The organism is Hymenobacter cavernae (assembly GCF_014641455.1).
Classification (GTDB): domain Bacteria; phylum Bacteroidota; class Bacteroidia; order Cytophagales; family Hymenobacteraceae; genus Hymenobacter; species Hymenobacter cavernae.
The window spans coordinates 345,909-403,579 of sequence record NZ_BMHT01000006.1 but is presented as its reverse complement, the minus strand read 5'-3'; the positions used below and the strand labels follow the sequence as shown (position 1 = coordinate 403,579).

General features: G+C 52.0%; 53 protein-coding genes (2 of these 53 cut by a window edge). 44 read left to right on the top strand and 9 right to left on the bottom strand.

What is annotated here, in order from left to right:
• The 24 genes from IEX74_RS17765 to IEX74_RS17650 form a co-directional block, all read left to right on the top strand.
• Positions 1-151, top strand: partial view of a glycosyltransferase family 2 protein gene (locus IEX74_RS17765; RefSeq protein ID WP_188815351.1) — the 3' end only. The gene continues 818 nt to the left of window position 1, outside the view; the window shows 151 of its 969 coding nt (coding positions 819-969); the start codon falls outside the window, past its left edge; it ends in the stop codon at positions 149-151.
• A 229-nt stretch (positions 152-380) separates the two neighbouring features.
• Positions 381-1,277: an ABC transporter permease gene (locus IEX74_RS17760; protein ID WP_229755355.1), complete on the top strand. Its 897-nt coding sequence runs from the start codon at positions 381-383 to the stop codon at positions 1,275-1,277.
• Positions 1,278-1,343: 66 nt separating this feature from the next.
• Entirely contained in the window at positions 1,344-2,642 is a 1,299-nt protein-coding gene (locus IEX74_RS17755) for an ABC transporter ATP-binding protein (RefSeq protein ID WP_188815350.1), read from the top strand.
• Positions 2,643-2,645: 3 nt separating this feature from the next.
• On the top strand, positions 2,646-3,416 hold the full coding sequence (gene rfbF, locus IEX74_RS17750) for a glucose-1-phosphate cytidylyltransferase (RefSeq protein WP_188815349.1): 771 nt from the start codon (positions 2,646-2,648) through the stop codon (positions 3,414-3,416).
• 2 nt (positions 3,417-3,418) lie between these two features.
• Positions 3,419-4,501, top strand: a complete 1,083-nt coding sequence (rfbG, locus tag IEX74_RS17745; protein ID WP_188815348.1) for a CDP-glucose 4,6-dehydratase — start codon at positions 3,419-3,421, stop codon at positions 4,499-4,501.
• Positions 4,491-5,024 (top strand): dTDP-4-dehydrorhamnose 3,5-epimerase, encoded by a 534-nt coding sequence (rfbC, locus tag IEX74_RS17740; protein ID WP_188815347.1) that lies wholly within the window; start codon positions 4,491-4,493, stop codon positions 5,022-5,024. Before rfbG ends, rfbC begins: the two co-directional genes overlap by 11 nt.
• Positions 5,025-5,029: 5 nt before the next feature.
• Positions 5,030-5,908 carry an SDR family oxidoreductase gene (locus tag IEX74_RS17735; RefSeq protein WP_188815346.1) on the top strand — a complete coding sequence of 293 codons (879 nt, stop codon included), beginning with the start codon at positions 5,030-5,032 and terminating at the stop codon, positions 5,906-5,908.
• Positions 5,901-7,214 (top strand): lipopolysaccharide biosynthesis protein RfbH, encoded by a 1,314-nt coding sequence (gene rfbH, locus IEX74_RS17730; protein WP_188815345.1) that lies wholly within the window; start codon positions 5,901-5,903, stop codon positions 7,212-7,214. Before IEX74_RS17735 ends, rfbH begins: the two co-directional genes overlap by 8 nt.
• A 25-nt stretch (positions 7,215-7,239) precedes the next feature.
• On the top strand, positions 7,240-8,181 hold the full coding sequence (locus IEX74_RS17725) for a glycosyltransferase family 2 protein (protein WP_188815344.1): 942 nt from the start codon (positions 7,240-7,242) through the stop codon (positions 8,179-8,181).
• Between the two features lie 15 nt (positions 8,182-8,196).
• A complete protein-coding gene (locus IEX74_RS17720) occupies positions 8,197-9,198 on the top strand; it encodes a glycosyltransferase (protein ID WP_229755354.1) in 1,002 nt (333 codons plus the stop codon).
• Positions 9,191-9,997: a DUF5672 family protein gene (locus IEX74_RS17715; protein ID WP_188815342.1), complete on the top strand. Its 807-nt coding sequence runs from the start codon at positions 9,191-9,193 to the stop codon at positions 9,995-9,997. The genes IEX74_RS17720 and IEX74_RS17715 overlap by 8 nt, the downstream gene beginning before the upstream one ends.
• Positions 9,998-10,098: 101 nt before the next feature.
• Positions 10,099-10,983: a glycosyltransferase family 2 protein gene (locus tag IEX74_RS17710; RefSeq protein WP_188815341.1), complete on the top strand. Its 885-nt coding sequence runs from the start codon at positions 10,099-10,101 to the stop codon at positions 10,981-10,983.
• A 15-nt stretch (positions 10,984-10,998) separates the two neighbouring features.
• Positions 10,999-11,820, top strand: a complete 822-nt coding sequence (locus IEX74_RS17705; protein ID WP_188815340.1) for a glycosyltransferase family 2 protein — start codon at positions 10,999-11,001, stop codon at positions 11,818-11,820.
• Positions 11,821-11,973: 153 nt separating this feature from the next.
• Complete coding sequence (locus tag IEX74_RS17700) at positions 11,974-13,044, top strand: glycosyltransferase (protein WP_188815339.1); 1,071 nt, start codon at positions 11,974-11,976, stop codon at positions 13,042-13,044.
• 123 nt (positions 13,045-13,167) lie between these two features.
• Positions 13,168-14,271, top strand: coding sequence for a glycosyltransferase (locus tag IEX74_RS17695; RefSeq protein WP_188815338.1), 1,104 nt, complete (start codon positions 13,168-13,170; stop codon positions 14,269-14,271).
• Positions 14,272-14,283: 12 nt separating this feature from the next.
• Complete coding sequence (locus tag IEX74_RS17690) at positions 14,284-15,378, top strand: glycosyltransferase (protein ID WP_188815337.1); 1,095 nt, start codon at positions 14,284-14,286, stop codon at positions 15,376-15,378.
• Positions 15,379-15,397: 19 nt separating this feature from the next.
• The gene (locus tag IEX74_RS17685; RefSeq protein ID WP_188815336.1) at positions 15,398-16,450 is read left to right on the top strand and encodes a glycosyltransferase; all 1,053 of its coding nucleotides are present in this window, start codon (positions 15,398-15,400) and stop codon (positions 16,448-16,450) included.
• 60 nt (positions 16,451-16,510) lie between these two features.
• On the top strand, positions 16,511-17,485 hold the full coding sequence (locus IEX74_RS17680) for a glycosyltransferase family 47 protein (RefSeq protein WP_229755353.1): 975 nt from the start codon (positions 16,511-16,513) through the stop codon (positions 17,483-17,485).
• Between the two features lie 74 nt (positions 17,486-17,559).
• Positions 17,560-18,444 carry a glycosyltransferase family 2 protein gene (locus IEX74_RS17675; RefSeq protein WP_188815334.1) on the top strand — a complete coding sequence of 295 codons (885 nt, stop codon included), beginning with the start codon at positions 17,560-17,562 and terminating at the stop codon, positions 18,442-18,444.
• 8 nt (positions 18,445-18,452) lie between these two features.
• Positions 18,453-19,409, top strand: coding sequence for a DUF6625 family protein (locus IEX74_RS17670; RefSeq protein ID WP_229755352.1), 957 nt, complete (start codon positions 18,453-18,455; stop codon positions 19,407-19,409).
• 93 nt (positions 19,410-19,502) lie between these two features.
• Complete coding sequence (locus IEX74_RS17665) at positions 19,503-20,594, top strand: glycosyltransferase family 61 protein (protein ID WP_188815332.1); 1,092 nt, start codon at positions 19,503-19,505, stop codon at positions 20,592-20,594.
• 42 nt (positions 20,595-20,636) lie between these two features.
• Positions 20,637-21,875, top strand: coding sequence for a glycosyltransferase (locus IEX74_RS17660; protein WP_188815331.1), 1,239 nt, complete (start codon positions 20,637-20,639; stop codon positions 21,873-21,875).
• Complete coding sequence (locus IEX74_RS17655; RefSeq protein WP_188815330.1) at positions 21,872-23,029, top strand: glycosyltransferase family 4 protein; 1,158 nt, start codon at positions 21,872-21,874, stop codon at positions 23,027-23,029. The genes IEX74_RS17660 and IEX74_RS17655 overlap by 4 nt, the downstream gene beginning before the upstream one ends.
• An 80-nt stretch (positions 23,030-23,109) precedes the next feature.
• Positions 23,110-24,240, top strand: a complete 1,131-nt coding sequence (locus tag IEX74_RS17650; protein WP_188815329.1) for a glycosyltransferase family 61 protein — start codon at positions 23,110-23,112, stop codon at positions 24,238-24,240.
• A 17-nt stretch (positions 24,241-24,257) separates the two neighbouring features.
• Here IEX74_RS17650 and rffA read toward each other — a convergent pair whose 3' ends face one another.
• Positions 24,258-25,394, bottom strand: coding sequence for a dTDP-4-amino-4,6-dideoxygalactose transaminase (gene rffA / locus IEX74_RS17645; RefSeq protein WP_188815328.1), 1,137 nt, complete (start codon positions 25,392-25,394; stop codon positions 24,258-24,260).
• Between the two features lie 187 nt (positions 25,395-25,581).
• Here rffA and IEX74_RS17640 point away from each other — a divergent pair, with 187 nt between their 5' ends.
• Positions 25,582-26,649 (top strand): glycosyltransferase family 4 protein, encoded by a 1,068-nt coding sequence (locus tag IEX74_RS17640; RefSeq protein ID WP_188815327.1) that lies wholly within the window; start codon positions 25,582-25,584, stop codon positions 26,647-26,649.
• Here IEX74_RS17640 and IEX74_RS17635 read toward each other — a convergent pair.
• Positions 26,601-27,959: a hypothetical protein gene (locus IEX74_RS17635; RefSeq protein ID WP_188815326.1), complete on the bottom strand. Its 1,359-nt coding sequence runs from the start codon at positions 27,957-27,959 to the stop codon at positions 26,601-26,603. The genes IEX74_RS17640 and IEX74_RS17635 overlap by 49 nt on opposite strands.
• A 21-nt stretch (positions 27,960-27,980) precedes the next feature.
• Positions 27,981-29,225: a tol-pal system protein YbgF gene (locus tag IEX74_RS17630; RefSeq protein ID WP_188815325.1), complete on the bottom strand. Its 1,245-nt coding sequence runs from the start codon at positions 29,223-29,225 to the stop codon at positions 27,981-27,983.
• Positions 29,226-29,335: 110 nt separating this feature from the next.
• On the opposite strand from IEX74_RS17630, the gene IEX74_RS17625 reads away from it, so the two are divergent.
• The 5 genes from IEX74_RS17625 (at position 29,336) to obgE (ending at position 35,401) form a co-directional block, all read left to right on the top strand.
• Positions 29,336-30,250: a M20/M25/M40 family metallo-hydrolase gene (locus IEX74_RS17625; protein ID WP_188815324.1), complete on the top strand. Its 915-nt coding sequence runs from the start codon at positions 29,336-29,338 to the stop codon at positions 30,248-30,250.
• Between the two features lie 203 nt (positions 30,251-30,453).
• Positions 30,454-32,697, top strand: a complete 2,244-nt coding sequence (locus IEX74_RS17620) for a sodium-translocating pyrophosphatase (RefSeq protein WP_188815323.1) — start codon at positions 30,454-30,456, stop codon at positions 32,695-32,697.
• A gap of 134 nt (positions 32,698-32,831) precedes the next feature.
• The gene (gene hpt, locus IEX74_RS17615; RefSeq protein WP_229755351.1) at positions 32,832-33,371 is read left to right on the top strand and encodes a hypoxanthine phosphoribosyltransferase; all 540 of its coding nucleotides are present in this window, start codon (positions 32,832-32,834) and stop codon (positions 33,369-33,371) included.
• 106 nt (positions 33,372-33,477) lie between these two features.
• Positions 33,478-34,104, top strand: a complete 627-nt coding sequence (locus IEX74_RS17610; RefSeq protein ID WP_188815322.1) for an adenylate kinase — start codon at positions 33,478-33,480, stop codon at positions 34,102-34,104.
• Between the two features lie 304 nt (positions 34,105-34,408).
• Complete coding sequence (gene obgE, locus IEX74_RS17605; RefSeq protein WP_188815321.1) at positions 34,409-35,401, top strand: GTPase ObgE; 993 nt, start codon at positions 34,409-34,411, stop codon at positions 35,399-35,401.
• Positions 35,402-35,408: 7 nt separating this feature from the next.
• Here obgE and IEX74_RS17600 read toward each other — a convergent pair whose 3' ends face one another.
• Complete coding sequence (locus IEX74_RS17600) at positions 35,409-36,053, bottom strand: GIY-YIG nuclease family protein (RefSeq protein ID WP_188815320.1); 645 nt, start codon at positions 36,051-36,053, stop codon at positions 35,409-35,411.
• A gap of 152 nt (positions 36,054-36,205) precedes the next feature.
• Here IEX74_RS17600 and IEX74_RS17595 point away from each other — a divergent pair, with 152 nt between their 5' ends.
• The 9 genes from IEX74_RS17595 to IEX74_RS17555 all read left to right on the top strand — a co-directional run bounded on the left by IEX74_RS17595 (position 36,206) and on the right by IEX74_RS17555 (position 44,452).
• Positions 36,206-36,763 (top strand): nucleotide exchange factor GrpE, encoded by a 558-nt coding sequence (locus IEX74_RS17595; RefSeq protein ID WP_188815319.1) that lies wholly within the window; start codon positions 36,206-36,208, stop codon positions 36,761-36,763.
• Between the two features lie 54 nt (positions 36,764-36,817).
• Positions 36,818-37,960, top strand: coding sequence for a molecular chaperone DnaJ (gene dnaJ / locus IEX74_RS17590; RefSeq protein ID WP_188815318.1), 1,143 nt, complete (start codon positions 36,818-36,820; stop codon positions 37,958-37,960).
• A 282-nt stretch (positions 37,961-38,242) separates the two neighbouring features.
• The gene (locus IEX74_RS17585) at positions 38,243-38,740 is read left to right on the top strand and encodes an RNA polymerase sigma factor (RefSeq protein ID WP_188815317.1); all 498 of its coding nucleotides are present in this window, start codon (positions 38,243-38,245) and stop codon (positions 38,738-38,740) included.
• Between the two features lie 74 nt (positions 38,741-38,814).
• Complete coding sequence (locus tag IEX74_RS17580; RefSeq protein ID WP_188815316.1) at positions 38,815-39,366, top strand: hypothetical protein; 552 nt, start codon at positions 38,815-38,817, stop codon at positions 39,364-39,366.
• A gap of 139 nt (positions 39,367-39,505) precedes the next feature.
• On the top strand, positions 39,506-40,447 hold the full coding sequence (locus tag IEX74_RS17575; RefSeq protein WP_188815315.1) for an ABC transporter ATP-binding protein: 942 nt from the start codon (positions 39,506-39,508) through the stop codon (positions 40,445-40,447).
• Between the two features lie 138 nt (positions 40,448-40,585).
• Positions 40,586-41,962, top strand: a complete 1,377-nt coding sequence (locus tag IEX74_RS17570) for an ABC transporter permease (RefSeq protein WP_188815314.1) — start codon at positions 40,586-40,588, stop codon at positions 41,960-41,962.
• A gap of 186 nt (positions 41,963-42,148) precedes the next feature.
• A complete protein-coding gene (locus tag IEX74_RS17565; protein WP_188815313.1) occupies positions 42,149-43,024 on the top strand; it encodes a ChaN family lipoprotein in 876 nt (291 codons plus the stop codon).
• Positions 43,025-43,029: 5 nt separating this feature from the next.
• On the top strand, positions 43,030-43,668 hold the full coding sequence (locus IEX74_RS17560) for a hypothetical protein (protein WP_188815312.1): 639 nt from the start codon (positions 43,030-43,032) through the stop codon (positions 43,666-43,668).
• Positions 43,669-43,726: 58 nt separating this feature from the next.
• The gene (locus tag IEX74_RS17555) at positions 43,727-44,452 is read left to right on the top strand and encodes a YqjF family protein (RefSeq protein WP_188815311.1); all 726 of its coding nucleotides are present in this window, start codon (positions 43,727-43,729) and stop codon (positions 44,450-44,452) included.
• Between the two features lie 60 nt (positions 44,453-44,512).
• Here the strand turns inward: IEX74_RS17555 and IEX74_RS17550 are convergent, their stop codons facing one another.
• Positions 44,513-44,866 (bottom strand): HesB/IscA family protein, encoded by a 354-nt coding sequence (locus tag IEX74_RS17550; RefSeq protein WP_188815310.1) that lies wholly within the window; start codon positions 44,864-44,866, stop codon positions 44,513-44,515.
• A gap of 218 nt (positions 44,867-45,084) precedes the next feature.
• On the opposite strand from IEX74_RS17550, the gene IEX74_RS17545 reads away from it, so the two are divergent.
• Complete coding sequence (locus IEX74_RS17545; RefSeq protein WP_188815309.1) at positions 45,085-45,621, top strand: DUF7935 family protein; 537 nt, start codon at positions 45,085-45,087, stop codon at positions 45,619-45,621.
• Between the two features lie 144 nt (positions 45,622-45,765).
• Here IEX74_RS17545 and bshA read toward each other — a convergent pair whose 3' ends face one another.
• Positions 45,766-46,902, bottom strand: coding sequence for an N-acetyl-alpha-D-glucosaminyl L-malate synthase BshA (gene bshA, locus IEX74_RS17540; protein ID WP_188815435.1), 1,137 nt, complete (start codon positions 46,900-46,902; stop codon positions 45,766-45,768).
• A gap of 201 nt (positions 46,903-47,103) precedes the next feature.
• The gene (locus tag IEX74_RS17535) at positions 47,104-50,058 is read right to left on the bottom strand and encodes a serine hydrolase domain-containing protein (RefSeq protein WP_188815308.1); all 2,955 of its coding nucleotides are present in this window, start codon (positions 50,056-50,058) and stop codon (positions 47,104-47,106) included.
• 281 nt (positions 50,059-50,339) lie between these two features.
• Here IEX74_RS17535 and mutL point away from each other — a divergent pair, with 281 nt between their 5' ends.
• From mutL to IEX74_RS17520, 3 genes are all read left to right on the top strand, one after another.
• Positions 50,340-52,292 (top strand): DNA mismatch repair endonuclease MutL, encoded by a 1,953-nt coding sequence (mutL, locus tag IEX74_RS17530; protein WP_188815307.1) that lies wholly within the window; start codon positions 50,340-50,342, stop codon positions 52,290-52,292.
• 111 nt (positions 52,293-52,403) lie between these two features.
• The gene (locus IEX74_RS17525; protein ID WP_188815306.1) at positions 52,404-53,210 is read left to right on the top strand and encodes a rhomboid family intramembrane serine protease; all 807 of its coding nucleotides are present in this window, start codon (positions 52,404-52,406) and stop codon (positions 53,208-53,210) included.
• A gap of 12 nt (positions 53,211-53,222) precedes the next feature.
• Positions 53,223-54,116 (top strand): rhomboid family intramembrane serine protease, encoded by an 894-nt coding sequence (locus IEX74_RS17520; protein WP_188815305.1) that lies wholly within the window; start codon positions 53,223-53,225, stop codon positions 54,114-54,116.
• Between the two features lie 77 nt (positions 54,117-54,193).
• Here IEX74_RS17520 and mdh read toward each other — a convergent pair whose 3' ends face one another.
• Both mdh and tilS read right to left on the bottom strand, forming a co-directional pair.
• Positions 54,194-55,138, bottom strand: a complete 945-nt coding sequence (mdh, locus tag IEX74_RS17515) for a malate dehydrogenase (RefSeq protein WP_188815304.1) — start codon at positions 55,136-55,138, stop codon at positions 54,194-54,196.
• Positions 55,139-55,260: 122 nt separating this feature from the next.
• Positions 55,261-56,595 (bottom strand): tRNA lysidine(34) synthetase TilS, encoded by a 1,335-nt coding sequence (gene tilS, locus IEX74_RS17510; RefSeq protein WP_188815303.1) that lies wholly within the window; start codon positions 56,593-56,595, stop codon positions 55,261-55,263.
• Between the two features lie 132 nt (positions 56,596-56,727).
• Here tilS and IEX74_RS17505 point away from each other — a divergent pair, with 132 nt between their 5' ends.
• On the top strand, positions 56,728-57,671 hold the 5' portion of the coding sequence (locus tag IEX74_RS17505) for an OstA-like protein (protein ID WP_188815302.1). It continues 769 nt past the right edge of the window; the window shows 944 of its 1,713 coding nt (coding positions 1-944); it begins with the start codon at positions 56,728-56,730; its stop codon lies off the right edge, out of view.

Sequence of the window (57,671 nt, the reverse complement as noted above, 5' to 3'; positions counted from 1 at the left end):
CGTGGCGGCCTTCCAGATGATTGCCCTCGGCATCATTGGCGAATACGTGTGGCGGGGCCTCGATGCCGCCCGCAAACGCCCGCTGTACGTCGTGCAGCAGGTGTATGAGCAGAGTAACCTAGGTGCCGATAGACAACTGCCGCAGAGCTGAGCCTTACTACAGCTGTCGTACGCTTCTGTAATTTTAGGCCTGATTATCAGCTGTATAGCCTTAATATACAGCTTTTTGCATTTCTATCTGGCCTGCTTATTGGGGAAGCGGGCCCGAGCTTGTGAAGCAAGCTGCTTTTGCCAGCGCCGGGGTAGATCTGGATTCTATGACAGCGCTTGGTTTTGTTTTGATTAACTTTGTGCCCCAAAATATCCCCTTATAGCTCGCCGTGGATTCTACTGATGTTTTGACCAAACCTGGGCGCCCAGCTCCCGCAACCGCAGAGCCGGAGGAGTGGACCGAAGTAATCCAGCCGAAAACTAGTCTGCTGGACCTAGGTCTCAAAGACGTGTGGCGCTACCGCGATTTGGTGATGCTGTTCGTGCGGCGCGACTTCGTCTCGACCTATAAGCAGACGGTGCTTGGTCCCATCTGGTTCTTCATCCAGCCGCTCCTGACGACGATTATCTACGTCATTATCTTCGGCAATGTAGCGAAGCTTTCAACGGACGGCCTACCCACAACGGTATTCTACCTGTCAGGCATCACGATCTGGAACTACTTCTCGCTGACGCTGATGAACACTTCCACCGTTCTGCGCGACAACGCAGGAATGTTTGGCAAGGTGTACTTCCCGCGCCTCACCATGCCGCTTTCTATTGTTATTTCCAATCTGGCTCGTTTTGGGGTTCAGTTTGCGCTCTTTATCATGGTGTGGCTGTACTATATCGTAAAAGGCAGCTCCATCCACCCGAACGCACTGATTATTCTGACTCCTGTGCTGGTCATCATCATGGGGGTGTTGTCGCTGGGGCTAGGTATGATCTTCAGTGCCATGACTACCAAGTACCGTGACCTGGCTATGCTGCTGGCTTTCGGTATGCAGCTCCTGATGTACGCTACCCCGGTCATCTATCCGCTGTCGAGCATTCCGGCCAAGTACAAGTGGCTCATTATGGCTAACCCAATGAGCTGCATCGTGGAAGCTTTTCGCTATGCCTTCCTGGGTACGGGTAGTTTTAGCTGGGGGTATCTGAGTTATAGCCTGGCCGTGACGATAGTCGTTATGCTCGCCGGTACGATTATCTTCAATAAAGTACAAAAGAGCTTCACTGATACAGTGTAGAAAGGGTGAGGGCATCTGACTCCTTTAAGTGAGGTGAAATCTAGACACTGAGCAGACGATTTTTTGATGAGCGACATTGCTATAAAAGTTGAAAACCTAGGTAAGCTATATCGCCTGGGAGAGATAGGTACGGGCACTTTAGGGCAGGATCTCAGCCGCTGGTGGGCTAGAACTCGCGGCAAAGAAGATCCATTCGCTACAATCGGCGAAACAAACGACCGGACTAAAAAGGGCGGTAGCAACTATGTTTGGTCACTGAAGGACGTAAACTTTGAGGTAAAGCAGGGCGAGGTGCTCGGTATCATTGGTCGTAATGGCGCCGGTAAGTCTACGCTGCTCAAGATCCTTTCGAAGGTGACGGGCCCATCCAGGGGTAGCATCAAGATAAATGGTCGTATTGCCTCGCTGCTGGAAGTCGGCACCGGATTTCATCCGGAGCTGACAGGCCGGGAAAACGTTTTCCTGAATGGTGCCATCCTAGGCATGAACAAGGCTGAAATCCAGAGCAAATTCGATGAAATCGTCGACTTCTCCGGGGTGGAACGCTACATTGACACTCCGGTAAAGCGCTACAGTAGTGGCATGTATGTGCGCCTGGCCTTTGCCGTAGCCGCATTTCTGGAGCCGGAAATCCTGATTGTCGACGAAGTGCTGGCGGTCGGCGACGCCGAGTTTCAGAAGAAGTGCCTGGGTCGCATGAAAGATGTAAGCCGCAATGATGGGCGGACCATCCTGTTTGTGAGCCATAGCATGCCTGCGCTTAAGAATATCTGTACAACCGGCATTCTGATGGAAACCGGGAAAGTCTCCTTTTCCGGAAGCGCGGATGAAGTCATAGATTATTATATCACCAATTTTCTGAGCTTCAACACCGATACCAGAATTAAGATAACGGATAAAAATAGGGAGTATGATCTGCTGAGGCAGATAGAGTATGATTCTATCGAATTCGTAAATCCTGTTGAAAAGAACATGTATTCAACAGAAGACGATATTGCTATTCTGATAACGCTTAAGAGTAAAATTGATCGGGAGGATTTTCGGATAGCCTTTTCCATCTTTAAGATGGATGAGAGTGCAGTTGGTACCTTCTTCTCCCAGGAAACCTTGTCAATAAGAAAAGGAGAGACCAAGGACTTTGTTATCACACTAAAGGATCATCAGCTGGCAAAAGGCCAGTATTATCTTGATTTTTCTGTAGGAATCGGTAATGAGCTAATAGGGGCAACAGAATACGATGTTGTTACTAAAACCTTGTTCTTCGAAATAGCTTACAAAGACACTTCCAAGACGCAGATGATGGTTTTGTGGCATTCCGGATGGGGCGCTGTGAATTTTCATAACGTTGACATAAAAGCTATCTAACTGATGAAAGTAGTAATTCTGGCTGGCGGCTTAGGTACTCGCCTTTCTGAGGAAACCGTACTCAAGCCCAAGCCTATGGTGGAGATTGGTGATATGCCTATTCTGTGGCATATCATGAAGATTTATTCCTCTCATGGTTTCAATGATTTCGTTATCTGCCTGGGGTATAAAGGCTACGTCATCAAGGAGTATTTTGCCAACTACTTTCTGCACAAATCTGACGTCACAATTTCCTTGAAGGAAAATGCGGTGAAAGTGCATGACAGCTACGCCGAACCCTGGAATATCACGTTGGTTGACACTGGGTTCGAAACAATGACTGGTGGTCGCATTAAGCGCGTGAAACAACACATCGGCGACGAAACGTTCTTCCTGACCTATGGTGATGGTGTAGCCGATGTGAATATCCGGGAGTCGCTGGAATACCACCAGCAGAGCGGAAAGCTATGCACCGTAACGGCCGTGCAGCCCAGCGGCCGCTTCGGAGCGCTCAACTTTGGCGAGCAGAATGAAGTAGTATCGTTCACGGAGAAGCCAAAAGGCGACGGTGCCTGGATAAACGGCGGATTTTTCGTGTGTGAGCCCCAGGTAATTGATTACATCCAGGGCGACACGACAATCTGGGAGCGTGAACCCCTCGAGCAGATTGCTGAGGCCGGTCAGATGCAGGCGTACAAGCATCATGGCTTCTGGAAACCGATGGATACGCTGCGGGATAAAGTGGAGCTAGGTAATGACTGGCAGAGTGGCCTGGCTAAGTGGAAGACTTGGTAAGTATGCTAGAACTTACGTCTGTCTATAAAGGCAAAAAGGTTTTCCTGACCGGGCACACGGGCTTCAAAGGGTCATGGCTTTTGCAGTGGCTGCACCTGTTAGGCGCTGAAGTAAAGGGGTATGCCCTAGCTCCCGAAACCGGCGAAGACCTGTATCAGCTTATTAAAGGTGATTCGCTCTGCCATTCTGTTATTGCGGACTTGCGCGATAGCGCCGCCCTGGAAGCCGCCGTTCTAAGCTTTCAGCCCGACTTTATTTTTCATCTGGCGGCTCAGCCGCTGGTTCGGCTTTCCTACGACATCCCGGCCGAAACCTTCGCCGTGAATGCCATCGGCACTGCCTATGTGCTGGATGCGGTGCGTAAGCTGGAAAAGCCCTGCACGGTTGTTCTGATTACAACCGATAAGGTGTACGAGAACAAGGAATGGGTTTATCCTTACCGGGAAACTGACCGCCTCGGGGGCTACGATCCGTACAGTGCCAGCAAGGCATGCGCAGAAATTGTTATCAACTCTTATACCCAGTCTTTCTTCAACCCTGCTGCTTTCGAGCGCCATCAGAAAGGCATTGCCAGCGCCCGCGCCGGTAATGTTATTGGGGGCGGTGACTGGGCCAAGGATCGGATTGTTCCCGATATCGTGCGGGCGTTGCGTAGCAGCCAAACCGTGACGGTGCGCAATCCGCAGGCCGTGCGACCGTGGCAGCACGTGCTGGAGCCGCTGAGTGGCTATCTGTTGCTCGGGGCAAAGCTAGCCCTGGATCCACTGCGCTATGGCGGCAGTTGGAACTTTGGCCCTTATGCTGAGGACACGAAGGTGGTTGAAGAACTAGTGCAGACTGCTATTGAGTTGTGGGGAACCGGCACGTACGAAAAACCGGTGCTAGCAAATCAGCCGCACGAAGCAGGATTGTTAAAGCTAGATATCAGCAAGGCGACCAGCGTACTCGGATGGCAGCCGCGTTACAACGCTAAAGCAGCTATTGCGGCTACTCTGGCTTGGTATAAAGCGTATGCAGAGCAGCCCGCAACAGTTAAAGAGTTCACTATTCAGCAAATCACAGACTACGCTTCTCATGAAAGTTAAGCCGACTGCATTGGAGGGCGTGATGGTGCTTGACAATTTTGTTAGTCAGGACAAGCGAGGAACATTCGTAAAAACGTTTCATGCGCAGTCCTTTCAGGCAAATGCGTTGGCAAGTGAGTTTAAGGAAAGCTACTACTCCGAGTCGTATAAGAATGTGATTCGGGGTATGCACTTTCAATTGCCACCGCACGAGCATGACAAGCTCGTTTACGTGACGCAGGGTGATATCCTGGATGTGATAGTTGATTTACGGCAAACATCGGGTACTTACTTGCAGCACGTTGCCATTCCGCTGAGCGCTAATCAGCAGTCAGTTTATATTCCGCGTGGCTGTGCGCACGGCTTCCTGACGTTAAGTGACACAGCTACGGTTGTTTATAATGTCACAAGCGTGTACGAGCCGAGCGCTGACGCAGGAATCAAATGGGATAGTATTGGGTTTGACTGGCCAGTTACTGAGCCTATCATTTCGGATAGGGATAATGCTTTCGTAAGTATGCGGGATTTTCCGAGCGCTTTTTAATTCCTATGAACGTTTTAATTGTAGGCGCTTCTGGTTTGGTAGGAGGAAATTGCCAGCAGTATTTACGGCAGTTTGAGCACTATACTGTACAAGGAACTCACTTATCCTTCAGTACTGAAGATAGTGTTTATTTCAATCCCTGTGACTTGATGGATGAGCGCAATACTGCGCTGGAGTCATTTAGTCCAGATGTAATTGTTCATTGTGGTGCACTTACTTTTGTGGACTACTGCGAGGACCATATTGCAGAGAGTTATCAGAAGACGGTTACCTCAACAGCTAACCTGCTGACTCTGGCCCGCCAACATAATGCAAAGTTTGTTTACATCTCTACCGACTACGTTTTTGACGGTAAAAGTGGTCCTTATTCAGAAGAACAAACTGTAAACCCAATTTGTGTTTACGGAGCACACAAACTAGAGGCTGAAAACCTAGTTATTGCCAGCGAGTTACCTTACTTAATCCTACGTATCACAAATGTGTATGGGGACGAGGCGCGTGGTAAAAACTTTGTTGCTCGCTTGCTCAAGCAGATTGAATCTGGGGAAGAAATAAAGCTTACTCTTCCGTACGATCAATATGCTACGCCCATAAATGCCCTAGATGTAGCTAAAGCATTAGCTCTGTTGTTGGAAAACGGAAAGCAGGGCATTTATCACTTGGGAAGCACTGATTATGTAAATCGCTTTCAACTGGCTGATCGGGTACTCCATAAATTCAAATACAAGCAGGTCCAGCTGAGTTTAACTACTACGGCTGCTTTAGCTCAGTTAGCACCCCGACCACTAAACGGTGGTTTGTTAGCTCATAAATTTTTGAGTGAATTTCCGGGTTTCCGCTTCTCTAATATTGACGATTATCTAAGCACCAAAACTCATGCTTAAGCATATAACTGAAGAAAATGGTCTTCTGGCGTCGTTGACGCAGGTGGCTACGCAAAATGTAACAAAGTCTATTCAGCCCGGAGTAGATTATATTCCAGTTACCGGCAAAGTGTTGGATGCGGAAGATATTCTGTACGGCGTGGATGCAACCCTAGACGGTTGGTTGACTACTGGTCGCTTTGGTCCGAAATTCGAGCAAAAGCTAGCTAAGTGGTTCGGCTGTAAATCATCTATTCTGGTGAACTCAGGCTCCTCTGCTAACCTGGTTGCCTTCTATACACTGACCTCTCCAAAGCTAGGAGACCGGGCTATAAAGCCCGGCGATGAGGTGATTACAGTAGCAGCAGGTTTTCCCACTACTGTGAATCCAATGATTCAGTTTGGCTGTGTGCCGGTATTTGTGGACGTAGATATTCCCACTTACAATATCAAGCCGGAGCTAATTGAACAAGCCGTGTCGCCCAAGACGAAGGCGATTATGATCGCCCATACCCTAGGTAATCCGTTCAATCTAGCGGAAGTGATGCGTGTGGCACAGAAGTATAACCTGTGGGTTATTGAAGATGATTGTGACTCACTAGGAGCTACTTTCAACGGTAAGAAAACGGGTACTTTTGGCGACTTAGCTACTCTATCCTTCTATCCAGCTCACCACATCACAATGGGCGAAGGTGGTGCGGTGTTGATCAACAACATCAAGTTGAAGATGATAGCTGAGAGCTTCCGCGACTGGGGCCGGGATTGTTACTGTGAGCCAGGTAAGGATAACACTTGCAACAAGCGCTTCTGCTGGCAGCTAGGTCAGTTGCCTTATGGCTACGACCATAAGTACACCTACTCGCATATTGGCTTCAACCTGAAGGTGACCGATATGCAGGCTGCTATCGGCCTGAGCCAGCTCAATAAAGCGGACTACTTCGTGCAGCGTCGTCGTGAAAACCACGCTATGCTGTACCAAAAGATGAAGCAGTTTGAAGAGCATTTCATTCTGCCCGAAGCTACTCCTGGTGCTGATCCTAGCTGGTTTGGCTTCCTGCTGACCATCCGGGACAACAGTACCATCGACCGAGCCGACTTAGTACAGCACTTGGAAGAGCATAAGATAGGTACACGTCTGTTGTTCGCGGGTAACCTGCTGCGCCAGCCTGCTTATCAGAATATTGACCATCGGGTAGTTGGTGATTTAACCAACACAGATACCATCATGAATCGCTCGTTCTGGTTAGGTGTGTGGCCCGGATTAGAAGAGCAGCATTATGATTATATGGTAGAAGTTATCCGGGATTACCTAAAAAATCTAAGCTGATTTCAGAATTTGAATTTCGAGTGAGATGTATACTGACAAAGTAACAATATGTATACCCGTTTATGAGCGGTATGATTATTTTGAAGAAGCAATTAGTTCAGCTATGAACCAAACTGTTTCTTGTAAAATAATTGTCAATGATAATAATTCATCTCACTCCAAATTCAAGGATTTTTGTTCTGAGAACAATATAGAGTATCATAAAAATGACGTTAATGTAGGGGTATTTCCTAATTGGAATAAATGCATGCAGCGTGCCAAAACGCCATATGTTGTTATATTAGGCGATGATGACGTGCTGTATGCAAACTACATTGAAAAATTTTTAGAAGCTGAAGAAAGGTATTCAGGTCTAGATTTTTACTACACTAATATTGATTGGTTAGTGGATGATGTGAAAAAAGATTGGGGCTTTCCTGCAATCTATGGTTTGTTTGATAGATCATTAGATATTCAAGAGCTAGGTGCGAAGGAATGGATAGGTATTCCAAGCATCAGTGGTACTTTCAGGCGTGATGTTATGCTTGAAAAGCCTTTTGCTGAATCATTCTATGGAAGTAATGATTGGCTATGGCTTTATAGTAACGTGCATACACTAAAAGTGTACGGTAATAAGGAAAAGCTATATGTTTATCGTAGACACGGTAAGCAAGATAGCCAAGCCAATGAGTTTATTACTTATTATTGGTGCTATCCAGCCATTTATTATATAATACATGAAGTTCTAAACGGTAAATCGCAGTATGCTGGCGAGGCTTTAAATAAATCTGTTTCCTTCGCTTTAAGCTCGATTTATATGTTTAAGTTCAAGTTTGTTGATTATTATCATTCGCAGAATGATAATAATCTATATAAGTATTATTATAAAGAGAAGCTATCTAAAAAGTCAAGGTTGTTGTATGCTATAACGCTACCTAGACTAGTGGCAAACCAGATTCTTAAACTCTACTTTGCATTTAAGAAGTAATATCAATTGCAAAGCATGCAAGGTGTTTCAGTAGTAATTTGTTGCTATAACAGCGCGCTTAGGTTGCCGGAAACACTCAGGCATCTTTCAAAGCAAATTGTTTCTAGTAGTATTCGTTGGGAGGTTTTAATAGTAAACAATAACTCGACAGATAGTACAGCAAGTGTCGCACAGGCTGAATGGAAAAGCTATAAGCTAGCTATACCATTACGGATAGTCGATGAGACGAAGCCAGGGTTGTCAGCAGCGCGTGAAAAAGGAATCGGTGAGGCTTTGTACGACTACTTGCTATTCTGTGATGATGATAACTGGCTAGCGGAAGACTATGTCAATAATGTATATGGTCTTTTAGCGGGCAACGCTACTTTAGCTGCAGTAGGAGGTAATAATACAGGTGCCTATGAAGTTACACCACCTGCCTGGATGAATTTTTTTGGTAATTCCTACGCTATTGGCAAGCAGGGTAATGGCGAGTTTGAGATACTTGAGGGCACAAGGTATTTGGTTGGGGCAGGAATGGCTTTCAAAAGAGAAGCGTATCAAGCCATAAAACAAAAAGGATTCGGATTTTATCTGACGGACCGGATTGGGAATAAAGTAGTAGGAGGAGGAGATGTTGAACTATGCTTCATCTTCAAGCTTGCTGGCTATTCAATAGCCTACTCTGCAAACCTGAATTTGCAGCATTATATGCCCGCTGGAAGGATAACCGAAGCCTACCTGGTGAAGATGTGGCACCAGTATTCTTACTCATGGCTGGTCTTTGAAGCATATAAGCTACTATTAACGGGTAGTAAGATTGCTGTTGATGAAGCTTATTGGAAAAAAGTAGCCAGGCAAAGGCTGCTTGAGAAAGCACCCTTTCTACTTAGGTATATAAAGTCTAAGGTGAAAGGCGACCTTATATTCTACTTGCCTTATGAAGTAGAGCTGATGTACAACGTCTATTTACTCCGAAATACTGATAAGTTGATGGAGCTAATCAATGAACTAAGAAGTAAAGTAGGGTATGAATAAGGTGTGTGTGGTCATCCCGGTACACAAGCCTGTTCCCTCTGCTTATGAACTTATTTCTTTGCAGCAATGCTTTCGCATATTAGGCACACGCCCTATCAAGATTGTAGCTCCCAGTGGCTTGGATCTGGCTAATTATAAGGCTGCTGTAGCAGATTTAGATGTAATTTATATAGACCCAAAGTGGCAAAGCTCTTTGCTGGGTTATAATAAATTGAAATTGAGTAAATATTTTTATAATTTATTTTCTGGCTACGAGTTTTTATTAACTTATGAGCTGGATGCCTTTATTTTTAACGATAGCCTTGATTATTGGTGCGCGAAGGGCTACGATTATATAGGTGCTCCGTGGTTTGAAGGGTTCGATTTTCCAACCCCTGATGCTAAGATCATAGGAGTTGGTAACTCTGGTTTCTCACTGCGAAAAATCAGTTCCGCAAAGCGAATGCTGAGCAGTATATACTATGAGGAATCAAATGCTCCTCTGTATGGCAGGCGGGCTTTATTAAAGGCTAAGCTAGATAGGGCTATTAACTGGTTGAAAAGTAAAACAGGAGAGAATCCTACAGTTCAGAGCAGTGGTTTATATGAAGATATATTCTTCAGCAAGGTTGCGCCTGAATTCTCTAAAAAATTCATAGTGGCACCCGTCGAAGATGCAATAAAGTTTAGCTTCGAAGTGCAGCCTGAAGTATTGTTTAAGGTAAACAGCAATGTGCTACCGATGGGCTGCCATGCCTGGTGGAAATACAACCTTGATTTCTGGCGTCCATTTATTAAAAATTTTGGCTATAAGCTTTAATTTATATCTAAATGTAAGTATAGATATAGTTTATTTATAGCGTCTTTTATTTTTGACCTAGCTTATATTTGTAAGTAAAGTAGCAACTCTTTTTACCCAAGATGCCCTCAACTCCCAAAATTTCAGTCATTACTCCTTCCTTCAACCAAGGACAATTTATAGAAGAAACTATATTGTCGGTGTTAGGGCAGAATTACCCTAATCTGGAGTACATTATAGTTGACGGTGGCAGCACGGATGAGACGGTTAAGATCATCCGGAAATATGAGGACAAGCTCAGCTATTGGGTAAGCGAAAAAGATAACGGCCAAAGTCATGCTATCAACAAGGGTTTTGCGCGTGCTACGGGAGATATTATCTGCTGGCTGAATAGTGATGATATGTACATGCCCAATGTACTTTCCTATGTAGCGCAGCAGTTAAATCCGGAAGAGAATAGCCTGCTGTTCGGCAACTGCCTGCACTTCAAAAAAGACCATGCGGGGGTTATGGCTTATGGCAGCGATGTAGTAGGCGAGTCGAAGATGTACCCGTTAGAGAGCCGGGATTATATCATTCAGCCATCTACTTTCTGGACGAAAAAAGCGTGGGATACTGTTGGGAGTTTACGGGAGGATGTTCACTATGCGTTTGACTGGGAGTGGTTCTTACGAGCTCAAAAGCTAGGTGTCCAGTTTAAAAGCGACCAGACTCCTTTATCTATATACCGGATCCACGAGAGTCATAAAACAGGTACGGGAGGTGGTAAAAGACAGCAGGAAATACTTAAAATATACAGAGAGTATTCACCTAAATATGCTGCGCTTTATGAGGCAATTTTGAAGGAGGATATAGATACTGCCAAGTTAAAGCCCCGCGCCGTTAAGTCGTTGCTGGGTGCGCTGAACATGAGCACCCGGCCTGTGGATGTAATTAAAATAATGAACTATACTAAATACAAACAGTATACGACCAATGAAATTAGCTCAGCTCTGGCTATGATGTAATAGAGCAGCTTCAAAATGAGCAGTAAGATTTCATTAATTACGGTCAACTATAACAACAAATCGGGGCTGGAAAAAACAGTCAGCTCCGTTCTGGGGCAGACAACCCTAGGTAGCTTCGAATACATCGTTATCGACGGTGGCTCGACGGACGGCGGAGTAGAGCTACTGCGCCGGAATACCGATAAAATTTCTTACTGGGTAAGTGAGAAGGACGCTGGTATTTACAATGCCATGAACAAAGGCATCCGGCAGGCTACCGGGGACTACCTGCTGTTCCTGAATAGTGGCGACCATCTCCTGGCAGCTGATACTATTGAGCACATTCTGGGGCATATTCAGGCTGCGCCGGAGGTGGATATTTTCTACGGCGACGCGTTTATCGGGAGTTCAACGGATGTGATGGGAGGGCTGCTAAAGCATCCCCCCATTCTGGATCTAAAATATTTCAAAACTGAAACGCTTAATCACCAGGCTTCTCTGATAAAGGCAGCGCTGTTTCAACAGTATGGCTTATATCCGGAGCACTACCGGCTGGCTGCGGATTACTGGCTGTTCTTGCGGTGCTTTCTCGACGGCAAGGTGTTTCAGCATATCGACAGGCTGCTGGTCGACTATGATTTTACCGGCCTGAGTGCGGCCGATGGCTATAAGAAGTACAAAGACGAGCAGTTTGCCATCTGGGATCAGCTGGTGCCAGGCTACGTGCGCGACATCATAAGTGAGAACGAAGCACTTAGCGCAGAAAATCGCCGCTACCGGCAGATCCTTGACTATAAGATTGTGGATGTGGCCGTGCGCCTGAATGCTAAGTACCAGGGCTTAAAAGGCGGAAGCTAGGTTGCTGGTCGTGGGGCAAGCTAGGGACTCCTCACTTACAACGGTGTGTTATCTTTGTGGAGGATAGAGAAGTCATCAACGAGCTTGCCAAGGTTGGCTCTGCTTTAGCAAAGTCTTCAGTTGAGTAAAGTAGCTTTCAAATTGGTAGAGATAATGGCGTCACTTCCGGCGGGGGTTTCATTTCTGGTTTGTACCTACAACAGTGCTTCGCGCATTGGCGAAACCCTGGCCTGCCTGGCCCGGCAAGAAGGAGTGGGTGCAGTGGCCTGGGAAGTGATACTGGTAGATAATGCCTGCACGGATGGAACAGCGCAAATTGCCCGTACCAACTGGGACGACCTAGGTGCGCCGGTGCCGCTGCGGATCTTTCAGGAGCCCCGACCCGGTAAGAATTACGCGGTGGAGCTGGCGTTCAATCAAGTGCAGTACCGCTACGCCTGCATTGTAGACGATGACAATCGACTGGCCCCCGACTACCTGCGCACGGGCTACGAACTGTTGCAAACCAACCCACAGATCGGTTTGCTGGGCGGCCAGAATACCGGAACCTTCGACGTGCCGCCGCCGACTTGGTTTTCGGCCTTTCAGGTATTTTATGCAATTGGTGAGCAGCGCAGCCACCAGGATGGCTCTGTGTTACCTACTGGCAATATCGGGACGAACGTTTTGTGGGGTGCGGGCATGTTTGTGCGTACAGAGTTATGGCGTGCTCTGCGCGAGCTAAAGTTTCAGAGTTTATTCTCCGGCCGCCAAGGAACCAAGAACCTGACAGCGGGCGAAGACGATGAACTGTGCTACGTCGCGCAGATGCTAGGGTATGAGGTGTGGTACTGGCCGCTGCTGCGCCTGCAACATCACATGGCGGCGGGCCGCCTGACGGAAGAGTACCGCAACCGGCTTTTCTACGGTACTGTGTGGTCGCAGGCCCGCTTGAAAGTATACCGCGACGTGCTCAGTAGTCCTGCCGGAAAGAAGCCAGGCTCGGCCACCAACCTGCTAAAAGATATTTTATACATGAGCCGCACCGTCGCTCAGCGAGTGCTGTCGGTGGATTACGCGCGGGCACTACTGCATGACGACACGCTGCAGGTGATGGGCCGCCATCATCAGCTGCTGACCCTCTACGACTTTATGCGTAACTTTCGGCAGATTCAGCGCTACTACATGCTTGTAGAAGCATTCAAACAACGTGCATCGCAGTACCACGCTAAGCTGACTGTCTGAGGTAAAAAGTAGTTGACTAGAACTATAGGAAGCCAAGTACAGCTTTTAGGTCTGATAATGGCTTCGTAAAGCTATCGGGAGTTCTCGCCGAAGCGTACGCTCCCGGATTAACTTATTCGCTTCATGATGAATACTCGTTCTGCTGGTGTTTCCGTTCTGATCTGCACCTACAATGGCGCAGGCAGGATTACGGAAACGCTGGCTCACCTGGCTCGCCAGAAAGTGGTACCGGCCCTGCGCTGGGAAATTATTCTGGTTGACAACGCTTCCACTGATCAGGTGCTGGAGACGGCAACTTCTTTCTGGCGTACCACCGCCGAGCCAGCGCCACTGCGCACCTACGCTCAACCTAGACCGGGCAAAACGTACGCCTTGGAGCTAGCTTATGAGAAAGCCAGCTACAGCTACATGTGCATCGTGGACGATGACAACTGGCTGGCGCCTGACTACGTGCAGAATGGTTTTGACCTGCTGCAAAGCCATCCGGAAGTTGGTTTGTTGGGTGGCAGAACGACCGGTGCCTTCGAGGTGGAGCCGCCCGCGTGGTTTAAGCAATACCAACATTACTATGCCGTCGGTGCTCCTATCCTCTACGAAGATGGTGTGCCGCGCCCGATAAGTGATGGTCCGGTAGTGAACTTTGAGCTATGGGGAGCCGGCTTGTTCGTGCGGCGGGCTATCTGGGAAGCCATGACCGTGCTAGGATTCGAGAGCCTGCTTTCCGGGCGTAAGGGGAAAGATCTGGTAGCAGGTGAGGATCATGAGCTGTGCTATGTAGCGCGCCTGCTAGGCTATACCCTGTGGTATTCATCGTCATTGTCGCTGGTGCATTATATGACGAAGGGACGACTTACGGCGGCGTACCGCGACCAGCTACTGCGTGCCGGTGCCATTGGAAGCTTGCAGCTATTGCCTTATAAGTATGCCATGTTGAATAAGCCGGCTGAGCCTAATATTACATTGGATGTATTAAAGGATTTCTCCTACATCGAATGGTTTACTATTAAAAATATATTCTCGGCGGATTATTTAGGTTTCTTATTGGGTAAGGAAAAAACGTCATTTATAACGAATAATGTTCATGTAAAATATTTCTTCAAATTCTTTTTCAATATCAAATCAATAAAACAGAATTATCAAAAGGTAGTAGCATTCAAGCGCCGAGTTGCTGCTTTTCAGGCAAGTCAGAAGTTGGTGGCAGATCGGGAGAAAGTAAGTAATACCTAGGGGCGTTCAACAATGATACATGCTCGTCCGGCCGGTGTGTCGGTCCTCATTTGTACTTATAATGGTGCACAGCGTCTTACTCCGACGCTGGAGCACCTAGCTCGGCAGCAGGTAGCAGCCGGAACAGCCTGGGAAGTAATTCTAGTTGATAATGGCTCGACTGATAACTCACTAGCATTAGGCATGGCGTGCTGGAATCATAATGGCTCGCCTGTGCCATTACGTACTTTCCTGCAACCCGTCCCGGGCAAAAACAATGCGCTAGAGCTAGCTTATCAAGAAGCCGCCTACGAATACATGTGTATCGTAGATGATGATAACTGGCTCGAAGATAATTACTTGCAAAGCGGGTTTGACTTGCTGAGCAGGCAAGATACTATTGGGGTGTTGGGCGGAAGTAACAAAGGGGCTTTTGAAGTACCTCCACCTGCCTGGTTCGCCAGAGTGAGCCGGATCTATGCAGTGGGTGAACCGCTTGTGTTTACCGGTACACCTCCGCAACAGCTAACGACGCTTGGAAAGATTACTCAGGGAACACCCTGGGGTGCTGGTCTTTTTATTCGACATGCTGCATGGCGGCTGCTGAAAGAGGCAAATTTTGAAAGTCTATTTACTGGCAGAATAGGAGAGAAGCAGCTTTCCGCCGGAGAAGATGACGAGTTGTGTTATGCTGTGCGACTTATAGGATATGAGCTGTGGTATGAGCCCGCTTTGCGCCTGACTCACTTTATGACAAAAGGCAGGCTCACCACAGATTATGTGCCTCGAATAATTCATTCTTTCAGCCAAACTTATTCGCGTTTGTCTGCCTATAGACGCTTGGTATATACTCCCGACATAGATTACTCAAAGAATATGTCATGGGTTAAGGACTTTGCTTATATAACCTTGCGCACCTTCAGTATTAAAAACTTGGTGAAATATATAAAGCTAAGAATGAAGGGTGATATAGAATATTTGTTAGAGGGGCAGCAGTTCTATACGTGGTTTAACTTTATTGTAGATTATAGAGAGACACGTTCAAATTATTTGAAAGTAAAATCTATGCAGGAGCGCGCACGTCTGCTTTCCAAAACATCTTTGAGCAATAAGGTCGCGGATCTTTAGCCCATTCTGCTAATTCCTGATGTCTGTTTCAATTTCTCCTGCTGGTGTTACGCTGCTCGTCTGCACGCACAATGGCGAAAGCCGACTACCGGCTACGCTGCGCTATATTGCTGCGCAACAGGTACCAGCGCATGTGGCGTGGGAGGTGCTGATTATCAGCAATGCATCATCTGATAAAACGCTGGAGGTAGCTGCTCGCCTTTGCCAGGAGCTGCAACTATCTGTTGCGTGCCGGGTGCTGGATGAGCCGGTAGCTGGCAAGGAGAATGCCCTGATCCGGGGCTTCGAAGCAGCTAACTACGAATTTATAGCGGTAGTAGACGACGACAACTGGCTGGCTTCTGATTATGTGGCTGTAGCCCACAAGATTATGTGCGCCCACCCTGAAATTGGTATTCTGGGTGCGCACGCTCAAGGCGCTTACGAGGTTACGCCGCCCGCGTGGTTCGAGGCATTTCGGGCGGTATATGCCATTGGTCCTCAAAACGATGGAGTCAGTGGGCCACTACCGGATAATGCCGGATACGTGTACGGAGCTGGGTCCGTCGTGCGACAGTCGGGGTGGCGCAGGTTACGCGCGCACGGCTTTGCGTTTACTACGTCTGCCAAGCGAGGCAAGACGCTTTCGGGCGGGGAAGACCTAGAGCTAGGTGACGCGCTTCGCCTAGCCGGTTACAAGCTGTGGTACGAGGATCGACTGCGTTTTCAGCACTTCATGTTCAAGGAGCGCCTGACGTGGCAATACCTCATGCGCATGGCCCGCAGTACGGCTTCGTCGCAGATAACCAGCGTGGTGTATTATTTTATTTTTCGGCAGCCGCTGCTCACGGAATCGCGCTTCCGCTTCTTATACGCCAAACGCTTGCTATGGCTCAGTACTCAAATTGCCCGGCAACCTAGGGTACTGGTCGATACGTTGTTGCGTGCAGACGAGGAAACGCTTACGCACAACTTCGAAATGCTGCGCTTGCTCTACAACTTCAAAACCTCAGTATTGCAGCGTAAGCGAGCCGTGGAGGTATTCCGGCAGATTCAGGCACTAAAAGCTAGCTTTGCCGAAGACAGGGGTTGAGAATCAGCAGATCATGCAGCGGGTAAACGGTTTACTACAGCGCTACTATACTTGGCTATAATGAAGCTCAGAGGAGAAGAATTTACGAACGTAGTCGCGAATTTTGACGAAGACTTCTGGAATGGTACTGTTTGCTGTGAAACAGAGTACTTCGAGAAAGTGCTATTCTATTTAAAGGATAACCTAGGTAAATCATTTGTGGACTACCTGTTTGTTCTATATGCTGATTCATGGATCGATAAAAATAATATGTATGATTTTATCGCAGCTAAGAAAGAAGCAAGGAAGATAGTTGTTCTGTATTTCTCAGATGAGAACTCAACTATTCCGCATGCGTTGATGAAATCTGGAGTGTATGCTGTGTTTAAAAACTACATGCCCACCGAATTGCCATATCCTAATTTATTTCATCTCCCGTTGGGGTACTTAAAAACAACTCAGCAGCATCCAATTACTGAAATAAACCAGCGCAAAATAAACGTCTTCTTCTCAGGAGCCTTGCACGGAACCCGATTGAAATTCTTCAAAAACTTTACCCTCATTAAGTTTCTGCCTATGCGGTATTGGCTTTCGGTGTTTCATCACTTCAAGAAGCTGGTTCCACATACCTACGATTCATTCTATCCTAGCTCTTATATTCGATTCAATAAATATGGGTTTAGATCAGGTATGACGCCTGCGCTATATTCAGAGATATTATATAATACTAAGATAGCTCTGTGCCCCAGAGGAATACTAAGCGCAGAAACGTTCAGGCATTTCGAAGCTATGCGGGCAGGCTGCATTATTATATCGGAGCAGCTGCCGCATACTTTCTTCTATCAGGATTCCCCCATGATATTTATTGATGACTGGAAGCAGTCTGACGTAATTATTAAAGAATTGCTTAGTAATCCCTCAAAGCTGGCTGATATTCATCAAAGAATGTTGAGATGGTGGAAAAATGTATGTTCGGAGCAAGCAATAGCTAACTACATCATTGCCAAATTGCGGCACCTGGCTACAGAAAAATCAGATGTAATTCATCAGGAATAGATAATTAATTTAAAAAGCTGAAATATTCTCTGCTGCTATAGTGTAAACAAATTGCCACTTGCTTTTCTATTCTCATGCCTTTTTTCTCGATCATAGTTCCTTGTTACAACCGCGCTGCTATTTTGCCGAATACGGTAGCAGCTATTTTGCGGCAGCAGGAACCGGATTTCGAGCTAATTCTGGTTGATGATGGAAGCCGCGACGCAACGGCTGAAGTAGCAGAGCAGCTGGCTGCCACCGATGCCCGTATTCGGGTGTTTCACAAAGAGAATGGGGAGCGGGGCGCCGCCCGTAATTATGGGGCTCAACGCGCGCAGGGGCAGTATCTTAATTTCTTCGATTCGGATGACGAGATGTACCCCAACCACCTGCGTGTGGTGCGCGATTATATCCGCGCGCACGGCGAAGTAGAGGTGGTGCATACCGGCTACGAGGTGCTGGATGCGAGTGGCGGGCTGGTGGAAGAGGTATGCGACTTTCGTGGGGATACAAACGAGGCTTTGCTGGAGAATAACTTTCTGGCCTGCAACTCTGTGTTTGTGCGGCAGGATATTGCATTGGCTCAGCCATTTGTGGAAGATCGAGCCTTGGCTTCGGCCGAAGACTGGGAACTGTGGCTGCGCTTGGCCAGCAGCTATTCTTTTCATAAGGTATCCGCCAAAACGTTCTGTCTGCGCGAGCATGAAGGGCGTAGTCTGAATACCATTTCGCCTGATGCCGTTATTGCACGCGATGAGCTGTTTGGGCAGCTGATGCGACAAAATCCTGATTTTCGGCGGCGCTATCCGAATCAGGTTAATTACTTCGTGGCAAATCGGTACACCTTTATTACGCTGGTGCTGGCCCTTACTGAACACCGCCGGCTCGATACGTTGCGCTATTTGTGGAAGGCATTTCGTACGGATTATACCGTTTTGTGGCGTCGCCGCTTTTTAGCATCCATCAAGCATCTTTTATAAGCTAGGTGGTGTCTGATACGATAAATAAGAGAGCTATGGATGTTACTAAAAGGCTTGCAGTGATTATTGTGTATTTTGGTCGCTTCCCGAAGTATATGCCTTACTTTCTGCAATCTGCCTCTTATAATCCGGGGGTGGATTTCTGGATATTTACAGATGCGTTTTATGGTGACTATAAGCAATACGATAATATAAAATTTATTGATATGAGCTTGTTGGCTTTTAATAAGCTGGCTAGTGAGAAAACGCAGTTCACTGTGGCAGTGAAAAATAGCTATAAGCTCTGCGATTTCAAGCCGATGTACGGGTTTATTCTGGCTGACTACATTCGTTCTTATTCGCACTGGGCCCATTGCGATGTGGACATGGTATTTGGAAATATAGACCGATATTTAACTGAAAATTCCTTGTATAACTATGATGTAGTTTCCAGTCATGGGCGGTACATATCCGGGGCTTTTACCATGTATAAGAACGTGGAAGATATCAATAAGGCTTTCATGCTTAGTAAGGACTACAAAAAGGTGCTTGCTGATGAGAAGTATCTTTCCTTCGATGAAGCCAGTACTGTTATTCGTAAGTTATGGGACGGGCATGATATTTTTGAATTTGAGAGTGAGATTGAGAGTATGTCCCACGTAGTAAAGAAGCCGGGAAACAATATCAACGCCTGCTTCGGAGAGTTTATTGAAGAGAGAATAAAGGATAAAATATATTGGCGAGAAGGTAGGTTATTAGACGGTGGCAAGGAGATTTACATATTTCACTACTTGATTTATAAGGGTAAGATTAGTTTTAATATACCTCCTTTTAAGAGTTATGCACAATATAGCTTCAACAGTAATGGTTTTTTTACGGATAAGCTAGGTTCTTACACATATATCTGGCTTAACTCTATCTACAGTAATCTTTCTGATAAGGTGAAATCAAAGGTTAAAAGAAAAATAAAGATACTTACAGCATAGTTGTTCTTTCGTAATACGTAGTTGTACTCTGGTAAAATGCAAGCTGTCAAGAATCTGTTAAAGAAAGTATTTCCTCCGGTGCTCTTGACGCGGATGCATTTAGCGTACAACAAGCTTCGGATCAATACTTTCGATAAGCTGGCTTTTCCTGAGAAGCTATTCAAGGATCAGGATTTTAGTATTCGCCGGGACGACCACCCGTTCCGGTTTGTGCAGGTAGAGAAGACGCATCTGGATGCGCGCCTGCGCCACCAGATTCAGGAGTGGGAGAAGTGGACGCAGGATGAATACCTACTGGTTTACGATAAGTCCTGCGTAATAGAGCCCCACGCGGGTTGGGCATTAACTACTGATAACCAGCTTATTTATCCTTCGCTCGGTTTTAGCAGGGTTGAATATCTCCGCAAGCCGCTATTGGAAGCGCTACGGATGCGCCGGCAAAAGCTGGAAGAATATGAAGAGCTGATTTCGTTACGCGATACGGGCGAGGAAAATTATTTCCACTTTTATAACGACGTACTGGCGAAGCTTTTCTTTTTAGAGGAAAAGCTAGGTCTAAGTTCGGAAGTGCCGGTTCTGATTAGCGCCAAGTTGTATCAGCGTCCAGTATTTCAGTATTTTATGCAGCACCCTTACCTGCGCGAGCGAAAATGGGTGGTGCAGGGCGAGCAATATATTCGCAGCCACAAAACGTACTTCTGCAAGCCGCTTACGCATACAGCGCACTATTATGACCGCATCCGGGCGCTGGTGCAGCCGCATGATCTGCTGACTGCCGGCCCCGAGCGCCGTATTTTCATTACGCGCAGCCCTAAACGGCTCCGCTTCATAGAAAATGGTGCTCAGGCTGAGCAGGTTTGCCGCGAGCTGGGTTTTGAGATAGTTGACTTTGATACGCTAAGTTTGCCTGAACAAATTCAGCTGATGAGCCAAGCACGCTACGTGATTGGTATCCACGGGGCGGGGCTCACGAACATGCTATTTCGGGGACGACAGCCGATGGGCTTGCTGGAGATTTATCCGCCCGGTGATTATTACCCTTTTCATTATGTGCTGATGGCGACGCAATTAGGCTACGACTATAATGGGTTGATCGGCAGCGCCGGGCAGCAGCAGTATTCCGGTGGTTTTCACGTCGATGTGGAGGAATTACGTCAGCGCGCTACGGCATTATTACAACGATAGGGGCGGCGCTACTGCCAACCTTTAGTTGCTACACTAACTTAAATGCGGAAAAAACTACTGCTCCTTATTCCTAACCTAGGCCTTGGCGGTGCTCAGCGCGTGTTTCACGACCACAGCGTGGAGCTAGGTCGCCAATACACAGTCACGGAGGCTGTCTTCAATCTGGAGGGCGGCAACATGTACCCCAGCCAGAATGAGCTGGTGAGCCTGGATGTGGCTGGCGGCGGTAGTCCGTTGGAAAAGCTGCGCAACTTTGCGCGACGTATCACGCGCCTGAAAGCCTTGAAGCATCGGCTAGCAACGGACGTGTGCGTGAGTCACTTAGAAGGCGCCGACTATGTTAATCTGCTGAGCAAAGGCTCGGAAAAGGTAATCCTGTGCATTCACGGCTCTAAGCTGCACGACGCTAACATCCGGGGCGCGGCTGGTTGGCTGCGCAAGAAGGTGCTGATGCCAGGGCTTTATAACCGCGCCGACCGCATCGTAACGGTCAGCCGTGATATCAATCCGGAGCTGATCGGAGGGTTTGGCGTAAAGCCCGAGAAGCTGGTGACTATCAATAACTTTTTTGAAGTCAAACAGATAGAAGAAAAAGCGCAGGAGGCTCTGACTGCCGCTGAGCAGGCCGTTTACGAAGCGGCACCGGTACTAGTCACGTCGGGGCGGCTTTCCCTGCAAAAGAACCAGGCGCCGCTACTCGACTGCTTTGCCGCGCTGCTGAAGCGCCAGCCTGCCAAGCTGGTCTTTGTGGGAGATGGAGAGCTGCGCACAGAATTGGTCGCTCATGCCAGAAACCTAGGTTTGCGCGTGTACGAAGCCTGGAGCGCGGCGGAGCTAACCCCCGAGTACGACGTGTACTTCATGGGTTTGCAGCAAAATCCCTTCAAATACATACGGCCCGCCACGCTGTTTGTGTTTCCATCGGCTTGGGAGGGCTTTCCGATGGCGTTGGGCGAAGCCATGATCTGCGGGTTGCCAGTCGTGACAACCGATTGCCCGACCGGGCCCAGAGAAATACTAGCGCCCGAAACGAGCAAACCTGCAACGCCAATTCGGCGGGCCGAGCGGGCCACCTACGGGATGCTGATGCCTATGCTCAACCACCCTGCTAGCCTCACCGCTGACCTGGGAGTATGGACTGAAACTCTCCACGAGCTTCTGCAAAACGTGGTGGAACGGCAGCACCTAGGGAAGCTAGCTCAGCAGCGGATGCAGGATTTTACGCGGGAAAAGATCTTCAGCCAGTGGATAGACGTGATTCAGGACGTATTGACCCGATGAAAGATAATGCCCCTGACCTTACAGACAAGCCGGTTATTCTGGTTGTGGATAACTCGACGGCGGTGACGGGCGCGCTCGTCGCCATGCGCAACGCCACAGATCAGCTGCGTCAGCACTACCGGTTCGTGTACGTGCTGCCGGCTGGCAGCCTAGGCCGACGGGTGCTGGAGGAGGCTTCCTACCAAGTTTATGAGATTCCCTTCGTAGAAATAAGCCGCCGGAAAGCTGACCTGGTGCGCTACGTGCCCATGCTGGTGCTGAATGGTTGGCGGCTGTGGCGGTTGGCGCGTCGGGAGAAAGCGCGCCTTATTCACCTGAATGACTTTTATAACCTGACAGGCTACATGGCGCAGGTCCTGAGCCTAGGTCGGCTGCGGGTAGTTACGCATGTGCGCTTCTTGCCGCAGGTGTTGCCGCAGCCCCTCGCACGGGTCTGGCGTTGGACGGCCGAAACCTTCGCCAGCCGGGTTATCTGTGTTTCGCAGGCCGTGCGCCGTTACTTTAGTCCTGCTGAAAAAGTACAGGTAGTCTTCGACCCAAGCCCCGACGTGGAGCGTCATCCGGTGCCAATGGTGCCTGCTACCCGCCCAGATAACACGGTAAGGTTGCTTTACCTCAGCAATTATATTGTAGGCAAAGGCCAGAACTTCGCTCTGGCTGCTTTCCGGGAGGCCTACGCTCATGATGCACGCCTGCGCCTGCACTTTGTAGGCGGCGATATGGGTCTGGATAAAAATCGCTTGTTCCGGCAGCAGCTCGAAGCGGAAGTGCATGCCCACGGCTTAAGCCAGGCGGTAACTTTCGGAGGCTTCGTGTCCGATGTTGAGCAGGCCATCAAAGACGCGGATATTCTGTTGAACTTCTCGGAAGCCGAATCATTCTCACTGACTTGCCGCGACGCGCTTTACTACGGCACGCCCCTGATTGCCACCGATTGTGGTGGTCCGGCTGAGCTGTTTGAGAATGGCCGTTCGGGCCTGCTGGTTCCAAATCGGGACGTGCAGGCCATGGCCGCGGCTATTCGTAGGCTAGCTGCCGAGCCGGAGCTGCGGACGCGTTTTGCCGCCGCCGGACGCGCATTTATCCGGAATAAGCTGCGTTCAGAAGCTACAACCGGCTTATTGCATAAAGTATACAAAAGGGTTTTAAGCTAGGTGGTATTATGGCACGAAAAGCGCTGCACTGTTTAACCAAATTGTTTCCTCTATAGAGTAATTAGTACAAAGCAACGTTAATGTCCTTAGTAAAGAAGGCTGTAGATCTTGCCGTTGGCAGGATAAACGCATTACTGCCGAATCTCGCCGCTGCTGAAGTTATTGACATCTTACCCGCCCAGAAGGAATTCGTGTATCAGCTGCCGCGCAATAACGAGCAACTGCCGGGCGAAGTAACAAAAGTCTATCAGGCGCTAGTTGACAGCAAGCCGTCGTTGCCGGTCCGGCACTTGTATGTTTATAAAGACGTGAATGTCTCGTATCAGGGGGCGATTTTCAAAAACTTAAGCCTGGCTATCAAAAGCTTGTGCTATCCGGCGCTGAAGAAAGAGTATTCCGATAGCTTTTTGCTGAAGCAATGGCTGGGTAAGCCCGCACCAGTGCCCGCTGACGTAACAGTGGCCGTAGTGCATGATCATAACTCGACGGGTAATTATTACCATTGGCTCATTGAGGCCTGTCCCCGAATTCTGCTGCTAAGCCGGAAAGCGCCTGAGTGTACGTTACTCGTGCCAGCCCCAATTCCGGAATACGTTGCTACGACTACGGCTTTGCTCGGCTACACCAAGCTGCTGCCAATCAGGCAGAATGAGATGCTAAAGGCTGGTACTGTACTGCTGGCGGAGCCTGCCGCCGAGCACAAAGCATTCGACCTGCGGCATCATGACCCAGAACTGCTACAGGAGCTGCGGACGCGCATTCTGCAAGGCCTGAAAGTGCCTGCCGTTACGCCCTTCCGGCGCATTTATGTGTCTCGCTCGCGGCAGAAAACCAGAAGGTTGGTTAATGAGGAAGCGTTTGTGGCGGCTATAAAAGCCTTTGGCTTCGAAGAGGTTTACTTTGAGAATATGTCCTTCGAAGAACAGGTACAGTTGATGAATGAAACGCAGGTGCTGATCGGTGCGCACGGGGCAAACCTAGCTAATGCCTTATTCATGCAACCCAATACGAAGCTTGTGGAAATTGTAAATGAAGAGATGGTCAACTCCGTTTACTTCCGACTAGCGTCCTATTTAGAATTGCCTTACTATGTTATTGCCGGAAAGCCCAGAGTGGAGAAAACCTACGATAACAACTCTGACTTAACAGTAGATATACCAGTATTGAAGGCGCTTTTACAGCATATGCTCGCAAGTGCGCCCGTGCGTTAAATGCACAAACAGGCAACCTAGGTTGCCTGATAAAATAGCTGAATTGCCCGGATGATTCGGTGCTGGTCGTCGGCTGAAAGCTCAAAGAACAACGGCAGGCGCACCAAGTGCTGAGCGTAGCGCGCTGCGTGGGGGAGAGCCCTGCCATCATGGTGGGGGTGGTAGAACGGGCTGGCGTGGAGCGGCTGGTAGTGAAACACGGCCAGGATCTGGTGGGCCGCTAAGTGGTGAATAAGCGCAGTGCGCTCGGCGGGGCTGCGGCAGAGCAGGTAGAAGATGTGCCAGTTGTGCTGCGCGTAAGCCGGGACAACCGGCAGGCGAAAGAAGCCTGCCGCTGCCAAAGGCGCCAAGGCTTCGTAGTAGTAACTCCATTGCCGCTGCCGCTGCCGCATAATCGCCGTTAGCTGTTCCAGCTGGGCCCACAGGTAGGCCGCGTTCAGCTCCGACGGTAGAAAGGAAGACCCAATGTCCATCCACTGGTACTTGGCTGCTTCGCCTCGAAAAAAGGCGGCGCGGTTGGTGCCTTTTTCCCACAAGATTTCGGCGCGGGCAACGTAGCGCTCATCGTTAATAGCGAGCATTCCTCCTTCGCCGGCAATGATATTCTTGGTTTCGTGAAAAGAAAAAGCCGCTAAGTGACCTAGGGTGCCGAGCGGCTTGGTGCCGTAAAAGCTGTCAACGGCCTGCGCGGCGTCTTCCACTACGGCTAGGTTGTGCTTTTCTGCCAGCTCCAGTATCGGGTTCATGTCGCAAGCCACACCTGCGTAATGCACCGGCACAATGGCGCGGGTGCGCGGCGTAATTAAGGACGCAAGCTGCCGCACATCCAGGTTCGGATGATCAGGCGAACTATCGGCAAACACGATGCGGGCGCCACGCAACACAAACGCGTTGGCCGTAGAGGTGAACGTGAACGACGGCACAATCACTTCATCACCAGGCTGCAAGTTCAGCAGCAGCGCGGCCATTTCGAGCGCCGCTGTGCCGCTGGTAGTCAGTAGTGCCTTACGAATGCCATACTGCTGCTCAAAAAAAGCATGACAGCGCCGCGTGAACTCACCGTTGCCGGAAAGCTTGCCATTCGTAACAGCCTCCTGAATATACGTAAGCTCTTTACCTGAGAGATAAGGCTTATTGAATGGAATCGAATGCATAAATAAGCCGTTGAACCTAGCTTTTGCCCGCAGACAAGCTAGCCTTAGAATGGCTGATGCTGTGTTTTGGTAAGGCCTCTCAAAGATACTTACCCTAGGTATAGCGAGTTGTGATGCCTGACATTGCCGTACCTTTGTGGCGTTTTAGCCTTACTACCGGCCGGTCATCAGGGCCTAGCTATTTCTTATGCAGATTCTTTTTGTGGTGCCTTACCCGCATGGCAAGGCGCCCTCGCAGCGCTTTCGGTTCGAGCAGTATCTTGATTTACTGGCAGCCGAAGGACACTCGTATAAAGTGGCGCCCTTCGTTTCTGACAGTACGTGGGCTATTCTTTACAAGCCCGGCCATACCCTCGCCAAAGCGCTAGGAATTGTAGGTGGTTTTCTGCGGCGGATCGGCTTACTGTTTTCAGTGTCGAAATACGATTTCGTTTTCCTGCACCGGGAAGCATCCCCCATTGGGCCACCTCTATTCGAGTGGGTCATGGCGAAGGTGCTGGGAAAGAAGATTATCTATGATTTCGACGATGCCATCTGGATTCCGAATACGTCGGAGGCAAACAAAATCGTGGCCGGCCTGAAGTGGCACCACAAAGTAGCCAGCATTTGCCGCTGGGCCTACAAGGTAAGCTGCGGCAATGCGTACCTGCGCGATTATGCCAGGCAGTACAACGCCAATGCCATCGTCAACCCGACGACAATCGACACCGTGCATTTGCATAACCGTGTGCGTGATCAACAACCCGCTGAACGCATGGTAATTGGCTGGACAGGTACGCACTCCACGCTCAAATACCTGGAGCAGGTGGTGCCGGTGCTGGCGAAGCTGGAGCAGCATTACGACTTTGAGTTTCAGGTCATTTCCAATCAGCCGCCCAACCTGCCCTTGAAGTCGTTGGTGTACCGGCCCTGGCGCAAGGACACCGAAATTGAGGACCTGCTACGCTTTCATATTGGGCTGATGCCGTTGGAGGATGACGCCTGGGCCAAGGGAAAGTGCGCCTTTAAAGCCCTGCAATACATGGCTTTGGGAGTGCCGCCGCTGGTGTCGCCGGTAGGCATGAACACGGAAGTGGTGCAAGACGGCCAGAATGGCTTCGTGTGCGCTACCGCTGCCGATTGGGAAGCTAGCCTGGAAATGCTGCTCAAGGATGCTTCCCTGCGTGTGCGGTTAGGCAAGGCAGCCCGGCAAACGGTGGAGCAACGCTATTCTGTAACGGCCAACTGGCGGAACTTCCGGACGCTTTTCACCTGAGGCTTAGCTCGTAGCTGAGCGGCTTTGTACTGCATGATGTACAAGGCACCTAGGTAGAAAGGCATCAGCGGAATCTTGTAGCGGACCAAGGTGCCGAAGTTGCCACTGTTTGTGCCGACCCCAATAGCCAGCACAATAGAAAATATAAAACAGAAGGTGAGAATAGGCTGCGAGGCAATAAGCTGAAAGCTTTTCACGACCCCCGTTCGATAGAACAAACTAAAAGTCAGATAAATAAATAGAATAGCTTCCAGTGCGGAGAGCAGCATAACCGGGTTGCGCACTTCCCAGATGAAGGGACGAAAAAGGCTGACGATAACAGCTTGCGGTGCTACTTTCACCATCGAGCCAAGTGAGCCATCAAAGCTGCCAATGTTATAAGCCGAGCCATTCGCTACCTGCGAGGTCAGGTACGCGCTGTTGATCTTGGTTCGCTCTCCTATTTTATCTACGTCGTATTTGTCGTCGCCGGCGGTCAAATGGGTTGCACCAAAGTATGCTGCTATCAGGCCAAATACGATAAATACCGGCTTGACTAACATGCGCAAACCGGCCGAACGAATCCGGCTGCTATTTTCATTAAATATCCATAGCAAAGCGGGTGGCAGGAAGGAAAGCAGAATATATACTTTAACCGCTATCAATACATAAGCGCCAATAAACCCCAAAAAGCTAGCTGTAATTATATTTTTTCTGTCGATAGTGGCGTGGTAAAAACCATAAAACACCCAGCCTAGCGCTCCAATACAGATAGAATCTTTCATTACGCCGGAACCCCAAAAAAATACGGACGGCAGAAAAAAGACGGCAATAGCTAGCTTTTTATAAGCAAGCGGAAAAATCCGGACGAAAGTGATGTACATCGCCCACATGCCGGAAAAGCTTATAAAAGCAAAGAAAAGCGCAATAACTGTATAGGTGTCGAACGCTAGGATAGCGCAAAAAGAGGCAATACGAACAACAAAGTATTCAGTAGGAGCATTGTACCAATATAATTGAGGGATATATCGGGTAATCTCCGGATCAAACGTCTCGTGGTTGCCAAAAATAAGTTTTAATCCAGCAGACGCGGAATCGCCGAATGCTTGATAAATTACTTTCGTGTGGTTGAAGTAATTAAAAGTGTCGCCGCCGCCATAGTAGAATTGATAAATTAAACCTAGCCCAATAGCACCGACGAATTTTACGGTAAGCGCCGGAATAAAATATTTCTTAGTGAATTTATTGGTCACCTTACTCCGCACCGCGAAAGCAATGCCGTAGAAAAGCAACAGATATAGCGGCGTAAGAAGAAGGTCTTTTAATTCCATACAACAGCACGTAGCAACCGCTTACTTTTTATTCTTCTTCAGGTAGGCCTTCGCCTCTTTGTATTGCTCTAGTTTGTGGTCGGCGTGTTCGATGACTGCTTCGTAATAACGGCGAGCTGCCGCCTTGTCTTTTTCCCGTTCGGCCAGGCGAGCTAGGTTCAGGTTGGAGTAGAGATAGAAGCCTCCCGCCGTGTCGTTGGTGCTCTCGGCAAAAACAATGCAGCGCTGATAGTAGTCTTTGGCTTTCGGAATATCCTTGTACTTGTTCTGCATCAGCCAACCTAAGAAATAGGTTGCGTAGCGGCCGCTGATGCCTTCGTAGCCGGGCAGTCCGCGGTTGAGCTTGTCCAGGATTTCGTGGCTGACCCGCTCACACTCGCGGAACTCGCCATTATTAAAGCAAAGCAAGTCGTAGAAACGCTGGAAATAAGCGTTATCGGGGTAGTTGGTGGCCAGGTAGCGCGAGATGGGCATGGCCAACGCCGGGTTGTTTTCCTCGTTGTTGAGAATGCGCATCAGGAACGTTTTGGCCTCCAGGCCCACGTAAAACCCATTATCGGCTACGTTGCGCAGCTGCTGAATACCTAGCTGCTTATTGCCTTTGGGAAAGAACAGCAGCACCGGCTTGAGCAGTGGGTAGTTCTCGGGAATCCAGACGGCGTAGTAGTTAAAGAGCGCCTGCCCAAATAGGAACTCCGGGCTTAACCCATTGGCCTCGCGGCTCTTATCTAAATATTCCAGAGAGTTTTTGCTGCTCACGGTTGCTTTGCGCCAATCTTTGCGCTCGGCGTGCAGGCGAGCATCAAAACCGTAGGCGGCGGCCAGGAAAAAGCAGGCTTCGTAGTTCTTGTTGTCGGCTTCGTAGAGCTTCTCGCCGTTCACGATGGCCGTGTCCATGTAGGCAAAAAAGATGTTGTCGTACTGCTTCGTCTGGACGTTGCTCGGCACAATCTTCCACCAGGTGCTCAGACCTAGGAGGAAGTACGGCATGGGGTGGTGCGGATAGCGGCGGCGCAAGGAGCGAAACTGCTTTTCGGCTTTGTCGAACTTAAAGTTGTAGAGGTTTTGCACCGCACCGTCCAGCTCCGTCTGAATATCTTTATCCAGCAACAGCCAGCCTTTCGTGTTGATGGCAGCCGGCATCACATCCACGTTTTCCACCTCGATATTGCGGATCGGTGGGTTTTTGGTGGTATCAATCTGCTGCGCCCACGCGGGCAGCGACAACAACGTCAGCAGCAGGATAAATCGGATCTTTTGGAGCATGGAAGCGTCTAATTGCAGTCAAACTAGCAACCTTAGCTGCGCGTAAGCCGCCTAACGGGAAAGCTAAAGTATGGCTTTTATCCTAGTATTGAACGAGTAGATGAACGACGATGAACCTTTTACGCACTCTCTGTCAGATAGCCGCGCCTTCGGGTAATGAAGCACCGCTAACCGAATTTTTGTTGCAATACATACGTGAGCAGCAGGCAACTTGGAATGTCCAACCCAAAATACTGCATGATGAACGTTTTCAGGACTGTATTATTCTGGTATTCGGAAATCCGCGCACGGCTGTTTTTGCCCACCTTGACAGCATTGGGTTCACGGTGCGCTATGGTCGCCAGCTGGTTTGCATTGGCGGCCCCCGCACCGTGCCCGGCTACCGCCTGGTAGGGCACGACGGGCAAGGTCCAGTTGACTGCACCCTTACCGTAGACAAGCAAACCGGGGAACTAGGCTATGAGTTCACCCGTGAGGTGGAACGTGGCACGGAGCTAACGTTCTACTGTGATTTTCGTGAAACGGCTGATACTGTGCAATCTTGCTACCTCGATAATCGCCTGGGAGTGTGGAACGCGCTGCGTTTGGCCGAAACGCTCACCGACGGCATCATTGCGTTTGGCTGCTGGGAAGAGCACGGCGGCGGCTCGGTTGCGTACCTAGCTAAGTATATCTATGAAGAATATGGCGTGCGGCAGGCCTTAATTTCGGACATTACGTGGGTGACGGAGGGCGTACGATCAGGCGAAGGAGTCGCTATTTCATTGCGTGACTCTCTCATTCCGCGCCGTTCTTACGTGGAGCGGATTCGTGCCATTGCCCGTGCTTCCGGCATCCCGCACCAGCTGGAAGTAGAAGGCAGCGGCGGCTCCGACGCCAAAGAATTGCAGCACAGTGCTTACCCGTGGGACTGGTGCTTTGTGGGCGCGCCGGAGGATAACGTACACTCGCCCGACGAAATCGTGGACAAGCGCGACATAGCAAGCATGCTGGCGCTCTATCAGGTGCTGATGTGGGAATTGTAACCTAGGTTTGGAGGCGCGTCTGTGAGCAATTCTGCGGAACCTAGGATCCGTTAAGCGCTTGCGTGCAGTGATTCCGCAAAAGCTAGGTTGAACGCAGGAATTAGCAGGAGGTAAGAAGTTGAGATTGTGGGTAAAAGCTCTATTTTACGAGCATAAAGCTAATTTTCTCTTTCCAAACTCCCACCTCCTTATCCTCCGCGTTTATGATGAGTATTCTTTACGTTGCTCCGGCGCTCGGCGTGCTGGCTTTGCTCTACACCTGGTTTCGAGCGGGCTGGGTAAACCGGCAGGATGCCGGTAATCAGCACATGCAAACCATTGCCGGCTACATTGCCGATGGCGCTATTGCTTTTTTGAAGGCTGAGTACCGCGTTTTGTCTTTGTTTGCGCTCATTGCCTGCGCTTTTCTGGGATACCTAGGTAGTACGGGCGAACGGTCAAGTCCTATCATTGTTATTGCTTTCCTGATTGGGGCCGTCTTCTCTGCTTTGGCGGGTTTCATCGGGATGAAGATTGCCACCAAAGCCAACGTGCGCACGGCCCAAGCGGCGCGCACGAGCCTGGCGCAGGCGTTAAACGTGTCATTTTCCGGCGGCTCGGTGATGGGAATGGGCGTGGCCGGTCTGGCGGTGCTAGGGCTAGGTTCGCTGTTCATTGTGTTTTATAACCTGTTCGTGGTGAAGCTCGGGGCCGGAGCCAACGGCGTTGAGATGGAAACCGCGTTAGAAGTGCTGACGGGCTTTTCGCTTGGCGCCGAAAGCATTGCCTTGTTTGCGCGTGTGGGTGGCGGCATCTACACCAAAGCCGCCGACGTGGGCGCCGACCTCGTGGGTAAAGTTGAAGCCGGCATTCCGGAGGACGACCCACGCAACCCCGCCACCATCGCCGACAACGTGGGCGACAACGTGGGCGACGTAGCGGGCATGGGCGCCGATTTGTTTGGGTCCTACGTGGCTACTATTCTGGCTACCATGGTGCTAGGTCGCGAAGTGGTAGCCGCTGGTGATAAGTTCAACGGCTTGTCGCCCATTCTGCTGCCGATGGTTATTGCCGGCGTCGGTATCATTTCTTCGCTCATTGGTATTCTGATGGTGCGCGTGAAGGAAGGGGGCAACGTGCAGGGGGCGCTCAACTTCGGCAACTACGTGTCGGTGGTGCTCACGGCGGTTTCTTCTTACTTTCTGGTGCGCTGGCTGCTGCCGCCCGGCGACCTGATCATCAGCCGACCCGGCGCGGTGCCTTTCACCTCGCTTGATGTTTTTTATGCTATCATCGTAGGGCTGATTGTAGGCACCCTGATGAGCATTATCACCGAGTATTACACGGCGATGGGTAAGCGGCCCGTGCTGAGCATCGTGCGGCAGAGCAGCACCGGTCATGCTACTACCGTTATCGGTGGGCTGGCCGTGGGAATGGAATCAACGGTGCTGCCAATTCTAGTGCTGGCGGGCGGCATTATCTTTTCTTTTCAATTTGCCGGGCTCTACGGCGTGGCCATTGCCGCGGCGGGCATGATGGCCACCACCGCCATGCAGCTAGCTATTGATGCCTTCGGCCCAATTGCGGATAACGCGGGCGGTATTGCCGAAATGAGCGAGCTGCCAAAAGAAGTGCGCGAACGGACTGATATTCTGGACGCTGTGGGCAATACCACTGCGGCTACCGGCAAAGGCTTCGCCATTGCCTCGGCCGCCTTGACCTCGCTGGCGTTGTTCGCCGCCTTTATGGGCACGGCCAATATCACAGGCATCGACATCAGCAATGCGCGGGTGCTGGCGGGCCTGTTCGTGGGCGCCATGATTCCGTTTATCTTTTCGGCCCTGGCTATTTCCGCCGTTGGCCGGGCAGCTATGGCGATGGTGCAGGAAGTGCGGCGCCAGTTCCGCGAAATTCCGGGCATCATGGAAGGCACCGGCCGGCCCGAGTACGAGAAGTGCGTGGCCATCTCGACCCAGGCTGCCATTCGCGAAATGATGCTGCCGGGCGCCATTGCCCTCATCGTGCCCATCATTGTGGGCTTCACGATGGGACCGGAGGTGCTAGGTGGCACGCTGGCCGGCGTTACCGTATCGGGTGTGCTGATGGCGATGTTCCAGAGCAACGCGGGCGGCGCCTGGGACAACGCCAAAAAGTCATTCGAGAAAGGCGTGATGATCGACGGCACCATGCAGTACAAAGGCTCCGACGCGCACAAAGCTTCCGTCACCGGCGACACGGTCGGCGACCCGTTCAAAGACACCTCCGGCCCCTCGATGAACATTCTCATCAAGCTGATGTCTATCGTGTCGCTCGTGATTGCGCCACACATTGCCGCGCCGGAAAAAGCCATGGCGCCCGTTCTCCCAAACCAAGCGGAGCAGAGTGTACTAGCTAGCTCACCACGAGATGAGGAGTCAGCTTCAGCCGGAAAACAGACGTTTCGGCTAACTCGCCAGCTCATGCGCTGAAATAGAACGAAATAGCGTAACCGCTAGACAATACCAAGCTTTGTAGTTGCTAAAGCTGCCCTTCCGCGCCGGAGGGGCAGCTTTTTTGTACTACCTTTGGCTCCGCTTTCACCCAGGGTCTCAACCAAACTCGGATGCCGCTGTCTACTATCTCGCTGCACGACAAGCAATTTACTCCCTATTTGCCCGCTGCTCGAATCGCGGAGGCCGTGCGTAACATTGCCACGCGCCTCAACCAGGATTACGCTGGGCAGCAGCCCTTGTTTGTCGTCGTCCTGAACGGCTCCTTCATGTTTGCCGCCGATCTGATGAAGGAAATGAGCATCGACTGCGAAGTGGCTTTCATCCGCGTGGCGTCTTACCAGGGCACCACCAGCACCGGCGAGGTAAAGGAAATCCTAGGTTTGCAGGAGGAAGTAGCCAATCGCCACCTGATTATCGTGGAGGATATCGTGGATACGGGCCACACGATGCGGGAACTGCTTGAGCAGCTGACAGCCAGGAAGCCGGCTTCTCTGGAAGTAGCCACGCTGTTTACCAAGCCCGAATGCCTTCAGCACCAGCTGGAGCTGCGCTACGTCGGTATCGAGCTGCCCAATGAATTCATTGTGGGCTACGGCCTCGACTACGATGGCCTGGGCCGCAATTATCCGGACGTCTACAAGGTCGTGTAGAACGCAATAGCCAAAATCAATTGGCAGCCGTAGAAATCGATTGCGGTAGTTTTAGTACCTTTTCCACGACCACCCCCTCATTCTCTCGCGCAACGTCTTAACTTTTATGCTAAATATCGTGCTGTTCGGCCCGCCTGGCGCCGGCAAAGGAACGCAAAGCCAGAACCTTATCGCCCGCTACAATCTGGTTCACCTTTCAACGGGCGATTTGCTGCGCTCCCAAATCGCGCAAGGAACCGAGCTAGGTTTGCGCGCCAAGCGCCTGATGGACGAAGGCCTGCTCGTGCCCGATGAAGTAGTTATCGGTATGATTGAAAGTCAGTTAGCCAGCAACACGCAAGCCAACGGCTTTATCTTCGATGGCTTTCCGCGCACCGTTGCCCAGGCCGAAGCCCTTGATGCGCTTACCCAGCGCTACGACACCGGCATTTCGTGCATGATTGCGTTGGAAGTAGAAGAGGAGGAGCTGGTGAAGCGCCTGTTGGAGCGCGGCAAGACCAGCGGCCGCGTCGACGACCAGGATGAAGCGAAGATTCGCCGCCGCGTAACCGTCTACAATACCGAAACGGCTCAGGTCGCCGGCTACTACGCCGATCAGGGCAAGTTTCACTCGCTGAACGGCATCGGCTCTATCGACAGCATCTTCGCGCATATTTCCCAGATTATCGACAAGAACCAGCCCGCCACGTCCGTTACCGACGGCCAGCAGGCTGCTGATGAAGTAAAAGCGTAACTTTACGGCCATAACCGCACAAAACTGTCATCCTGACGACGGAAGGACCTTATCACGTAAGAACGGTTGTTATCACAACGACTTGTTCTCACCTGATGAGGTCCTTCCGTTGTCAGGATGACAGCCGTTTTTTAGGCGTGATATAAAAAACCTAGGTCTGTCATCCCGGGCAGCGGCATGTCATTCCGAGTGAGGCGAGGAATCTGAGCTAGAAACCTAGGTTCAGTAAACAGATTTCTCGCCTCTGCTTAACGCGCAGAATGACAACTCAATATTCAACCCTCAAAACTCAACACTTCCACAAGTGGCTTCTAATAACTTCATCGATTACGTAAAAATCTGTTGCCGCTCGGGACGGGGCGGCGCTGGCTCACACCACTTCTTTCGCGCTAAAGGCCTACCCAACGGCGGTCCGGATGGCGGCGACGGTGGCCGCGGCGGCCACATCATTCTGGAAGGCGACTCGCAGCTCTGGACGTTGCTGCACTTGCAGTACCAGAAGCACGTTATTGCCGGTCACGGCCAGGGCGGCGGCGAAAACCTGCGCAGCGGTGCCCAGGGCGAAGACGTGATTCTTCACGTACCCCTAGGTACCATCGCCCGCGACGCCGAAACCGGCGAGAAAAAAGTGGAAATAACCGAGCACGGCCAGCGCATAATTCTGACGCCCGGTGGTCGCGGCGGCCTAGGTAACGACCACTTCAAAAGCGCCACCAACCAAGCCCCGCAGTACGCCCAACCCGGCGAGCCCGGCATTGAAGAATGGGTAGTGTTAGAGTTAAAGCTGCTCGCTGATGTAGGCTTGGTAGGCTTCCCCAATGCTGGCAAGAGCACGCTGCTCTCCGTGGTATCGGCCGCTAAGCCGAAGATTGCGGATTACGCTTTCACCACGCTGGTGCCTAACCTAGGTGTGGTGGCGTACCGCGACTACAAGTCATTTGTGATGGCCGACATTCCCGGTATCATCGAAGGGGCGGCCGAAGGTCGGGGCCTAGGTACGCGTTTCCTCAAGCACATCGAGCGCAACTCCATCCTGCTCTTCATGATTGCCGCCGACAGCGACGACATCGCCGCTGAGTATCAGGTGTTGATCAGCGAGTTGGAGCAGTTCAACCCGGAGTTGCTGGAGAAGCGCCGCCTGCTAGCTATTACGAAATCAGATTTGATTGACGATGAGCTAGAAGCCGAGATGCGGGAGACGCTGCCGACGGATGTACCCAGCGTCTTTATTTCCAGCTTAACCAACAAGAACATTCAGCCGCTGAAGGATATGATCTGGAAGGCGCTGCATGAGTAAGCTAGCCTTACTCTTCAATAGTGGAGCTATAAGTGTTGTCATAGATCTCACTTAGTGATACGCCTTCGAATTGCCAATGAGGGCACGGCGCAACGCTATAAGATATGTCTAGTACTTTTCGTGTTGCAGCAGTCAATGACATTTCTTCATTGTCTAATCTTACTTTCTTGGAGTTGACAACAACAACAGTTGTGTCAGTTGCTGTACAGGTAAGTAGCGCGCCAGTTGGTATTTGCATCTGATCAAAATTTAAGCTGGGACGCTTCTTTTGGAGTTTTACTCCAGCAGTGACTTCAGATTGCTCAAGTGTTGAGGGCTGATTTTCTATTTCCGCAGTAGCATCCTGTACATGAAGTAATTTCAGTATAGCAATTGCTTGAATAGGTTCAATACTGAAGAACTCTCTTTTAGGGTTGATGCGGTGAGGCGCGAAGGCTAGATGTAGAGCTTTCTCAACTTCTTCAGAGTTGGGCACTCTACAAACAAATTCTAAGTTAAAGGGCACTGGAACGCCTGTAGTGTAAAGTTGATCAATGCGAGTTTTTGCATCATCTTGACTCGTACGACCAATCTTAACCATGCCTGGCATAGCCGGGTTGGTTAAAACATAAACGACGCTAAGATTTGGTTGAGGTTGGAATCCTGAATTCATAAGAGAAGGTAAATAAGCTAGCCTCTTAAAAGTAAGGTTTACTTCCGTGCCACAATGGCAGCAACCTAGGCTTTGGCAAACTCCTTGCCCTCACACCTTTGCCAATCGGCTAAAAATCAGTGAAAAACCCGTTTCGACGACTTTTTGATAAAATGGCTGACGAGAATAACGTACCCCAGGACGACAACCTGACTGCCGACTCCGACCACGTAGCTGGCGAAATGACGGATACTGCTGCGCCAGAAGGCAGCACTGCCCAACCGGAAGCCACTAAAACCGACGCAGAGCTAGCTGAACTGAAAGACAAGTACTTGCGTTTGGCTGCTGAGTTTGATAATTATAAGCGCCGCACCGCCAAGGAGCGCCAGGACCTGTTCAAGAGTGCTAACCAGGAGCTGATGCAGGTGTTGCTGCCCGTGATTGATGACTTCGAGCGCGCCCGTACCCACACCCAAGCGTCGGAAGACGTAAATGTGATGCGCGAGAGCCAGGATATCATCTACAACAAGCTGCTCAAGACGCTCCAGCAGAAGGGCCTCACCCCGATGGAAACAAAAGGCGGCGCGTTCGATCCGGATCTGCACGAGGCAATTACCCAGATTCCGGCGCCGTCGGAGGAGCTGAAAGGCAAGGTAGTTGATGAGGTGGAAAAAGGATACTACCTAGGTGATAAGGTCATTCGCCACGCAAAGGTGGTGCTGGGCCAGTAAAAAGAACGTTGTTATGCTTCGACAAGCTCAGCATGACAGACGACATATACGACAATGGCAACGAAGCGAGATTATTATGAGGTGTTGGGCGTGGCAAAAACCGCGTCGGGCGATGAGATTAAGAAGGCCTACCGCAAAGTAGCCATCAAGTTTCACCCCGATAAAAACCCTGACGACCCAACGGCCGAAGAGAAGTTTAAGGAAGCGGCCGAAGCATACGAAGTGCTGTCGGATGCCGACAAGCGCGCCCGCTACGACCGGTTTGGTCATCAGGGCGTGGGCGGAGCCAGTGGTGGTGGCCCGAACATGGAGGATATTTTTTCCCAGTTCGGCGACATTTTCGGTGGCGGTGGCTTCGAAGGCTTCTTCGGTGGCCAGGGCCGCTCGGCGGGTGGCCGTCGGGTGAAGAAAGGCTCGAACCTACGCATCAAGCTCAAGCTCGACCTGGAGGAAATCGCCAACGGCGTCGAGAAGAAGATCAAGGTGAAGCGCTATGTAGCCTGCAACACCTGCTCGGGCACGGGCGCCAAAAACGGCACCGAGGTGAAGGAGTGTGGCACCTGCCACGGCCAGGGCCAGGTGAAGCGCGTGGTGAACACGATGCTAGGTCAGATGGTCAGCTCTTCGACCTGCCCGACCTGTAACGGCGAAGGCAAAATCGTGAGCCAGAAGTGCGACGTATGCCACGGCGAAGGCCGGCAGTTGCAGGAGGAAATCATTCCGATCAACATTCCGGCCGGTGTGGTTGACGAAATGACGCTTTCGATGGGCGGCAAAGGCAACTACCCCGAGCGTGGTGGCGTACCCGGCGACCTGCTTATCCAGATCGAAGAGGAGCCGCACGAGTTCTTGAAGCGTGATGGCAACAACATCATGTTCGACCAGTACATTTCTTTCGTGGATGCGGCCCTAGGTGCCAGCGTCGAGGTTCCGACTATCGAAGGGAAGGTGAAGATCAAAGTGGAACCTGGTACCCAGCCCGGCAAGATTCTACGTCTGCGGGGCAAAGGCATCAAGGATATCAACGGCTACGGCCGCGGCGACCAGCTCATCCACATCAACGTCTGGACGCCGAAGAACGTGAGCGGTGAGGAGCGCGAGTTGCTTGAAAAGCTGCGTAACGCTCAGAACTTCACGCCGAACCCTGGTAAGAATGAAAAGGGCTTCTTCGAGAAAGTGAAGGAGTACTTCCAGTAGAAATTACTCTCTTGTGTTTAAAACGCCTGTCCTCTTTGAGGATGGGCGTTTTTGTTTTTGGCTGACTTCAAATAGGTCGTCATTTCGACCAGCGGGAGAAATATCGCGTGCAGTAATAACTCCAAGCGTTAGAAGGTTACCAGTGCACGCGAGATTTCTCCCGCTGGTCGAAATGACATTCCATTGGCTATTGAGAAAGCCAGCCGAAAAAATCTTTCTTAATTTCTGTAATGCAGAAGCTAGGTTAGCGATTCATGCTGTGTAAATCCTGAACGCCGCCCCTTGCAACCCCAATCAGCAGCTTTTGTCGCCATCATCAATGCCCATCAAGCACTGGTTCAGCGCGTGTGTAAGCTGTACTGCCAGGATGCCGACGACCGGCAGGATTTGTATCAGGAAATTGTGTTGCAACTCTGGCGGGCGTATCCGCGCTACGAACCGCACGCGAAGATCAGTACGTGGCTCTACCGCGTGGCCCTGAACGTGGCCATTTCCGATCTGCGGCAGCGTACGCGCAAACCCATTGCCGACCGCCTCGGCACCAATCTGCCCGACCTAGCTCTGCCGCCCGACTCTGGCCCCGACGCGGATGACCTAGCCCAGCTCTACCGCGCCATCGAGCGATTGTCAGAGGTGGAAAAAGCTTTCGTGCTGCTCTATTTAGAAGAACGCACCTATGAGGAAATAGCGGACATCCTAGGTATCACGCAGAACAATGTGCGCGTGAAAATGCACCGCGTGCAGGAGAAACTTCGCCAACTGCTTACCCACCTTGTCTGATGGAACTTGATGATTTGCGCCAGCGCTGGCGCCGACAACCCACGGAATCTACCCCTCCCTTAACTCCCGAAGCTATGCAAGCTTTTCTCGCTCAGGCCGCCGACAGTCCGTTGCTGCGCATTCGCCGCAATGCCCAATACGAAGCGGCTTTTGCTCTACTGACTCTGCTTGTGGCAGTTGGCGTAGTTTTATTCGTGCGCGAGGCTTACCCACGAGTTATGGCGCTATGGTTGGCGCTGGTGTGCATCGGCTCCTTGTATTATCTCTACCAGAAGCTACATACAGTCAATCTGTTGCAGCCTGCAGCCAAGGCGCTACGCCAGCAACTAGCGCAGCAAGTCAACGGCCTGCGCCGCTTGGTGCAGATCTACTATCGTCTCACCATGCTGACGCTGTTGGGTACATTCGGCATTGGTTTCGTTATGCAGGCGCTACGATCTGCGCGCACCGAGCACAGCCTAGCGCTTATTGGGAAACTAGCCATTCTGCTGGTCACCTATGGGTTAATTAGCTGGCTTGCCTACCGACTACTACAGCGTTTTACCCGCTGGTATCTGCAACGAGTCTACGGTCAGCACATCGACCGGCTGGAAAGCTGCCTGCACGAATTACCTGCCGCCGACTAGCTCCGGTAAAGTAAATAGATGCAGTTGAGGCTAGCTTTTCGCCCGCTTATCCCTGCTGTTTAACCTTTCGGTTAAATTCTGCGCCGCCGTGCGGCCGAACTCTCTACCTTTAGTTGAAACCTTTTTCTACCTCTTCCCCGTGACCCCAATCTTACAGGCTATCGACGTACACAAGCAGTACGCTGCCCACACCGCGCTTAGTGGTGTGAGCCTTGAAATTCCGGAGCGCAGTATTTTCGGACTACTAGGTCCGAACGGCGCTGGCAAGACCTCGCTCATTCGCATCATCACCCAGATTACGGGCGCCGATTCGGGCGAAATTCGCTTTCGCGGCGAGAAGCTCAACCCGAAGCACATTGCCCAGATCGGTTACCTGCCGGAGGAGCGCGGGCTGTATAAGAAAATGAAAGTGGGCGAGCAGCTCCTCTACCTAGCCCAACTCCGCGGCCTCAGTCGCGCCGATGCGTTGCAGCGCAGCAAGGCATGGCTGGAGCGCCTCGATCTGAAGCCCTGGGCCAATAAGTTTGTGGAAGACCTGAGCAAGGGCATGCAGCAAAAGGTGCAGTTCATTGCCACGGTGCTGCACGAACCTAGCCTGATCATTCTGGATGAGCCGTTTTCGGGCTTCGACCCGATCAATGCCAACCTCATCAAAGACGAGATTATCAACCTGCGCGAGCAGGGCGCAACCATCATTTTCTCCACGCACCGCATGGAATCGGTAGAGGAAATGTGCGACAACATTGCCCTGATTAACCGCTCCCGCAAGGTGCTCGACGGACCAGTCGGACAGATTAAGAACACCTTCAAAACCAACACTTTCGAGGTGGAAGGCAAGGGTCGCTTGATGGTGGTGCACCCCGATTTTGAAGTAATAGAGCACAAAGAGCGCGAAAACGGCTTCTTCTACGACCGAATCCGGCTGCATGCGGGCACCACGCCCAACGACTTGCTGCGCTACCTCATCAACAACGTGGAGGTGCACGCCTTCCGCGAGCAAATACCTAGCATCAACGAAATCTTTATCCGGCGTGTGCAGGAAACCATGCCGGAGTCGCTGGTAGAAGAGGTAGCTAGCTGATCAATACCTAGGTTGTGCCGCGCTGCACGAGGCATCGCGCGCGCAACAGTAGGTTACTTCGACAACATCAGCACGCGAGATGCTTCGCGGGGCTCAGCATGACGTTCTTTCAACGCTTATTGATCTTGACATAAAAACATGAATTACAAATTCTGGCTTATCGCTCAGCGCGAATACCTGACCCGCGTCCGTAAAAAGAGCTTTGTGGTGCTCACGCTGCTAGTACCGGTGCTGATGGCGGGTTTCCTCTTCTTCATTGCCAAACTGGCTAAGTCCGACGACACGAAGGTGGATGTTATCGAAGTGCGCGACGAAACCAACCTAGGTCTCACAAGTCGGCTACCTACGACTGAGCAGCTGCTGTTTCTTCCGGCGGCTGGTTCGCTGACCGAGGCAAAGCAGAGCTTCCAAAAGTCGAAGCACGATGGCTTGTTGTACTTGCCGGCCAACCTAGACGTGCAGAATCCGCAAGGCATTCAGCTGTTTGCCAAAGGCAACGTGAGCCTAAGAAAGCAGCGGGCCGTAGAAACGGCGCTCGACAAAGTGTTGTCGGAACTGAAGATGAAGCAGTCGGGCTTGTCGCAGGAGCAGCTGAATAGACTTAACTCAACCGTGAGCGTCACTTCCGTGAGCCTCGATGAGCAAGGCCAGGAGAAGAGCAGCAATGCCGGCGCTACTACGGCTGCGGCCTACGTGCTGGCGCTGCTCATCTACATGTTCATCTTTATCTACGGCGTGCAAATCATGCGCGGGGTGGGGGAGGAGAAGTCGAACCGCATTATGGAAGTGATGCTGTCTTCCGTAAGACCTTTCGACCTGATGATGGGTAAGATTATGGGCATTGCCGCGGTGGGCCTCACGCAGTTTGTGCTCTGGGCCGTGCTTTCTTACGGCACCAGCACGTTGGTAGGGACCTTCGTCGCTAAGTCATTCACCTCCAAATCAGTTGCTGCCGCTACGGTTACTACGAATAATTCGGCAGCAAATAGCGGAGCAACTGCCACCACTACGGAGAGAAAAGACGAAGCCAGCGCTACCCCAGCACCCACGAACGGGATAGACACCGTTTTTAAAGCCGTTGGCGCACTGCCGCTGGGTACTATCCTGGTAGGCTTTGTTATCTACTTCCTGGGCGGTTATCTACTGTACGGCGCGCTGTTTGGCGCCATCGGCGCGGCCGTAGACGACCAGACCGATACGCAGCAGTTTATGTTTCCCGTCACGATACCGCTCGTGCTCAGCTACCTCATTGGCATATCGGTCATTCTGCGGAACCCCGACGGGCCAGTTGCCTTTTGGATGTCGATGATTCCGTTTACCTCGCCCATTGCAATGGTGATTCGTTTGCCGTTCGGGGTCCCGCTGTGGCAGCTAGGGTTGTCGGTGGCGCTGCTGATTGCCGGCTTCATCGGTACGGTATGGGTTGCTGCCCGCATCTACCGCGTAGGTGTGCTGATGTACGGTAAGAAGGTGACGTACAAAGAGCTAGGTAAGTGGATGTTCTATAAAGGCTAAAAGAGGAGCCACTGTGTAGAGACGCAATACTTTGCGTTTCCTCGTTGAGCAAACGAACCTAAAAAGCTAGGTCGAGTTGTTCTGGGAGGAAACGCAAGGTATTGCGTCTCTACATTGTTAACGTACCACCCCCATACGACGCGGGCGAGAACAGGCCGTGGCGCTTTTTATTCTGACTTATTTCCGATGATCCGTACGCTCTTTCTGCTCCCCTTATTATTTGCCCTGCTCAGCTTCACTACTGCCGACCGGCCCGCGTACCGCCTCTTCACCGCCACCGGCAAAGCCGCCGACTACGACCAGATGCTCAAAGAGCTAGCCCAGGCGGATGTCGTTCTGTTCGGCGAGCAGCACAACGACCCGATTGCACACTGGCTGGAGCTACAGTTGGCCAAAGACCTGGCCCAACGGAAAGCCGGGCAATTGGTGCTTGGTATGGAAATGTTTGAGCGCGACGTGCAGCCGCTCGTGGAGCAATACAACGTGGGCGAGCTGGATGATAAAGCCTTTGAGGAGCAAAGTCGCCCTTGGCCCAACTATGCTACCGACTACAAACCGCTGCTTCAGCTTGCCCAGCGCCAGAAGCTGCGCGTGGTAGGCACGAACGTGCCGCGTCGTTACGCCTCGCAAGTCGCCAAAGCTAGTCTAACCGCATTAGATGCGCTGCCCGCCAGTGAAAAAGCTTGGATAGCACCGCTGCCCGTCAAGGTTGATTATGAGCTGCCCGGCTACAAAAACATGCAGGCTATGTTCGGTGGCGATGGTGCCCACGGCGCCGGCGTGCAGAACATCATCCAAGCCCAAGCGTTAAAAGACGCTACCATGGCGTACTTCATTCGCCAGAGTCGCCAGCCTGGTCAACTCATGCTGCATTTTAATGGCAGCTACCACTCCGACAACCACGATGGCATCGTATGGTACCTAAAGCAAGCCGACCCGAAGCTGAAGATTCTGACTGTGTCGACAGTAGCGCAAGAAAACCTAGGTAAGCTGTACAAAGAGAACGAGCAGAAAGCCGACTACGTACTGGTAGTACCAGCCGATATGACCAAGACGTATTAAAGCTCATGATGCTCTCTACCCTCACCCACACTACCTTACCCGATCAAAAAAGGCTGAAAGCCATCTGCAAAGCCGTTGCTGTGCTCGATGCGCTCAACTCGCCGGAGTACGAATACCGCTATTATTCCTACAACCAGAATTGGGCGGAGGGTGAGGAAGTATTTGAAATGCAGGATGGGGAAGGCGACCAGATGCTCATTCTGTTTCGGGCCGAAGGCTGCGTGATCAACGGCTACGCGGATGGTTACGACGAACAAGATAAGAACCAGTTGACGCGTGGCTTACCAGCGGTGTTCGATGAATTCATTTTCGGCGAACCAGTCAATTCTATCGGTACTACGTTTTGCCTCTGGTATACGCCAAAAGATAAATGGCAAATCGGGCAGTTGGAAACCGACGAAGACGGCTCCGAGAACTTCCTGGAAATATTCGACGGCAACCCGCAAACGTACATTGATTGGGCCAGCGAGTACTACGACGAAGACCTAGGTAGGCCGGCGCCATCCTTGGAGGCAGCAACAAGCATTTACCAAGGCAAAACGCTGACGAAAGAACTGGTACTTGCCATCGTGCCCGAGGTAGCCGATTGGCAGCAGCTCGAAGCCGACCTACAGGAAATCGGCTACCCCTACGATTTTAGCTAACCGGCGAAGCTTAGCCTAGGTAAAACAACCGCGTGTGTTCGCCTGTCTACCTCAGTATATGGCAAGACAGACCACCTTCCTCACCGCCGATTGGCACTACTTGCTGTTAGCAAACTACGCGGTTGAGGCAAGCGTGCTGCGGCGCCATTTGCCGGCCGGGGTGGAGTTGGATGACTGGAACGGCACGCACTATGCCAGCATAGTGGGGCTGCTGTTTGAAAACACGCGCATGCTAGGTATTGGCTTTCCCTGGCACCGCAACTTCCCAGAAGTAAACCTGCGTTTTTACGTCCGGCGCAAAACAACTGATGGTTGGAAGCACGGCGTTGTATTTGTGAAGGAAATAGTGAGCAAACCAGCTATCATGTTGGTCGCCAACACCATCTACCAGGAAAAGTATGTGGCTTTACCCATGCGCCACCACATCGAAGCTAGGTCCACGGGCGAGCTAGCTTTAGACTACAATTGGAAAGTGAAGGGTGAGTGGAACTACCTGCGCGGCGTTGCGGCTGCCGCTTCCGAGCCTATTCCGGAACACAGCGAAGCCGATTTTCTGACCGAAAATTACTGGGGCTTCACTCGGCGTAGTGCCACGCGAACATCGGAATACGAAGTGGTGCACCCACGCTGGACGATGCGTAGCGTTGCCAACTTCGCCTTTCACTGCAACGTAGCGGCGCTTTACGGCCCGGAGTTCGTGGAGGTGTTGCAGCAAAAACCGACTTCCGTCTTCATGGCCAATGGCTCGGCCGTGAAGATTATGAGTGGCGAAAAAGTTTACTAACAAAAAGCCCCAACAACTTCAGTTGTTGGGGCTATGTATGAGTGCTGCTTATCGCTGCGCTTACGCCGAGAACGACGAGCCGCAGCCGCAGGTGCTTTTCGCTTGCGGGTTGTTGAAGACGAAGCCGCGTGCGTTCAGGCCATCCTGGAAGTCGACTTCCATGCCCATCACGTACATGGCGTGCTTCTTATCCATGATGAGCGTAACGCCGTCGAGGTCGAAGGTTTCGTCCAGATCTTTGGGCTTATCGAAGCCGAGCAGGTAGCTCAGGCCCGAGCAGCCGCCGCCCTGCACGCCCACGCGCAAGCCGTATTCGGCCGGTACGTTTTTCTCGTTGAGAATATTCCGAACCTCATCCAAGGCGCGCGGAGTGAGGCTGATAGGAGCAAGCTTGGTGGAAACGGCAGTTGCCATAGTGCGTTCCTGGTTAGGTAGATAAAGTGCAAAGATACGAAGTCAGCAGAATCAACGAGTGACCTTCTGGTGCTTAAACAGCCGACGCGGCCATCCGGTTCACAACTTATCTTTGTCAACTATTACGCCAGGGTTTCGTTCATGATTTGCTGGCCTGATTTTACCTATACCTAGCTTTTCACTGATTCGCAAGCAGAATGCTTGTGTTGCTTACTCGCATGAATACAACCCTTTACATTTTCGACCTACTCAAAATTATTCTGCCGGCGCTTATCGTGGCTGGCGCCGTTTTTCTGCTAATTCGCCAATACTTAGAGAAAGAGCAGCAACGCCGGCTGATTGAGCTTCGCTTGCAGGGCACCAAGGAAATATTGCCCGTGCGTTTGCAAGCCTACGAGCGGGTGATTTTGCTGCTGGAGCGCATCACGCCCAATAATCTGCTGGTGCGCCTGAACAGCTCCGGGCAGTCGGCCTCCGAGTTTCACCGCGTGTTGTTACAGGAAATTCGCGCCGAGTTCGAGCACAATCTCAGTCAGCAGCTTTACATGAGCCCCGATGCGTGGGAAGAAGTAAAACAAGCGAAAGAGCACATTCTCACCCTGATTAACAAAGCGTATCAAGGCTTGAACACGCCTCAGCAAGCCCGCGGCACCGAGCTGGCCAAGCGCGTCTTGGAGACTTTGATTGCAGACGAAACCGATCCAACGGCACGCGCTATCAACATCGTTAAGCGCGAAGCGGCAGGCTTGTTTTAATCGACTTATTCCTAAAATACTGTCGTCCTGACGCAGGAAGGACCTACTGCCAGTTGAACGAGTCGTTAGTACGATGGCCGTCCAACTGGCAGTAAGTCCTTCCTGCGTCAGGACGACAGTGCGGTTTGAAACCTAGGTGCTAAACTATACCAGCGCCAATTGCGCATCAATCGCCCGCTGATAGCAGGCTTCGTACAGCGGTACAATCCGCTCGATGTCGAAGTCTTCGGCGCGGGCGCGGGCAGCGGCTTTGAACCTAGGTAGGTTGTCGTCTTGCAGGATAAACAACCCTTTTTGCACCATGTCCTCCACGTCGCCGATGGCGCTGATACTGCCCGTAACGCCATCTACATTCAGCTCCGGAATGCCACCCGCGTTGGTGCTCACGACGGGTACTTCGCAAGCCATAGCTTCGAGGGCCGCTAAGCCGAAGCTTTCTTTTTCGGAAGGCATCAGGAATAAGTCGGCTACGCTGAGCACTTCTTCCACGGCTTCGAGCTTGCCCAGGAAGCGTACGTCGTGGCTGTGTTCCAGCTCCCGTACGATCTTCTCAATACGCTGACGGTCAGGACCGTCGCCAACCAGCAGCAGCTTGGCGGGAATCTGCGCCCGCACGCCGGCAAAAATGCTGACTACATCTTCCACGCGCTTCACAGAGCGGAAGTTAGACGTATGCACGAGCAGCTTTTCGTTTTGCGGCGCAATGGCCGCCCGGAAGTGCCCTTTGTTCTGCTTCTTAAAGCGAGCTAGGTCGATGAAGTTGGGAATCACTTCAATGTCCTTCTCAATGGCAAAGTGCTGGTAGGTCTCAGCTCGCAAATCTGCCGAAACCGACGTAACGCCGTCACTCTGGTTGATGCTGAAGGTAACCACCGGCTCGTAGCTGGCATCTTTGCCCACCAAGGTAATATCAGTGCCGTGCAGCGTTGTGATAACCGGCACCGTAATGCCTTTCGTCCGCAGGATCTGCTTGGCCATGTACGCCGCCGACGCGTGCGGAATAGCGTAGTGTACGTGCAGCACATCCAGCTTTTCGTTCTGCACGATGTCGACCATCTTCGACGCTAAAGCTAGCTCGTAGGGCGGAAACTGAAACAGCGGGTACGGCGGCACATATACCTCGTGGTAGAAGAGGTTTTCGTTGAAGAAATCGAGGCGGACAGGTTGGCTGTAGGTGATAAAATGGACACGGTGTCCCCTCAAGGCCAAAGCTTTACCTAGCTCAGTGGCAACGACGCCGGAGCCGCCGAAGGTGGGATAACAGACGATACCAATATTCATGTGGGCAGGGGCGGGCAGTAGCGCGAAGCTCCAGCTTCGGGCTTTGTTGAATGTCATTTCATCGAACAGCAAGAGGCCAGGTGTTCAACGAAGGGCGAAGCTGGAGCTTCGCGCTATAAACAAAAATTGGCGGCAAGTCACCTACAAGATGCTTACCGCCAATTGCGGATCAGAGTTCGGGAAGAAAGGCGGAACAACACATCAGGTCTTTAGCAAAGACTTGTAAATAACATCATGGATGCGCGTACGGATGTTATACTGGCGCAACTTGTTGTTACCCGCATCGGGGTACACCCGATTGGAAAGAAAGATGTAGAGGATTTTGTTTTCAGGATCGAGCCAAACGCAGGTACCTGTGAAGCCGGTGTGGCCGAAAGTGCTGGCCGGCGATAGGTTAGAAGTTGGACCTTCTTCTTTCTCAGGCGTACCGTGGTCCCAACCCAGGCCCCGCCGGTTGCCGGCGAGCTGCGGTTTGGCAAAATCCGTCACAACCGGCGACTGGAAGTAGCGCTTGCCACCGTACTGGCCATTTTGCAGGTTCATCTGCATTAGAATAGCCAGGTCGTTGGCATTCGAGAACAAGCCTGCGTGCCCGCTGATACCGCCCACCATGGCCGCGCTTTGATCATGGACGGTGCCTTGCAGCTGCGTGTGGCGGTAGTACGTGTCGTTCTCAGTAGGCGCGATGCACACCTGCGGAAAGCGCTGCAACGGATTGTAGGTCATGGTGCTCAGACCTAGGGGCTGGTAGAAATTAGCTTGCAAAAACTGCTCAATGGGCTGTTTCAGCAGCTTCTCGCACACATGTTTCAGAATGATAAAACTCAGGTCGCTGTACTCCACCGGGTATTTGCCTTTCACTTTGGGCAGCAGCGTAGAGCGCTGAATCCAGGTCCACACGGAGTCGTTGGCGTTCTTGATGCTGTAAGTGCCGGGTACAACTTCGTTGGGGAAGTCGCTGGAGCGGGCGCTGGCGTAGAAGCTAGGTTTGAGGCCGGCTTTGGTCACGGTTCGCTCCCAGGTTGGAATGCCGGGTTTCAGACCAGCTTGATGCACAAGCACTTCGCGCACCGTCATGCTCTGCTTGTTGGTGCCGCGCAGTTCCGGCAAGTACTCCGAAACTTTGGCGTCGAGGTTCAGCTTGCCCTGATCTTTCAAATACATGACGGCCTGGAGCGTGCCGGCTACTTTGGTCACCGAGGCTAGGTCGTAGAGCGTACTTTCGTCGATGGGGCTCTTCTTGTCGTAGGTCTGGTAGCCGTAGCTTTTGTCGAACACCACGGCGCCATTCTTCGCTACAATCACCTGACACCCAGGTGCTGCCGCGTAAGCCGCCATTTCCAGCGTGATGTTATCGATCTGGCTGAGGATCTTGGAATCCATGCCCTCGCTCTCGGGAGTGGCGTAGCGCAGGCGGTGCAGATCCGGGGTCGGGATACCTAGGCCTGCCTTCAGCGTCGGCGACACCGTGACCGGCAGCCGGCCACGGGCAGGCAGCGCGCCAAACAGCACCTGCGGCACCACCAGCTGCGACGGATAGTTATCCTCGTAGCCGCAAACCAGTGTGCGGGCACTTTCTAAATACTTAAGTGAGTAGGCGTTACCCATTGCCACCACCACCGTCTTGATGCGCTTATTAGCCTGAAGCTGCTGCAGGAATTTCAGCGCGCCTTCCCCGATGCCGTAGCTGTGAGTAGGCGTATTGTTCATGCTGTGCAAGCTCACTACTACCGTGTTATAAGGCGCCAGCTGCGTAGAGATGCGCGCAAAAGTAGAGTCGACAGCGTAACGGTTCGGCACCGAGTAAACCGGGCCAGACTGGTACTTGCCCATAATCTCGCTATAAGTACTACCCACCGGCGAACCGATGGTGACGGAGGCAATGCGTAGCGTGTCTAAGCGGGTGAAGGGCAGTATATTATCCTCATTTTTCGCCACCGTTACGGCGTGCTCATAGATTTCCTGTTGCACCGTGCGGCTCAGCGGCCGGTTCAGGTTCTGCATCAGGTTGGGCAGATCAACGGAGCGGTAGTGGTTGAGCCCGGCCCAGTACTTGGCCCGCAAGATTTTGCGCACCCGGAAGTCGATGTCTTCCTGTGTAATACGCCCGGCCGTAATGGCTTCCCGAATCTTCTGCTGCGCAACCGGCACGTCTTCCGAGAACAGCAGCACGTCGTTGCCGGCTACCAAGGCCATAGCGTCTACCTCACCGGGCTTATAGAGATTGGAAACGCTCTTCATGTTGAGCGCATCGGTGAAAACCAGCCCTTTATACGCCATTTTGTCCTTTAGCAAGCCCGTCACCAAGTTGCGCGACAGGGTAGTAGCCTGAGTACGCACCGTGTCGAAAAGCGGCATGTACAGGTGCGCCACCATCACGCCCATCACGCCGGCGTCAAAGGACTGCTGAAAAGGGTAGAGGTCAACATTCGTCAACCTAGCCATGTCAGTGTTAATAACGGGCAGCGCTACGTGCGAGTCAATATCCGTGTCGCCGTGGCCGGGGAAGTGCTTGGCTACGGCAATAATGCCGTGGTCCTGCAAGCCGCGGATGTAGGCAATGCCGCGCTTCGATACCTGATCTTTGTTCTCCCCAAAAGAACGGTTGCCAATGACCGGATTGTCGGGGTTGGAGTTGACGTCGATGACCGGCGAAAAGCTGACCTGCACGCCCAACGTCTTCATTTTGAGCGCAATTTCACGGCCCATCTGGTACACGTACTGGTCGTCGTCCATGGCACCTAGGGTCATTTCCTTGGCGAAGTGCATGGAGCTGTCGAGGCGCATGTCGAGGCCCCACTCGGCGTCGAGGGCAATGAGCAGCGGTACTTTGGCTTCGGCCTGATAACGATTCGTAAGGGCTGCCTGTCGGCGCGGGCCGCCCTGCAAAAACATCAGCCCACCAATGTTGTAGTTACGGACGAGGTCGTCGATGTGCTGAACGTGCTTCTTATCCTTGTTGGAGTAAGCCGCCACCATGAACAGCTGACCGATGCGCTGGTCGGGCGTGAGCGTGTTCATCACGCTGTCCACCCAATTTTGCTCGGCCGCCGTGATGGGCCGTTCACCTTTATCGTTGGGGGCGGAAGACGATATAATCAGACCCGTAACGGCCAGCAGAAGCAGTAAGAGTCTAATCCGAAAATCCTTGAGCATCGGCTCCCGTGATGATAGCGTAATGTTGAATTCGAGCGGAAATAGCCCTACTTTTGTCTACTATTGAAAAGCGGTAGACGCCCCGCAAGCGGCGGTTTTAACTGCCTGCAGCGTAGCGTCAAACCTTCCAGAAGCACTGAGGCGAAAGTCCGTTCGGTGCTGCGCAAACAAAAGTTGGCCGCAAAGTTACGGATTATTTCCCGAGGCCGAATGTCGGCTGGCTTTAGCCCGTTCCTTTTGTCTTTGCTAACCTATTCATTCTCAACTTCAGTTCCCGGCCCATGGCGGACGTGATTCAGTTGCTTCCCGAATACCTTGCCAATCAGATTGCGGCGGGCGAGGTGGTGCAGCGCCCGGCCTCAGTGGTCAAAGAGTTGTTGGAAAATGCGGTGGACGCCAATGCCACGCAGGTTCGCCTGATCATCAAAGAAGCAGGCAAGCAGCTCGTGCAGGTAGTCGATAACGGCGCCGGTATGTCGCCCACCGATGCCCGCATGAGCCTGGAGCGGCACGCCACCAGCAAGATTCGCTCGACGGAGGACTTGTTTAAAATCAGGACCCTAGGTTTTCGCGGCGAAGCGCTGGCCAGTATTGCGGCCGTGTCGCAGCTGGAGCTGCGCACCAAGCAGCGCGACTACGACACGGGCACGCTGCTGCTGGTAGAAGGCTCGCAGGTGACCAGCCAGCAGCCCGTGGCCTGCCCCGATGGCACGAGCATCTCGGTAAAGAACCTCTTTTATAACGTGCCCGCTCGGCGTAACTTCCTGAAAAGCAACGCCGTGGAAATGCGCCACATTCTGGATGAGTTTCAGCATGTGGCCCTGGCTAATCCGCAGATTGCTTTTTCGCTGCACCAGAACGAGCTAGAGGTGTTCAACTTACCGGCGGGCAAGCTCAGCCAGCGCATTGTGGCCTTGCTGGGCAACGGCTACAAGGAGCAGCTGGCTCAGTGCGAAGAGGTGACACCCTTTATTAGTGTGAAGGGCTACATCGGCAAGCCCGAATCGGCCAAGAAGAGCCGCGGCGACCAGTTTTTCTTCGTCAACAACCGCTTTATTCGCTCGGCTTACCTTAACCACGCCGTGCTGGCTGCCTACGAAGGCTTGCTGCCCCGCGACACGCACCCGTTCTACGTGCTGTTTCTGGAACTCGACCCTAAGACGATTGATATCAACGTGCACCCCACGAAGACGGAAATCAAATTTGAGGACGAGAAAACTGTGTATGCCATCGTGCGGGCGGCTGTGAAGCAGTCGTTGGGCATTCATAACATGGCGCCTTCGCTCGACTTTGAGGGCGACGTGAACTTCGCGCCTATCCAGCCGCTGCGCGTTTCGGATACGGCTAAGAACAGCTTCGACACCAACTTCCGCCCCGATGCCCTGGCTTCGGCGGCTGCACGAGCCGCGGCACCTAAGGAAGCTAGCTCGAAGGAGAAAGTCATTCCGGAGCGCAGCATTCCGCCGCGCCCAACAGAAGAAGCGAAGCGCGGGCTAGAAGAATTTTACCGCTCTTTGGGTCAAACGATAGTGCCGGATGTGCCGGCCTCGCCGCCGACTAACCCATTCGCGAAAGCTAGCGTTACACCGCCGCCACCGCCACCAGAGCCCGCGCAGCCAGTCTCGGCGGCCGAGCTGCCGTTGCGCGAAAGCAGCAGCGGCCCCGGCAACCGCGTGATTCAGGTGCACCAGCAGTACTTATTGGTGCCGGTGAAATCGGGCGTGATGCTCATCGACCAGGCAGCAGCACGGGAGCGGATTCTGTATGAGCAGTACACGCAGGCGCTGGAACGGGAGAGTGGCCTTTCGCAGACGCTATTGTTTCCGCGTACCGTCACCTTCTCGCCCCAGGATTTTGCGGTGCTACGCGAAGTGACCGATTCGTTGCACGCCCTAGGTTTTCGCTTCACCGAGTTTGGCCCCAATACCATTGCCGTCGAAGGCATTCCGGCCGACGTACCCGCCCGCGACGAGAAAGAGCTTTTTGAGGGCCTGATCGAGCAGTTTCGAGTTACTTCCAGTTCCGTACGGCTCGACCGGCGCGAACAGATGGCACGCGCCCTAGCCCGGCGCGTAGCCACCACCAGCACCGGCAGCCGCCTGGCCGAAGTAGAGATGAACACGCTGGTGGATAAGCTTTTCGCCTGCTCTATTCCTAGCTACACGCCCGACGGGCGCCGCACGCTGGTGCTGTTGGAGCTTAGTCAGTTGCAGGAGTTTTTCCGTAAAGGCTAGCAGTAGCGCGAAGCTCCAGCTTCGCGCCGCGTTGAACGATTTGCGTTGGTGCAAGTTCAACAAAGGACCTTCAACGATCCGCGGAGCTGGAGCTTCGCGCTATCTTCGCTTATGTTCAATCTCACTCCTACGGTTCGGACGCTGCTCTTTATAAACCTAGGTGTTTACTTTTTGGAGACCCAGATGAAGCAGGTGATAGTGCCATTTGGTGCGCTATACCCCATCGGCTCTATCAACTTTCATCCCTGGCAGTTCGTCACTTACATGTTCTTGCACGACCCGAACTCGTTCATGCATGTTCTTTCCAATATGTTTGGTCTGATTTCTTTTGGGCCGTTGCTGGAGCAGCGTTGGGGTGGCGAAAGGCTGCTTATGTTCTGGATGATCTGCGGGATAGGTGCTGGGGTGTTATATTCCGGTGTGCGTTATTACGAACTCCATCAAATAGATGAGGCGCGCATTGAATTCCGACAAAACCCAACTGGTGTAGGCTTTGCGGAGTTCTACCGAGATTTTGCCCCAGAAGAGTATGATCCGGGAAGAGCTGCGACAGCTACAGCTTTAAATCGTAACCCAAACGAGCAGTCGTTGATTTCTGCGGCTGTTGAAGATGTAAACTCATTTTATTCCCGGACAATCAACTCCCCAAGCGCAGGTATGCTAGGTGCTTCCGGGGCACTGTTTGGGCTGCTCTTCGCGTTTGGCTATTTGTTCCCCAACACGGAGCTGATGCTGCTCTTCTTCCCATTTCCCATAAAAGCCAAGTACTTCGTCACGCTGTATGCCCTTTATGAGCTGTACGCGGGCATCCACCAGGCTCCGGGCGACAATGTGGCGCATTTCGCGCACTTGGGCGGATTGTTGATTGGCTTTATTGTGTTGAAAATTTGGGAGCGAAGCCATACCCGATTTTATTGATTTTTCTGCCTCATGAGTATTCTCAATGACATTCGCACTGCCTTCAGTCGCCGCGACAATGCGCTGAATCAGTTGTTGCTGATCAACGTGCTGGTGTTTGTGGCCCTAATTCTGATTAGGGTTGTCACCTTTATTGGTGGTAGCGGCGGGCTGTACGAAGACGTCGTTCGGATCTTCAGCCTGCCCTCCGAACCGGATTCGCTGCTACGTCGCCCCTGGACGGTGCTCACGTATGCCTTTCTGCACCAAGGCTTTCTGCACATTATCTTTAACTTGCTGAACCTGTATTGGTTCGGCTCGCTGGTGCGCGAATACCTAGGTGACCGGAAGCTCGTAAGCCTCTATATCCTAGGGGCACTGTGTGGGGCCGTCCTGTTTCTGCTCAGCTACAACCTGATTCCCGTCTTTCGGATGGGGCCACCGGCCGAAGTGCTAGGTGCTTCTGGCGCCGTTACGGCCATCATTGTTGGCGCAGCCACGTTGCTGCCCGACTACACGTTCAACCTGTTCCTATTCGGCGCAGTTCGCATCAAATACATTGCGGCCGTAGTCGTCCTAATTTCCTTGGCTGGTATTGATGGCGGAAATGCCGGTGGCGAAATAGCCCACATCGGCGGCGCCATCCTAGGTTTCGTCTTTGTCAAGCAGCTCCAGCGCGGCACCGACCTAGGTCGTCCGGTGCAGGCCGTCGGCGATTTTGTCGGGAGTGTGTTCAGCGGCCGGCCACGCCTGCGCGTGACGCACCGCAGCCGTGCTAGCGAGCCTGCAACTGCTACTCGGCGTGCTACCGTTGTAAAGCCCGAGCAAGACGAGATTGATTTGATTCTGGATAAGATTTCGCGCTCCGGCTACGAGAGCTTGTCGAAAGACGAGAAGCAGAAGCTCTTTCGGGCTAGTCAGAAGTAGAGCAAGAGGATAGTAAAACAGAAAGGCCCGTTGGTACACCAACGGGCCTTTCTGTTTTACTATCCTACTTGTCTTGATTAAGCCGGAGTCGATTGGCCCATCTTATCCAGCGCGTCCATCACTTCCTTCACGTGTCCACGCGAAGTTTCCAGCAAGGCTTTTTCCTCTTCGTTTAGCTGAAGTTCGAGCACTTTCTCGATACCATTCTTGCCCAGAATAACCGGCGCACCTAGGTATACACCATCGATGCCGTACTCGCCTTCCAGCTTCAGGCAGACGGGGAACACGCGGCGTTGGTCGCGCACGATGGCTTCTACCATCTGGGCGGCAGCCGCACCGGGCGCGTACCAGGCCGAAGTGCCCATCAGTTTCACCAACTCGCCGCCACCGACGGCTGTGCGCTGCACAATGGCATCAAGCTGCTCTTTGCCGATTAGCTCCGTTACCGGAATGCCGCCTACCGTAGTGTAGCGGGGCAGGGGCACCATCGTATCGCCGTGGCCGCCCATGAGCACCGCCTGAATGTCTTTCGGGCTCACGTTGAGCGCTTCGGCCAGGAAAGCGCGGTAGCGCGCCGTATCCAGGATGCCAGCCATGCCGAACACCTTATCGCGTGGCAGCCCCGAGGTGAGATGCGCCTGATAGGTCATCACGTCGAGCGGGTTGCTTACCACGATGATGATGGCATTGGGCGAATACTTCACCACCTGCTCCGTCACCGACTTCACGATGCCGGCGTTGGTGGAAATCAGATCATCGCGGCTCATGCCGGGCTTGCGGGGTAGTCCCGAGGTAATCACAACTACTTCTGAATCGGCGGTGCGGCTATAGTCGCCGGTGACGCCCACAGTGCGGGAGTCGTAGCCGATAATGGGGGACTTCTGCCAGATATCCAGGGCTTTGCCTTCGGCGAAGCCTTCTTTGATATCCACTAACACCACTTCATTGGCAATTTCGCGGGTGGCGAGAACGTCGGCACAGGTAGCGCCTACGTTGCCGGCTCCAACTACGGTTACTTTCATCGGGGGAATGGGTTGGGAGTGAAATTTGGGATCCGTGTAAATGTAAGTAAAACCCGTTCACTTCAACAGTAGATTTTCCAGCTTGCCAAGCAGTTGCAAAACCTGAGTAGAAACCTAGGTTTCTATGCCTTACTAGTCCGTAAAACCAGCACGTTTTCGGTTTCAGGCGTCACTTTGTAGCGGTCATCGGGGCGGTAGCCGATAACCCAGGCAATGCGGCCGTCGGCATTCACCAGCACACGCACGTCGTCTTTCAGGTTGAGCGGTACTTTTTGGTCAATGAGGAAGTCGCTGAGCTTCTTCTTGCCTTTCATGCCGAGCGGCATAAACCAGTCGCCTTCCTGCCACGGGCGCACCGTGAGCGGAAACTGGAGGCGGTCGGCATCGAGGGCCGTTTCGTTGCGGCCGCGCGGCAGCGTGAAGCCTTCAGCCTCGCGCAAGATGGCCGTCAGGCGCAAACCGTCCGCTACTAGCTCCGGCTGACCGGCCATGAGCTGGTGCGTGCCGAAGCGAGCTAGGTTTTTGCGGGTGATAACCAGTTGGTCGCGGTCCTTCACCAGCGTGTGCGTCGGCGATTCAAACTGCCGGCCCGCCGGCGCTTTAAACGCTGCTACAATATCTTTCACCACCAAATAGGAGAAGTTGAAAGACTGTAATAACTCATGCAGCACCAGCGCCACGGCCGCCGTAGCTTGCAGCGTCGCGATGTTGAGGTAGGTTACTTCCTCTTCCACTTTCTGCGCTTGCGCTGCCGTATCGGCCACGTAGCGCCGCAGAATTTCCTCGGCGCCGCCCACGCGCTCGGCCGTGTATTGCAGCGTCTGATCTAGGTTGGGGTTGATGTCGCGCAGCACTGGCATTACGTCGTGGCGGAGGCGGTTGCGCTGGTAAGTGGTGCTGTCGTTGGAGGAATCTTCGCGCCAGGTAAGCCGGCGCTCAACTACGTAATCGAATAGTTCTTCCTTGCCGATACCTAACAATGGCCGCACTAGGTAGCCGTTCTTGGCCGGAATACCGTGCAGGCCAGCTAGCCCCGTACCATGTGTGAGGTTCAGAAGCATCGTTTCGGCAGCATCGCGCTGGTGGTGGGCGGTGGCAATGTAGTTGAGTTGCTGCATTTGGCGCAACCGCTCAAACCACTCGTAGCGCAGCACACGGGCGGCCATTTGCGTCGAAACTCCTTCCTGCTCGGCAAAGGCCTTGGTTTGGAAGAACTCGGCGAAATAAGGGGCTTCGTACTTCTTGGCCAGCTTGCGCACGAAGTCCTCGTCGGCATCGGCTTCTTCGCCGCGCAGCCCAAAGTGGCAGTGCGCTACGGCAAACTGCACGCCTAGCTTATGGAGCACATCAGCGAGGGCCACGGAATCGATGCCACCGCTCACGGCGACAAGCAGTTGGTCGGTAGGAGGGGAGAAGAGGCTGTGCTCTTCAATGAACTGGCGAACTTGGTCAAGCATAATCGGTTTGTTCTAGCGTCAGGCCCAAAAGCTAGCTTCTGCTGAAGAAAGCTAGGTCGTAAGCCAACACGTGAGGGCACTACAATACAAAGATGGGCGTTACCAAGCGGCCTTCCGTACCTTTGTGCCCAAATGCCACTCCATAAGTCTCTTTATCTTCTTCTGCTTGCGCTTCTGCCCGTGCTGGCTGTGGCGCAAAAGCGGCCCACGCCGCCTGCTGGTACACCGCCGAAAGGTCAGCGCATTGAGCTACTTCCTGGTACGCAAGAGCTGGTGGGCGGCACCTTCAACGGAGTTGCCATCCGCAAGCTAATTGGCAATGTGAGCTTCCGACAGGGTACCACGCTGCTCTACTGCGACTCAGCCTACCAATACACCGAGCGAAACGCACTGGAAGCGTTCAGCAACGTGCGCATCATTCAGAACGATACCGTAGTCATCACCGGCGACCGGGGCACCTACGACGGCGACACCCGCAAGGCCCGCATCACCGGCAATGTGACCATGCGCGACCCGCGCATGACGCTCACGACCTCGCTGCTCGACTACGATCTGAATACAAACCTAGCTTACTACAACACGGGCGGCCACCTCGTAGACCCCGAAAATACCCTCGATAGTCAGTTCGGTTACTACAACACCACGTCCAAGATCTTCAGCTTTCGGCGCAACGTGCACGTCGTGACCAAGAGCAACGAAATCAACAGCGATACGCTGCAATACAACACGATTTCGAAGGTTACCTATTTCTTCGGCCCGACGCGCATCAAAGACAAGTTGCAGCGCACGCTCTACGCGGAAAACGGCAACTACAATACGATTACTAAGCTTGCGAATTTCCAGCGCAACGCCAAGATTGAAACGCCGGAGTACTTGCTCGGGGGCGACAAGCTCACCTACGACCAAAACTCGGAATACGGCGTAGCCACGGGGCACGTCTCAATGACGTCAAAGAAGGATAATTTGGTTATACGTGGCGACGTGGGCCATTACTGGCGAAACCTAGGTCGGACGAAAGTGTACGGCACCCGGCCGGTGATGCGCAACATCTCCGGCAAGGACACCTTGTATATGGC

What these genes read in the sequence shown, in the direction of transcription:
- IEX74_RS17755 (WP_188815350.1), top strand. Translation starts at nt 1,344, where the DNA reads ATGAGCGACATTGCTATAAAAGTTGAAAACCTAGGTAAGCTATATCGC.
- rfbF (WP_188815349.1), top strand. Translation starts at nt 2,646, where the DNA reads ATGAAAGTAGTAATTCTGGCTGGCGGCTTAGGTACTCGCCTTTCTGAG.
- rfbG (WP_188815348.1), top strand. Translation starts at nt 3,419, where the DNA reads ATGCTAGAACTTACGTCTGTCTATAAAGGCAAAAAGGTTTTCCTGACC.
- rfbC (WP_188815347.1), top strand. Translation starts at nt 4,491, where the DNA reads ATGAAAGTTAAGCCGACTGCATTGGAGGGCGTGATGGTGCTTGACAAT.
- IEX74_RS17735 (WP_188815346.1), top strand. Translation starts at nt 5,030, where the DNA reads ATGAACGTTTTAATTGTAGGCGCTTCTGGTTTGGTAGGAGGAAATTGC.
- rfbH (WP_188815345.1), top strand. Translation starts at nt 5,901, where the DNA reads ATGCTTAAGCATATAACTGAAGAAAATGGTCTTCTGGCGTCGTTGACG.
- IEX74_RS17725 (WP_188815344.1), top strand. Translation starts at nt 7,240, where the DNA reads ATGTATACTGACAAAGTAACAATATGTATACCCGTTTATGAGCGGTAT.
- IEX74_RS17720 (WP_229755354.1), top strand. Translation starts at nt 8,197, where the DNA reads ATGCAAGGTGTTTCAGTAGTAATTTGTTGCTATAACAGCGCGCTTAGG.
- IEX74_RS17715 (WP_188815342.1), top strand. Translation starts at nt 9,191, where the DNA reads ATGAATAAGGTGTGTGTGGTCATCCCGGTACACAAGCCTGTTCCCTCT.
- IEX74_RS17710 (WP_188815341.1), top strand. Translation starts at nt 10,099, where the DNA reads ATGCCCTCAACTCCCAAAATTTCAGTCATTACTCCTTCCTTCAACCAA.
- IEX74_RS17705 (WP_188815340.1), top strand. Translation starts at nt 10,999, where the DNA reads ATGAGCAGTAAGATTTCATTAATTACGGTCAACTATAACAACAAATCG.
- IEX74_RS17700 (WP_188815339.1), top strand. Translation starts at nt 11,974, where the DNA reads ATGGCGTCACTTCCGGCGGGGGTTTCATTTCTGGTTTGTACCTACAAC.
- IEX74_RS17695 (WP_188815338.1), top strand. Translation starts at nt 13,168, where the DNA reads ATGATGAATACTCGTTCTGCTGGTGTTTCCGTTCTGATCTGCACCTAC.
- IEX74_RS17690 (WP_188815337.1), top strand. Translation starts at nt 14,284, where the DNA reads ATGATACATGCTCGTCCGGCCGGTGTGTCGGTCCTCATTTGTACTTAT.
- IEX74_RS17685 (WP_188815336.1), top strand. Translation starts at nt 15,398, where the DNA reads ATGTCTGTTTCAATTTCTCCTGCTGGTGTTACGCTGCTCGTCTGCACG.
- IEX74_RS17680 (WP_229755353.1), top strand. Translation starts at nt 16,511, where the DNA reads ATGAAGCTCAGAGGAGAAGAATTTACGAACGTAGTCGCGAATTTTGAC.
- IEX74_RS17675 (WP_188815334.1), top strand. Translation starts at nt 17,560, where the DNA reads ATGCCTTTTTTCTCGATCATAGTTCCTTGTTACAACCGCGCTGCTATT.
- IEX74_RS17665 (WP_188815332.1), top strand. Translation starts at nt 19,503, where the DNA reads ATGCATTTAGCGTACAACAAGCTTCGGATCAATACTTTCGATAAGCTG.
- IEX74_RS17660 (WP_188815331.1), top strand. Translation starts at nt 20,637, where the DNA reads ATGCGGAAAAAACTACTGCTCCTTATTCCTAACCTAGGCCTTGGCGGT.
- IEX74_RS17655 (WP_188815330.1), top strand. Translation starts at nt 21,872, where the DNA reads ATGAAAGATAATGCCCCTGACCTTACAGACAAGCCGGTTATTCTGGTT.
- IEX74_RS17650 (WP_188815329.1), top strand. Translation starts at nt 23,110, where the DNA reads ATGTCCTTAGTAAAGAAGGCTGTAGATCTTGCCGTTGGCAGGATAAAC.
- rffA (WP_188815328.1), bottom strand. Translation starts at nt 25,394, where the DNA reads ATGCATTCGATTCCATTCAATAAGCCTTATCTCTCAGGTAAAGAGCTT.
- IEX74_RS17640 (WP_188815327.1), top strand. Translation starts at nt 25,582, where the DNA reads ATGCAGATTCTTTTTGTGGTGCCTTACCCGCATGGCAAGGCGCCCTCG.
- IEX74_RS17635 (WP_188815326.1), bottom strand. Translation starts at nt 27,959, where the DNA reads ATGGAATTAAAAGACCTTCTTCTTACGCCGCTATATCTGTTGCTTTTC.
- IEX74_RS17630 (WP_188815325.1), bottom strand. Translation starts at nt 29,225, where the DNA reads ATGCTCCAAAAGATCCGATTTATCCTGCTGCTGACGTTGTTGTCGCTG.
- IEX74_RS17625 (WP_188815324.1), top strand. Translation starts at nt 29,336, where the DNA reads ATGAACCTTTTACGCACTCTCTGTCAGATAGCCGCGCCTTCGGGTAAT.
- IEX74_RS17620 (WP_188815323.1), top strand. Translation starts at nt 30,454, where the DNA reads ATGATGAGTATTCTTTACGTTGCTCCGGCGCTCGGCGTGCTGGCTTTG.
- hpt (WP_229755351.1), top strand. Translation starts at nt 32,832, where the DNA reads ATGCCGCTGTCTACTATCTCGCTGCACGACAAGCAATTTACTCCCTAT.
- IEX74_RS17610 (WP_188815322.1), top strand. Translation starts at nt 33,478, where the DNA reads ATGCTAAATATCGTGCTGTTCGGCCCGCCTGGCGCCGGCAAAGGAACG.
- IEX74_RS17600 (WP_188815320.1), bottom strand. Translation starts at nt 36,053, where the DNA reads ATGAATTCAGGATTCCAACCTCAACCAAATCTTAGCGTCGTTTATGTT.
- IEX74_RS17595 (WP_188815319.1), top strand. Translation starts at nt 36,206, where the DNA reads ATGGCTGACGAGAATAACGTACCCCAGGACGACAACCTGACTGCCGAC.
- dnaJ (WP_188815318.1), top strand. Translation starts at nt 36,818, where the DNA reads ATGGCAACGAAGCGAGATTATTATGAGGTGTTGGGCGTGGCAAAAACC.
- IEX74_RS17580 (WP_188815316.1), top strand. Translation starts at nt 38,815, where the DNA reads ATGCAAGCTTTTCTCGCTCAGGCCGCCGACAGTCCGTTGCTGCGCATT.
- IEX74_RS17570 (WP_188815314.1), top strand. Translation starts at nt 40,586, where the DNA reads ATGAATTACAAATTCTGGCTTATCGCTCAGCGCGAATACCTGACCCGC.
- IEX74_RS17565 (WP_188815313.1), top strand. Translation starts at nt 42,149, where the DNA reads ATGATCCGTACGCTCTTTCTGCTCCCCTTATTATTTGCCCTGCTCAGC.
- IEX74_RS17560 (WP_188815312.1), top strand. Translation starts at nt 43,030, where the DNA reads ATGATGCTCTCTACCCTCACCCACACTACCTTACCCGATCAAAAAAGG.
- IEX74_RS17555 (WP_188815311.1), top strand. Translation starts at nt 43,727, where the DNA reads ATGGCAAGACAGACCACCTTCCTCACCGCCGATTGGCACTACTTGCTG.
- IEX74_RS17550 (WP_188815310.1), bottom strand. Translation starts at nt 44,866, where the DNA reads ATGGCAACTGCCGTTTCCACCAAGCTTGCTCCTATCAGCCTCACTCCG.
- IEX74_RS17545 (WP_188815309.1), top strand. Translation starts at nt 45,085, where the DNA reads ATGAATACAACCCTTTACATTTTCGACCTACTCAAAATTATTCTGCCG.
- bshA (WP_188815435.1), bottom strand. Translation starts at nt 46,902, where the DNA reads ATGAATATTGGTATCGTCTGTTATCCCACCTTCGGCGGCTCCGGCGTC.
- IEX74_RS17535 (WP_188815308.1), bottom strand. Translation starts at nt 50,058, where the DNA reads ATGCTCAAGGATTTTCGGATTAGACTCTTACTGCTTCTGCTGGCCGTT.
- mutL (WP_188815307.1), top strand. Translation starts at nt 50,340, where the DNA reads ATGGCGGACGTGATTCAGTTGCTTCCCGAATACCTTGCCAATCAGATT.
- IEX74_RS17525 (WP_188815306.1), top strand. Translation starts at nt 52,404, where the DNA reads ATGTTCAATCTCACTCCTACGGTTCGGACGCTGCTCTTTATAAACCTA.
- IEX74_RS17520 (WP_188815305.1), top strand. Translation starts at nt 53,223, where the DNA reads ATGAGTATTCTCAATGACATTCGCACTGCCTTCAGTCGCCGCGACAAT.
- mdh (WP_188815304.1), bottom strand. Translation starts at nt 55,138, where the DNA reads ATGAAAGTAACCGTAGTTGGAGCCGGCAACGTAGGCGCTACCTGTGCC.
- tilS (WP_188815303.1), bottom strand. Translation starts at nt 56,595, where the DNA reads ATGCTTGACCAAGTTCGCCAGTTCATTGAAGAGCACAGCCTCTTCTCC.